The organism is Mesorhizobium sp. L-8-3 (assembly GCF_016756615.1).
GTDB lineage: Bacteria > Pseudomonadota > Alphaproteobacteria > Rhizobiales > Rhizobiaceae.
On record NZ_AP023262.1, the window covers coordinates 2,261,319 to 2,317,559 of the forward strand.

Consider the following 56,241-nt stretch of genomic DNA (forward strand, 5'->3'; position numbering starts at 1 on the left):
GGCCGACTACGGCATGGAGGATCTGGTCTACGAACTCAATCGCGATGGCGCGCGCCTAGTCCGTCGCGCGGCGATCCGGGCCCAGCAGGAAGACGGCAAGCGACGTTTCGTGGCGGGCGCGCTCGGGCCGACCAACCGCACGGCGTCGATCTCGCCCGACGTCAACAATCCCGGCTATCGCGCCGTCACCTTCGACGATCTCAGGCTCGCCTATGCAGAGCAATTGCGTGGTCTGATCGACGGCGGCGCCGACATCATCCTGATCGAGACCATCTTCGACACGCTCAATGCCAAGGCGGCGATCTTCGCCGCCGAGGAGATCTTCCTGGGGAAGGGCGTGCGCCTGCCGGTCATGATCTCCGGCACCATCACCGACCTTTCCGGCCGCACCCTGTCCGGCCAGACTCCGACTGCCTTCTGGCATTCGGTGCGCCATTCGAGGCCCTTCACCATCGGCCTCAACTGCGCCCTCGGCGCGGCCGCGATGCGTCCGCATCTGGCCGAACTCTCCGATGCCGCCGAGACCTTCGTCTGCGCCTATCCCAATGCCGGTCTCCCGAACGCCTTCGGCCAATATGACGAGAGCCCGGAGTTCATGGCCGCGCAGGTCGAGGAGTTCGCGCGCGAGGGGCTGGTCAACGTCGTCGGCGGCTGCTGCGGATCGACACCGGAGCATATTGCCGCCATTGCCGAGGCGGTGCGGAAACACCAGCCGCGCGAGCGGCCGACACCGGCGCCGCAGATGCGGCTCTCGGGCCTCGAACCCTTCACGCTCACCAAGAACATCCCGTTCGTCAATGTCGGCGAGCGCACCAACGTCACCGGCTCGGCCAAGTTCCGCAAGCTGATCACGGCGGGCGACTACGCGGCCGCGCTCGACGTCGCCCGGGACCAGGTCGCGAACGGCGCCCAGGTCATCGACGTCAACATGGACGAGGGCCTGATCGATTCGAAAAGGGCGATGGTCGAGTATCTCAACCTGATTGCCGCCGAGCCCGACATCGCCCGGGTGCCGGTCATGATCGACAGCTCCAAATGGGAAGTGATCGAGGCCGGCCTGAAATGCGTCCAGGGCAAGGCTATCGTCAACTCGATCTCGATGAAGGAGGGCGAGGAGGCCTTTCTCCATCACGCCAGGCTCTGCCGGGCTTATGGCGCGGCGATCGTGGTCATGGCCTTCGACGAGGCTGGGCAGGCCGACACCAGGGCGCGCAAGGTCGAGATTTGCAGGCGCGCCTACCGGCTGCTGACGGAACAGGCCGGCTTCGCGCCGGAGGACATCATCTTCGATCCGAACATCTTCGCGGTGGCGACCGGCATCGAGGAGCACGATAATTACGGCGTCGACTTCATCGAGGCGACGCGCGAGATCACGCGCACCCTGCCGCATGTGCATGTGTCGGGCGGCGTTTCGAACCTTTCCTTCTCGTTCCGCGGCAACGAGCCGGTGCGGGAAGCCATGCACGCCGTCTTCCTCTATCACGCCATCCAGGCCGGAATGGACATGGGCATCGTCAATGCCGGCCAGCTCGCGGTCTATGAATCGATCGATCCCGACCTGCGTGAGGCCTGCGAGGACGTCGTGCTCAACCGGGTGCCGAAGGGGGGCGGCACTGCGACGGAGCGGATGCTTGTCATCGCCGAGCGCTTCAGGGGCGCCGGCGCGAAGGAAGCGAAGGAGAAGGACCTCGCCTGGCGCGACTGGCCGGTCGAGAAGCGGCTGGAACATGCGCTGGTCAACGGCATCACCGAATTCATCGAGGCCGACACCGAGGAGGCGAGGCGTGGCGCCGAGCGACCGCTGCACGTCATCGAAGGGCCGCTGATGGCCGGCATGAACGTGGTGGGCGATCTGTTCGGCGCGGGCAAGATGTTCCTGCCGCAGGTGGTCAAGTCGGCCCGCGTCATGAAGCAGGCGGTGGCCGTGCTGCTGCCCCATATGGAGGCCGAGAAGCTCGCCAACGGCGGGGGCGCCCGCGAAAGCGCCGGAAAGATCCTGATGGCGACGGTCAAAGGGGACGTCCACGACATCGGCAAGAACATCGTCGGCGTCGTGCTGGCTTGCAACAATTACGAGATCATCGACCTCGGGGTCATGGTGCCCGCGACGAAGATCCTGCAGACGGCGCGCGACGAAAAGGTCGACATCGTCGGCCTGTCCGGCCTCATCACGCCGTCGCTCGACGAAATGGCGCATGTGGCGGCCGAGATGGAGCGCGAGGGTTTCGACATCCCGCTGTTGATCGGCGGCGCGACCACCAGCCGCGTCCATACGGCGGTGAAGATCCATCCTCGCTACGAACGCGGCCAGGCGGTCTACGTCACCGACGCCAGCCGTGCCGTGGGCGTGGTGTCGAGCCTGCTCTCGTCCGAGCAGAAACCCGGTTATGTCGAGGGACTGCAGGCGGAGTATCGCAAGGTCGCCGAGGCCCATGCCCGCTCGGAGGCGGAAAAGCAGCGCCTGCCGCTGGCAAGGGCTCGCGCCAATGCGCATCGGGTCGACTGGTCGTCCTATGTCCCGCCGAGGCCCTCCTTCCTCGGCACGAAGGTCTTCGCCGACTGGGATCTGGCCGAGCTCGCCCGCTATATCGACTGGACGCCCTTCTTCCAGACCTGGGAACTGAAGGGGCGCTATCCCAAGATCCTCGAGGACGAGAAGCAAGGCCCGGCCGCCCGACAGCTCTTCGACGACGCACAGGCGATGCTGGCCAAGATCATTTCGGAGAATTGGTTTGCTCCAAAGGGGGTGATCGGTTTCTGGCCGGCCAATGCGGTCGGCGACGACATCCGCCTCTTCACCGACGAGGCCCGCTCGCGCGATCTCGCCACCTTCTTCACGCTGCGTCAGCAGCTGACCAAACGGGATGGCAAGGCGAATGTCGCATTGTCCGATTTCGTCGCGCCGCAGGAGAGCGGCCTGCCGGACTATCTCGGCGGTTTCGTTGTGACCGCAGGTATAGAGGAGGTGGCGATCGCCGAGCGTTTCGAGCGCGCGAACGACGACTATTCCTCGATCCTCGTCAAGGCGCTCGCGGACCGCTTCGCCGAAGCTTTCGCCGAGCGCATGCATGAAAAGGTCCGCAAGGAGTTCTGGGGGTATGCCGGCGATGAGGCTTTTGCCCCTGACGACCTCATCGGGGAGCCCTATCGCGGCATCCGTCCGGCGCCCGGCTATCCGGCGCAGCCGGACCATACGGAAAAGGCGACCTTGTTCCGCCTCCTGGATGCGGAGAAGAACGCCGGCGTGAGCCTGACCGAGAGCTTCGCCATGTGGCCGGGCTCGTCCGTGTCCGGGCTCTACCTGGCCCATCCCGAGAGCTACTATTTCGGCGTGGCCAAGGTCGAACGCGACCAGGTCGAGGATTATGCGGCGCGCAAGCGCATGCCCGTTGGCGAGGTGGAGCGGTGGCTCGGCCCGATCCTGAACTATGTTCCTGCATCCTATGCGGAGGCGGCCGAGTAGCACCGGCCTCGGGACTACATCTTTGTCGCGATCACCTGTACCATCATCCCGATCGTGGCGCCGAGGCGCCACCCGCGGGGCGGCGCAAGGCGGCAGGGGGAAGTGGATAGGATGAGGGTTGTCGCGACCGTGGTTGCCCTGGCGCTGTTTCCCGCGACCGCCTATGCGGACATGATGGAAAGGCGGACTGCCAGGATCATCCGCAATGCCGGCCACTGGTGCGACAGGGTGAGCGATCTTCAGCTCGACAAGCGCAAATCGACGCCGGAGCGGCGCGTGGTGCTCGTGACCTGTTACGACGTCAGGCATTTCGTCCAGTATGAACTGGTCGTGGGCGGCGACAACAAGGTCAGGTCGATCAAGAAGATGTAGGCCGGGCAGACAGCCGCCAGGGGCTCAAGGGTTCCCGGTTGCCGGCTGTGGCGCCCTGCGCTGCTCTTCGACCGCCTCCTGCGCGGCGCCGGTGACGGCCCTCATCACGTCCTCAGGCAGCGGCTTGTCGCTCAGCACCTCGACCTTGACGCTGCGCTGGGCGAGGCTGATGCCGTGACGCTCGAAGGCGTCGCGCAGCTTCTGGTATGCGTCGCGGCGGATCACCCATTGCGCGCCCGGCCGCGCCATGAACTTCATGCCGATCACCATGTTGAACTCCTCCATGCGGCGGACGCCTTGGGATTTCAACGGTTCGAGGATCTGGCTGCCGTAATTGGGATCCGCCTGGAGCTCGGCGCCGATCTGCTTGACGATCTTCTTCACCAGCTTGAGATCGGTATCGAAGGGCACGCGGAACTCGAGCTTCAGGATCGCCCAGTCGCGGCTGTAGTTGGTGAGCGACTTCAACTCGCCGAAGGGGATGGTGTGGACGGCGCCGCGATGGTGACGCACGCGCATCGAGCGCAGCGACATCGATTCCACAGTGCCGCGCAGATCCCCGATCTCGATATATTCGCCGACGCGGAAGGCATCGTCGATGAGATAGAAGATGCCCGACACGATATCGCGGACCAGCGACTGGGCACCGAAGCCGATGGCGACGCCGACGACGCCCGCACCGGCGATCAGCGGGGCGATGTTGACGCCCAGGGAGGACAGCACCGTCAGCGCGACGAGCATCAGCACGGCGACCAGCAGCATGTTGCGCAACAGCGGCAACAGCGTCGCGATGCGCGCCTCCGGGCCGGGTGGTTCGCCCGGCGGCGGCGCCACGTAGCGGGCCAGGCGAAGGTCGATGGCGGTCTTGGCCCAGGTCCAGACCAGATCGGCGATCAGCAGGACTGCAACGATATCGATGGCGACCTTGACGGCGCGGCCGGCGAGGCTGGAGGACGTCGACATGGCGGCGATGCTGGTGCCCCAGGTGGTGGCGAGGATCACCAGGGCGATCGCCGCCAGGGCGAAACGGGCGAGCCGCCGGGCGACCGGACGGTAGATGGCGAGACGCTCAGCCTGTTCCGCCGCGGCCCGCGCCTCATCCGAAGGCGATGATATCTCGTCCGTTGCCGTTTCCGAGGGGCCGGGAACAGTGAGTGGTACCTGGTCGAATGCGTGGTCGACGATGATGCGCACGAGCCTCGAGGCGGGCAGGAAGGTGCCGACGACCAGCACGGTCCACATCAGTTCGACGGCATCGAACACCCAGAGCAGATATGCAGTGACGAGGACGACGGTCTGCGAAATCGGCAGGACCTTGAAGACAACAGGATCGAAGCGGCCGCGCGCCCCGTTCGACCCCGGCCGCAGCCGGGCGAAAGCCCGCCAGTGCGACCAGATCATTGCGATGATGGTGGCCACGGCAACGGCGCCAAGCGTCACCGATACGGCCAGTGCGGCATTGGCGGCGTCCAAGGAACCCGAATCCGACCGGGCGAGCGCCGAAAGCGCGTCCGAGACGACCAGCGCGCCGACGATCACCGATCCGACGACGATGTGCCAGCGATGCACGCTGAGCGCCAGTGAATCCTGCAGTGGCACCAGTCGGAGATCCGGATGGCGCGGCGCGAGCACGAAGCGCGACACCAGCGCCAAAGCGCGCACCGCGATCACGCCCAGCAGGAGGTCGACCACGATCCGCTCCAGGAAGGGCGGCCAGACAAAGGCGACGAATGTACCGACACTGCCGATTGCAAAGATCGCCAGTCCCATGGTCTGCAGGAGAAGCCTGCCGCCGGCCGCGGCCAGACGTCGCCCGAGCGAGGTGGGGTTGCTGTACACGATCCGCATCATGAGCGGGTGGAAGTACTGCCAGAACAGCCATTCCAGGCCCCCGCCGACAAACAGGAAGACGATGACATAGGTCAGGCTGCGCAGGGCCTCGCCGGCGCTCAGTTCGGCTTGCCAGGCATTGGCGATAACATCGGGGATCAGCGGGAAGTTGGACCAGGCGCTCATCAGTTCGGCAATGCGCGCGCGGGCGGCGGCTATGCGGGCGGTGATCTCGGCGCGCAGGGAATGGCTCGCGGGGCCGGCGGAATCGGGCATCCCCGCCTCGGCGCTGCGCCGCAGCCAATCCACCATCCCGGGGTCGCCGAGCAACCGCAGCAGTTCCTGCCTGTCGGCCTGCGACGGGGCGGCGGCAGCGGACGGTTGCGCCGGAGCGGGCGGTATCTGAGCGGCGCCCGCGCCGGTGAGAGCGAGCAGGCAGACGATCGCCAGGAGGAAGGGGCGGATCCGGCTCATGCCGCATCCGCCGTCACGGAAGCCGGCATCGCGTCATCAGGCTGGACCGCTTCCTCGTGCAGTTCCCGCGGACGCATGAAGGGCGAGAGCAGGCGCTCGACGCGGATCATGCCGGGTGGCGGCTCCATCTGGCAGGCGAGCCGCACATCGGGCCCTGCGCCGAGCCGCGCCAGGGTCGCGGCTTCGGCCGTGCTTGGCGGATCGAGCTTGCCGGACGCTTCCAGGATGCGGATGCGGCAGGTCCCGCAACGCCCCCGCCCGCGGCAGAGATGGGCGACGGGGACATGGTGGAGACGGGCGATCTCCAGGATGTTGAGGCCTGTGCCTGTGTCGATCAGCGGCCCGCCGACGAAGGAGACCTGAACATGCCGCCGCTCGCCGCGCAGTCGCCACCAGCGGGCTGCCAGAACGACCGCGAGCGCAGCAAGATAGAGGACGAACACCGTCCAGTTGATCCTGCCCAGGATCGCCAGGATCTCGTCGAAGGGGCGTGTCAGAACCATTGGCGGGATCGCGGCGGGCGGGGCGACCGAGGTCGGGTCCTCGAAGCGCGCGATGGCCTCGTTGCCCGCCTGCACGAAACCGAGCAGGCCGAGCACCGGAACGGCGACCGCGAGCGGATGGAGAAAGGTTCCGAGGCGCGGCCACCAGCGCTGGATGCGCATCCAGGTGAAAACTCCCACGCAGCCATGGATCCACAATATGGCGAGGAGCAGGACCTGACGCAGGCCCTCCGCCGGCTTGTCGATCCAGAAATAGGGGATCAGGGTCGAGAAGTTGTTCACGATGCCGAACCGGGCCGCGATGACGGTGCCGACCACATGTGGGGTGAGCAGCGGAACGATGGCGAGGGCGGCCATGAGCTGAACTGCGTCTGTGGGCGAAAGCCGCAGCGTGTTGCGGTGGTAGATCGCGCCGAGGCCAAGCACGAAATGCGCGGCAAGGCAAAGGCCCAGCACGATGCTGCCGACCGGGTTGGTCCACATGCCCATCAGGAATGGTCGCGCGCGGTCCATCGACGCGATCGAATGGAGGCCGAACGCAACATTCAGAAGATGCATGGTGACGAAGGCGAAGAGGACCAGACCCGAGACGATCCTAATACGCTTGGCCATCGCGTTTCCTTGCCTGCCGGGACGGACAACCGTCGCCGATCGCAGCCGGACAATAGCAAGAGACGACAGCGCGCGCACCGGCTTTGCGCAAAGCTGTGTTCAACATAGGTCTATCCCTTGGCGAGCGCCGCCTGGGCCGCAGAGGTTGCGATCGCCTGCCGCTCGCTGTCGGTGAGATCCTGATATCTGGGCATGCTGACGCGGACTTCACGGCGCGCGAATTCGATGCCGGCGGCGGCAAAGGCCGTCTGGACACGCGAATAGATGTCCTTGCGGATCGACCATTGCTTGCCCGGCTTCGACATGAATTTGCCGCGCACCAGGAGGCCGACGTCGTCGACGCTGCTTACCCCTTGCGACTTGAAGGTCTGGATGATGTCGTCGGCATATGGAGCGTCCATGATCTCGTTGCCGATCTGCTTGAAGATCTTGCGGATCTTGTTCACGTCGGTATCGAACGGCACGGTGAACTTCATCTTCACGACGACCCAGTCGCGCGAGTTGTTGGTCACCTGACCGATCTCGCCATAGGGAATGGTGTGCACCGCGCCTTGGGGATGTCGCAATTGCAGCGAACGCACGGAGATCTTCTCCACGGTGCCGGCCGTGGAGCCGACAACGATGTATTCGCCGACGCGGAACGCATCGTCGATCAGGAAGAAAACGCCCGACACGATATCCTTGACCAGCGTCTGGGCACCGAAGCCGACGGCGAGACCGACAATGCCGGCGCCCGCGACGAGCGGGGTGATGTCGATGCCGAGATTGCTCAGCGCCACCAGTATGGTGAGCACGATGATTGCCGCCTGGGTTCCCATGCGGAGCAACGGCAACACCGTCGTCATGCGAGAGCCCGCCGTCCCGGTGATCTCGCCGGCGTCTTCGTTCTGCAGGTCGATGCCCTCGGGAGCCGTCTCGCCCGCGATCCGACGATTGAAGAGCAGCGTCGATATCTCCCAGACAAGGTAACCCGCTGCAAGGATCATCAGGAAGGTGAACAGCCGCGCGGCGAGCCGCAGGCCGACCTGGTTGGAGGTGAAGCTGGAGATGCTGAGGTCCCACATCACGGCGATGACCAGGACGACGAGCCCGAACACCATCACCCGGCCGATGCGGATATAGCTTCGCTTGGTCGATAGATAGGCCTTCTCCGCAACCGCTCCCTGGCCCTGCATCGGGGGAATCAGGTGACGCACCAGCCCGCGGATCATCGTATCCATCGTGGGCGCGAGCAGCAGGATACCGAGCGTGAGATATTGCTTGCCGCTCTCCAGCATGGCGCTGTTGCCTCCCACGATCACGAGCTCGAAAACCAGCCAGCTCGCGGCGATCAAGGCCAGGTCAAACCACGGATAGGCCCGTGCGACACGGTCCTCCATGGGCGTGACGTCGGCTTCCCAGCCCCTGGACATCATGGCGACGCCTGAACGGGCATGGAAGATCGTCCAGCCCAGCCAGGCAAAGACCAGAAGGTTTGGCCAGAAACCAAGCGCCGTGCCTTCGATGGAGATACCGTTGGCGATGATGAAATTGATGAGGAAGATGGCCGCGCCGAGGAACACGATGATGCCGACGAGGTTGCGGTAGAGGAATTTGGCATTCCGGTCGTCGATGCTGACCAGTCTCAGCCCTGGCCTGGTCGGAGCGAACAGGAAGCGCAAGAAGGCGGCGGTGAAGCGGGGCGTGATCACGCAATAGAACAGAAATTGCGCAGCGATCGGCCGCAGATCCTCCGCAATCAGCGCGCGTCCAACCGCTCGCGTAACCACCAGAAAGGCAATCAGCCCGAACATGTCGAGCGCCAGCCGTGCCCCCAGGATCGACAGGGTCTCACCGAGCGTGCCCGTGCTCGTCGAGCGCGACGCGTGACGGCGCAGCCGTGATGCCAGGCGGTCGACCAGCAGTTCGGCGGCGATGCCGGCGCCGAACGCTCCAGCGACGCCCAGAAGGAACCGGCCCAGCCCGTTCCACCCGAGCTTGCCGACGAAGGTCGAGACAGCCAGGCTCGTTCTATCCCACATCACCGGCAGGCCGACCACTGCCGTCAGGAGCCGATCGCCCAGACCGGCGACGAGCCGTTGTCCTTCCGACGCAAGGTCACCGGTTTCGGCCGGCGGGGGCGGCGTCGGCTTGGCCTGAGCGACACCCAGCCTTTCGAGGACGAACTGGCGAAACTCGGTTTCGCTCATGCGGTTGGCGAGGGCGCGGACGTCTTCTGATGTCATCGTGTCCGCGACTTGCGTCTTCGCGGCGTCCTGCGCCGGCTGTGCCGCTGACGGACCCGCCCCGATGAAAGCGAGCACGGCAAGAACCAAAAAAGCGGTACAACGAAACGACATACCTTCCCCCTCCAGCGCCGACCGTTTGCCGAACAATACGCAATGAAAGGAAGTCGTAAAGCGTCAGATTGAAAGCCAACGCTCGGAATGGACCGGCTGCGACGGGCGGCAGACCCGCCCAGGCTGAACAAGGTCCAACTCCGATGGCTGCATTTGACCAGCCTTTAACCTTCTCGGTGTTTTCTTCGTCGCCGTCGCGCCGATGGGCGTCGCGCGACTTCGAAGGGGGCTTCCGGACATGCGCGCCAAATCCGTCAAACTGCCGCAACTGAAGTTGCGGGGCAAAATCGTGCTTGCCGCCGCGGCGGTCTTCACCATCGCCATCGCCAGCATGCTGTTCTACGTTGTCCGGTCGACCGAGAAATCCGACCTCGCCGCCGCCGACCAGTTGCTGAGGAGCATATCGCGCGCGGAAGCAGGCAATGTCGACATGCTGCTGAAACGGCATTGGGCTGTCGCGGAATCGATCTCGCAGACGGTGACCACGCTGGTTTCGGATCCGATGATCGGCCCCGACGCCTATCGCGAGTTGCTCGCGCGACAGATGACCATCGTGCCCGACGCTGTCGGCATCTGGGTGCTGCTGAACAAGGATGCGCCTTCGGCGGCGAACCCCGACCTTATGGCGTCCAGCTTTGCCCGAGGCGACGGCTATTTCGGACCGAACATCGTGCGCGACGTTCAGACCGGCGAGATCCGGTTCTCGGATCTCGACCTGTCGATGGAGAACGGCTTCAAGGACTGGTTTCTCGATCCGCTGGCCAAGGGCAAGCCCACGCTGATGGGCCCCTATCTCTACAACGACCTGCTCTACACCTCGACGATAGCGATCGTGCGTGACCGGGCAGGCAAGCCGGTCGGGCTGGCCGGCGTCGACTTCAACGGCGGCGTGTTCGCTTCCCTGATCGGCACGCACCGGCCGCTCGGCACCGGCTGGGTCGGCATCATCAACCAGGACAAAAACTGGGTTGTGCCGCCGGAGGCTGCATTGATCGGCAAGCCCGCGGAGGACGCGACGGCAAGGGCCGCGGTCGCGGGTGCCCGCACGGGCAGCTTCCATGAAACCATTCCGGTCAACGACGTCGACTGGCGCGTCACGTCGACCGAGCTCGACTTGCCGGAGTTCGGCGCGGCCTGGACCGTTCTGGTCGGGGTGCCGGAGGAAACGCTGCTGGCCGATGCCGTCGGACAGCGCAACATCCTGCTGCTCGGCGGCGCTCTCGTCCTTGCCCTGGGACTGGTCGCTTTCACCTGGCTCGGAGCCTCGATCGCCAAGCCGGTCAGCCGCATGACGACGGCGATGCGCCGCATCGCCGAGAACGACTATGCGGCCGAGGTGCCCTATGGAGACCGGCGCGACGAGATCGGCGACATGGCAAAGGCCCTCGGCATCTTCCGCTCGGCCGGTATCGAGAAGCAGCGTCTGGAGATGGAGGCAGACGAGGCGCGCCGGACGATCGACGGCGAACGTTCGGTGCGCGAGGCCGAGACGGCGGAAAGCCAGCGTGCGGCCAAACATGCCGTCGATGTACTGGGCGATGGCCTGCACCGTCTCGCCGACGGCGACCTTGTCCAGCGCATCCAGACCCAACTCGGCAAGGGGGCGGACGAGCTGCGCGTCGACTTCAACCTCTCCGTCGAGAAGCTGCAGGAGACCATGCTCGGCATCCACAGGGTCGCCGGCGCCATCCGCACCGGGCTCAGCGAGATCTCGGCCGCCGCGGACGACCTTTCGCATCGCAGCAGCCAGCAGGCCGCGAGCCTTGAAGAAACCGCGGCTTCGCTCAACCAGATCACCGAAACCGTGCGGCAGACGGCCGATGGAGCGAATCATGCCCGCCGGGTCGTCGCCAGCACGCGCTCCGATGCGGTGACGAGCGCCGAGGTGGTGCGCCAGGCGATCGAAGCCATGGGCCAGATCGAGAAGTCGTCGCATGAGATCGGCAGCATCATCGGCGTGATCGACGAGATCGCGTTCCAGACGAATCTGCTCGCCCTCAATGCGGGCGTCGAGGCGGCGCGCGCCGGCGAGGCGGGGCGTGGCTTCGCCGTGGTCGCATCGGAGGTGCGTTCGCTCGCCCAGCGCTCGGCGGAGGCGGCCAAGGAGATCAAGTCGCTGATCGCCAACTCATCGTCGCAGGTCGATGCCGGCGTCAGGCTGGTCGTTAGCACCGGTGATGCGCTGAAAAAAATCATGACGCAGGTGAACGAGATCAACGACGCGGTCGTCGACATCGCCGCCAAGACCGCCGAGCAGGCGACGAGCCTGCGCGAGGTCAATGTCGCGGTCAACCAGATGGACCAGGTCACGCAGCAGAACGCCGCGATGGTCGAGGAAACCACGGCCGCCAGCCACACGCTTTCGGGCGAAGCGGCGGCACTGGTCCGGCTGGTCGGGCAGTTCAAGGTCGGTTCCGAGGCGGCCGCCGCATCGCATGCACCGGCACCGCGGCAGCCCGCGCCGCGCCCTGCCGCGGTTCGCGGCAATCTGGCGCTGAAGCCCGTCGCCGAGGCCGACGGCTGGGAGGAGTTTTGAGGCAGGTGGACCTTGCCAGGCTGATCGTCTGAGGCGCCGGCTCCTCCATCCTGTGCTGCGGCCGATCGGCGTGGATGCCATCCCAATCCGGGCCCGATGGCGCGATGCCGGATGACGGCCGATGCCGCGCCTCCAATAGCGCCGGCCTGGCTACCAGACCTCGCGAATGAAGCGGAGCACTTCGACCAGCGCCAGGGCGGTTGCCGACAACGCCGTCGCGACCGCCACCCATCCCTTGAGGCTGTGGGTATGGTGCAGTTTGCTCCGGTTCTCCCCGTTGCGCCCTTCTCCTGGGCGGTCGTCGGCATTCTCAATCATCGCGTAGCTCCATGGCCCGGAGCATGCAGCCTAGAATGATTCGGGTTGAGCCAACGTCCAGATATTGAAGCTGCCTGGCCAATACAGAAAACGCGCCGTACTCCCAGAGCTGCTTGTGATCGAAATTCTGGAGTGTGCATGCCGACGGTGTTGGTCGCCGTGCTCTCCGCATCGGATCCGTCTTTGCGAGGGGCGGCGGCATTGCGGGCGACCCGAGCCCGGCCAGGGCGTGAAGTTCGCCGGGGAGGGACGAGCAAGGTCAATCGCATGACGCAATTGCCACTGCGGAGGTGATCGCAAGTCAACTCCATGACGACATCAGCATCCTTGATATCTGACGGGGATTTCGGGTCGCTACGCCGCCTCAAGCAAACCAGGGCGTGTTGCTGGTCGGGCAGGGGGCAAAGCTTCAGCGCAAAACGCTGAGTAGCCATCGATCGTTGGCAAATGGCGACCGGTTCGAGTTTGCCAAACGCTTTCTCGACACGACGAAGGCCCTTGGTCCGCGAGTTCCATCGGCCGGAGCAGCACGGACTCCCTCGTCGTGACCTGATGGACGGCAGGAAAGTGAGGCCAGAACAGCGCCCCCGGATGCGGGAGCCCGTTGGCCCTTGAGCAAAGGAGCTAGAGTGCAAACCGCTGGTGGAGCTGAGGGGGATCGAACCCCTGACCTCGTCATTGCGAACGACGCGCTCTCCCAGCTGAGCTACAGCCCCGTCCAGCGGATGCGCGGATTTAGGGCCAGCTGTCGGCACTGTCAAGGCGTCGCGTGGCGCTTCCTGGGGGCAAGCAGCCGTTGCAGGGCTTGCCCGTCCTGCCGCCAATGGCTACATGTCGCGAACCCGAACGGAGACCCTTCATGCTCGCGCTTATTCAGACCGTTGTTCTGGCGCTCGACATTTACTGGTGGCTGCTGATCGCCGCGGCGATCTTCTCCTGGCTCTATGCCTTCAATGTGGTCAATTCGCGCAACCAGTTTGTCAGCTCGATCGGCAATTTCCTGTTCCGCGTCACCGAGCCGGCGCTGCGGCCCATCCGCCGCTTCCTGCCCGATCTCGGCGGCATCGATATTTCGCCGATCATCCTCCTCCTGATTCTCTTTTTCGTCCGGCAGTTCATCCTCACCACGGTCGCACCGCTGGTGATCTGACCTCCACGCAATGCCCGCTCCCTGGCGTGCGCGCGCCGACGGCATCGATCTTTTCGTCCGTCTCACTCCCAAGGCATCGAAGGATGCCGTCGACGGGGTGGGGACGGCTGCGGACGGTCGTACGTATCTGAAGGCCCGTGTCCGTGCCGTACCCGAGAAGGGTGCCGCCAACGCGGCGCTCGAACGGCTGGTGGCAAAGACGCTCGGCGTGCCAGCCGGCAATGTCAGCGTCGTTGCCGGCGGCACGGCAAGGCTGAAGACCTTGCACGCGGTCGGCGATACGGAGCGCCTGGCGGAAGCGGTAATGAAGGCGACGGGCGGATAGCCGCCTTCATCGGATACCGAGCGGCGACGGGGATCATGTCCGCATGGCAAGGATGAACAGCGCCAGGGAACCGAGCGGGGCCAGGGTGCGCACATGGTTCCAGCCAACCCAGGCCGCGAGATAGTGCTGCCAGAACTCTGCCCCGGCCGCGCTGTCGGGCGCAACAGCGGCAAGCTGGTCGTTGAGCGGCACGTTGAAGGCGATCGTGACGACGATCACGCCGACGAGATACAGCAGCGCGCCAGCGAGCGCATAGGCAGAGCCCGCCGTGCTCCAGTTCATCACGGCGAGGACGCCGATGACAGCCGCGACCAGGGCCGTGCCGAAGAGCAGGCTCATGAACACCGGCGTGACTGCCGTCACATTGATGGCATTCATGGCCGCAATCCCGGACGGCGCCGGCAGGCGGGCGAGGCCGCTCATCACGAAGGTGGAGAAGGCGAAGAAGACACACGCAGCCAGACCGCTGCCCAGCGCGGCGAAGAAAACGAGCGGAACAAGGAGCGTGCCGGTCATTTCGATGGCCCCCAGATACCGGATGGGGCGGTGGCCCTGGCATAGTCGGCGAAGTCGCGCGGAGGACGGCCGAGCGCCTCGAAGACGCCGTGGGTCAGATATTCGTTGCGACCGTCGAGCACTTCCGTGAAGAGCAGCCGGACGAGCTCGATGAGGTCTCCCGGCAGGCCGCCCGCCTCGAGACCGGCAACAAAGGCGGTGGCGTCGACAGTGCGATAGTTGATGGTACGGCCGCTGGCCTTCGCGATCTCGGCAATCGCCTCGGCGAAGCTCAGTAGTCTCGGGCCGGTCAGTTCGTAGAGCCGGCCGATGTGACTGTCGTCGACGAGGGCGGCAGCGGCCACGTCGGCAACGTCCTCGGCATCGACGAAGGGTTCGCGGATGCGGTCGGCGGGCAGGGCGACATCGCCGGCGAGAATGGGCTCCAGCAAAAAGCTCTCGCTGAAATTCTGGGCGAACCAGCTGCAGCGCAGGATCGTTCCATCCGCGCCGGAGGCCTGCAGCGCCTGTTCGGCGCGCTGGGCTCCCGGTTCGCCGCGTCCGGAAAGCAGGACCAGCCGCTTGGTACCGGCGCGCAATGCCGTGTCGGCGAAGGCCGCGATCGCCTCCGCCGCATCAGGCAATGCGAGATCCGGATAGTAGGTGACATAGGCGGCCCGCGTGCCCGCCAGCGCTGCTGACCAGCTCGCGCGATCCTCCCAGTCGAAAGGCGGGGTGCCGTTTCGCGAGCCGATGCGTACCGGCATGCCGTGCGCCATGAGGCGTTCTGCGACGCGGCGACCCGTCTTTCCGGTACCACCGACGATAAGGGTTTCCGTTCCCGTCATCATGATCGTTCTCCCTTCGATGAATGTGAGGAATCCTCATATTTGCTAAAAGTGATAAATCCTCATATTCTGTTCGTCAAGAGGATGCTCGGAAGATGGGAAAAGGGCGGATGAACGAGACGGCTGCAGAGGCAAGGGAGGGAGCGGCGCTCACGCCCCGTCGCGATCCCGTTCAGAAGCGAAGCCGCGAGCGCATGCGGCGCATTCTCGACGCGGCGAGCGGGCTGATCGCCGTACACGGCAGCGATGCGCTGCGCATGGGCGACCTGGCCGAGAAGGCCGGCATTTCCATCGGCTCGCTCTATCAGTATTTCCCGGAGAAAGGGGCGATCATCCGGGCGCTCGCCGAGCGCTACCACGCCGAAAGCCGCGCCTGCATTGAAGAGGGGCTCGCCAGCGTGCGGGACCTGCCGGGGCTCGGACGCGCCTTCGGCGCGCTGGTCGATACCTATTACGGCATCTTCCTCGCCGAACCGGTGATGCGCGACATATGGTCAGGCATGCAAGCCGACAAGGCTCTGGCCGCCATGGAACTCGCAGACAGCCGGGCAAATGGGGAGTTGCTCTCGCGCCTTCTGCTGCGGCTACGGCCCGGCGAGGACCCAGAGGCCATCAAGGCCAGCGCATTCCTGGTTTGGCAGCTCGGCGAGGCGACCATGCGGCTCGCGGTTTCGGTCGAGCGAAGCGAAGGCGACGCTGTCGTGGCCGCTTACAAGCGCATGGCGATACGCGAGTTGGTAGGATAGTCGAGGGGAGCCGATTTCGGCTGATGTCAAGAGCATTTCCACTTGTGCTGGAATTGCTCCAGAAAACAAAAGCCCCGCCGGGGCGGGACTTGACGTTCGGGGCGTTGAGCCGAAACTTAGATGCCGAGGCCTTCGTACCGCTTCTTGAACTTCGACAGGCGGCCGCCGCGGTCGAGAAGCGTCTGCTGACCGCCGGTCCAGGCCGGATGGGTGGTCGGGTCGATGTCGAGGTTCAGCGTGTCGCCTTCCTTGCCGTAGGTCGAACGCGTCATGTATTCGGTACCGTCGGTCATGACGACCTTGATCATGTGGTAGTCGGGATGGATATCGGTCTTCATCGGTCTGTTCCTGCTCGAGCGGCGCCCTGCCTGCGGCGATGCGCCCACTTTGAAAAGGCGAAGCCGCAGCTATTCATGCCACGGCTTTCAAAACGGTCGGCGTGCCTATACATCAGCCGAAATTGAAGCACAAGGCCGCGTCGCCCGCATTTCTCGGGTGCGCCAACGCAACGACCGTAATACGGTCCGGGAAACGATAATGGCCGAAGCTTTCGACAATGACGCAAACCGCAGGAGCTCGCTCAAGCCGTTGAGCCGGCTTGCGCCTTATGTTCTGCGTTATCGCGGCAAGGTCGTGGCGTCGCTGTTCTTCCTGGTGCTTGCCGCCGCCATGACGCTCACCCTGCCGCTCGCCGTGCGCCGCATGATCGACCATGGCTTTTCGGGCTCGGACTCGACCTTCATCGCCAACTATTTCTCGATGCTGGTGGCGATCGCAGCCGTGCTCGCGCTCGCTTCGGCCTGCCGCTACTACTATGTCATCACGCTCGGCGAACGCGTCGTGGCCGATCTGCGCCGCGACGTTTTCGCCCATGTGACGACGCTGTCGCCCGCCTTCTTCGACACTGCGCAGTCCGGTGAGATCGTGTCGCGTCTGGCCGCCGACACCACCCAGGTCAAGGCGGCCGTGGGCTCGACCGCCTCGGTCGCCTTGCGCAACCTGATCATGGGCCTCGGCGCGGTCGGCATGATGGTCGTGACCAGCCCCAAGCTCTCCGGCCTGGTGATCGCCGCGATCCCGCTGGTCGTGTTGCCGCTCGTCGGTTTCGGCCGGTCGGTGCGCAGGAAGTCGCGCGCGGCTCAGGATACGCTCGCCCAGGCCACCGCCTATGCCAGCGAGCAGATCGGCGCGGTGCGCACGCTGCAGGCCTTCACCAACGAGGCGCTGGTGACGAAGCGCTTCTCGGCCGCGGTCGACAGCGCCTTCGAGGCGGCGCGCTCGTCGGTTTTCGCCCGCTCCTTCCTGACCTTCTTCGCCATTTTCACGGTATTCTCCTCCGTGGTGGCGGTGCTGTGGTTCGGGTCTCGCGACGTTCTGGCCGGCACGCTGTCTGCCGGCACGCTCGGTCAGTTCCTACTCTATTCGGTGTTGGCCGCAGGCGCGCTCGGCGCGCTCTCGGAAGTATGGGGCGAACTCGCCCACGCGGCGGGCGCCGCCGAGCGGCTTACCGAGCTTCTGGCCGAGGAGCCGGCGATTACTGCGCCTGCCGCGCCGCGCGCGCTTCCCGCCGAAGGGTCGGGCCGGGTCGAATTCCTCGACGTTCATTTCTCCTATCCGGTAAGGGCCGACCGCCCGGCGCTGCATGGCATGAGCTTTGCGGTGAAACCCGGCGAGACGGTCGCCATCGTCGGGCCATCTGGCGCGGGCAAGAGCACCGTCTTCTCGCTGATCCTGCGCTATTACGATGTCGATACCGGTACGGTGTTGGTCGACGGCGTCGACGTGCGCGAGGCCGATCCACGGGATGTTCGGTCGCGCATCGCCATCGTACCCCAGGATGTGACCATCTTCGCGGCAACCGTCGGCGACAATATCGGCTTCGGCCGGCCGGGCGCGCGCCGGGACGAGATCGAGGCCGCCGCCAAGGCCGCGCTGGCCGACGAATTCATCGGCAAGCTGCCCGACGGCTTCGATACGCCTGTCGGGGAACGGGGCGTGACCCTGTCGGGTGGTCAGCGGCAGCGCATCGCGATTGCCCGGGCGATCCTGCGCGACGCGCCGATCCTGCTGCTCGACGAGGCGACCTCGGCGCTCGATGCCGAGAGCGAGACGCTGGTCCAGTCGGCCCTGGAGGGGTTGATGCAGGGACGTACGACGCTGGTCATCGCGCATCGGCTGGCGACCGTGCTCAAGGCCGACCGCATCCTCGTGATGGAGGACGGCCGGATCGTCGAGGAAGGCACGCACAGCTCGCTCGTCGCCAGGGGCGGCGTCTACGCCCGTCTCGCCCGGCTGCAGTTCGAGACCGGTGCCAGCGCCTTCAGGGGCGCGGCGGAATAGGGGCGGATCAGCCAGGCTTCCAGTCCGCCAACGATGAAACGTTGCCAAATTTGCCGGCCTTTGTCACATGGCGACGGTCGGCCGTGACGAATGTGCCGCCCCGTTCAATGGCCATAGCGTGGTAGATACTGTCCTGAAGGGTCGGATAACCTCCGCCCTTGTTAACTGTCGTCGCGATCCGCTCCGCCACCATTAGTTCGTCGGCGCTGGGTTCGAGGATCTGCAGGCCGATGGCGCGGGCGTTTTCCAGGAGACCGAGGATGCTCTTGAAGGGAACATCGTGTCGAAGGCCTATGGACAAGGCTTCATAGACAATCAAAGTCGGGGCGACCAGAATGAGGTCATGCTCCGCCACATATGCGAAAAGGGCTTCTGCTTCCGGGCGATCGGCTTCGTCCAGGAAGAGTTTTGCAAAGACCGAGGCGTCGACAACGATCATTTGTTACGATCGCTGGCAGCCAACTGTTCTCCGCGCTGTACCCGGACCTGGTCGAGTGTGTCCACGACGCCGGGTCCCTTAGGTGGATAAGGCTTGAAGGCCCTGATTTGCGCCAACGCCTTCCGTTTCTCCGCTTCCCGCAGTGCCCGTTCGATCGCGTACTCTACAAAGCTCGATCGCTTGCTTTTCGGCACAGCGCGGTCGAGCCTTTTCTTCACAGTGCTGTCGATCGAAAAGGTCGCGCGCTCCTTAGGATTTGTTGCGTTCACGATCATACTCTATTTTTCATAAGATATGGTCATAAGGGAGCTTTCGCAAGCAGAGCGCAATTCGATTGCTGCGCTCTATGTCTCGGTAGACGACTCGACCTCCGCGAGGCCCATCATCAGCCGCAGGCATGGCGCCCGGCGATCCGTCCGGAAAAGATGCAGCCGCCGAGGAAAGTACCTTCGAGCGCGTTGTAGCCGTGATATCCGCCGCCGCCGAAGCCCGCGACCTCTCCCGCCGCATAGAGGCCGGGGATCGGCTCGCCATCCTTGTCCAGCACCTGGGCGTCGAGATTTGTGTGCAGCCCGCCGAGTGTCTTGCGGGTGAGGATATGGAGCTTCACCGCGATCAGCGGACCGTTCCGCGGATCGAGGATCTTGTGTGGCCGGGCGGTGCGGATCAGCTTGTCGCCGAGATAGTTGCGCGCGCCGTTGATGGCGGTCACCTGTGCGTCTTTGGAGAATGGATTGTCGATCTCGCGGTCGCGCGCCACGACCTGTTCCAGGAGCTTGTCGTGATCGAGAAGGGGCTCCTCCGTCAACGCGTTCATGCCGGCGACGAGGTCGCGGAGATTGTCGCGGACAACGAAGTCTTTGCCTTTTTGCTTGAAGGCCTCGACGGGAGGCGGTGCGCCGCCGCCGCGACGGCTCTTCAGCACGGCGCTCCAACTCTTCGAGGTGAAGTCCGGGTTCTGCTCCGAGCCGGAAAGGGCGAACTCCTTCTTGATGATCTTCTGGGTCAGCACGAACCAGGAGTAGTCGTAGCCGGTCGACAGGATGTGCTTCAGCGTCGAGAGCGTGTCGAAACCGGGCAGGCAGGGCGCGGGCAGGCGGTTGCCGCGGGCGTCGAACCAGAGCGAGGACGGACCAGGCAGGATGCGGATACCGTGGTTCGGCCAGATCGGCGCCCAATTCCTGACGCCCTCCGTATAGTGCCACATGCGATCGCCGTTGATGACCGCGCCGCCGGCCTCCTTTGTGATCGCGATCATGCGTCCGTCGACATGGTGCGGCACGCCGGCGATCATCGTCCTGGGCGCCGGGCCCAGCCGCCCGACCGGCCAGCTCTGGCGCACCAGATCGAAATTGCCGCCGATGCCGCCCGAGGCGACGATCGTGGCGCCGGCCGCGATCTCGAAATCGCCTGATACGCCGCGTCCGGATTGCTCGCCGCGCTCGACCGTGGACGGTTCCAGGATCTCGCCGGCGACGCCGGTGACGGTACCATTGGTCTTGATCAGCCGGCTCACCCGATGGCGGAACCGGAACTCGATCCTGCCCTTGTCGGCATGCTCCCGGACGCGGCGAACGAAAGGCTCGAGCACCCCCGGTCCGGTGCCCCAGGTGATGTGGAACCGCGGCACGGAATTGCCGTGGCCGTGGGCCTGGGCGCCACCGCGTTCGGCCCAGCCGACCACGGGAAACCAGCGCATGCCCATGCCGTGAAGCCACGGGCGCATCTCGCCGGCGGCGAAATCGACGAAGCTCTCCGCGAATCGACGCGGCCAGTGGTCTTCAGGACGGTCGAACTGGGCGGAGCCCAGCCAATCCTGCAAAGCGAGCTCGCGGCTGTCCCTGATGCGCAGCCGCCGCTGCTCGGGGCTGTCGACGAAGAACAGGCCGCCGAGCGACCAGAAGGCCTGGCCGCCAAGCGAATTCTCTCCCTCCTGTTCGAGGATGACGACGCGCTTGCCGCGGTCTGCCAGTTCGCCCGCGGCGACGAGCCCGGCGAGCCCCGCGCCCACGATGACGGCGTCCGCTTCCGCAGCCATTTATCCCTCCCCGGCGTGGTTGCGCCTCTCCGTGTCACACAATCGGCCCGAGGACGGACTGCGATCAAGCGGTTTCTTGCGGGCGGCAGAGACCATTTCGTCTCCGGCACCTTGTCGACCGGGTGGCCCACATGATCAAATCTGCGCAGCGCGGCCCGATGCGCAGGGCGAGGTTTGGGGCGACCGTCTCCAACCGAACATATCCGAGGGAGAGGTTGCTCATGGTTGCGACCATATTGATCGTGCTGGTGGCGCTGCTCCACTTGTACTTCATGTATCTGGAAATGATCGCCTGGGATCGGCCGCTCGGCCGCAAGGTCTTCAACCTCACCCCGGAGTTCGCAACTGCTTCGAAGGCGCTGGCAGCGAACCAGGGTCTCTACAACGGTTTTCTCGTCGCGGGTCTCGTGTGGGGCCTGACGCTCGGCGACGGCGGCTTCGCGGTGAAGCTGTTCTTCCTGGCATGCGTCGTGGTGGCCGGCGTCTTCGGCGCGGCCACCGTCAGCAGGCGTATCCTCTATGTCCAGGCGGCGCCGGCGGCTCTTGCCGTGGCGGCCTTGTGGCTGGGTCTGTGACCGACCGGGCGAAGCCGGCAGGGTCCGGCATGGCCCGAAAACGAAGAAGGGTTCAAGGTTGTTGGATCGCAGCCGGAGCCTTGCGGTCCGATGCGCCCGTCAACGCTCGGTCAGCTTGAGCTCGATGCGGCGGTTCCTGGCCCGGGACTCGCCGGTGTCCGATGCGTCGAGCGGCTGGTACTCCCCGAATCCGGCGGCGACGAGCCGGTTGGCCGGCACGCCGTTCTCGATGAGGAATTTCACCACGGCCGTCGAGCGGGCCGACGACAGCTCCCAATTGTCGCGGTAGCGGCCGGTACCGGAGAGCGGCCTGTCGTCGGTGTGGCCGTCTACCCGCAGCACCCAGTTGATCTCCGGCGGGATCTCCTTCTGCAGCTCGATGATGGCGTCGGCGAGCTTCTTCATCTCGACCCGGCCGGCATCGTTGATCACATCCGAGCCCGACGGGAAAAGCACTTCGGACTGGAACACGAAACGGTCGCCGACGATGCGGATATTCTCCCGGTCGGAGAGAATTTCGCGCAATCGGCCGAAGAAATCCGAGCGATATCGATTGAGTTCCTGCACCCGCTGCGCCAAGGCGACGTTCAAGCGCCTGCCGAGATCGGCGATCTTGGTGTTGGATTCGCGATCGCGCTGCTCCGACACCTGAAGCGCGTCCTCGAGAGCGGCGATCTGCTTCCTGAGTGCGGCGATCTGCTGGTTGAGCAGCTCGACCTGCGACATGGCGCGCTGGCTGAGCTGGCGTTCGGAATCGAGCTCGCCGCTCAGGGCGCCGATCCTTTCCTGCGCGGCCTGGTCGGAGCCGGCACCACGCGCGAGCAGCTGCTCGAGCCTGGTCTTCTCAGACTCGGCGGCACTGAGCGATGCCTGGAGGTTGGCGAGCTGGTCATGCACGTCCTGGGTGTTGGTGCGCTCCAGCGCCAACAACTGGGTGAGCTCGTTGATCTGCGAGTTGAGGCGGTTCAGCACCTCGTCTTTGCCCGAGATCTCCCGGCTCAGCAGGAATTGAGCAAGCACGAAGACCGACAGCAGGAACATGATGGATAGCAACAGCGTCGACAGCGCATCGACGAATCCGGGCCAGTAGTCTATGCGGCGGTCGGCGCGGCGGCCTCGGGCGAGGGCCATCAGTGCGGCTCCGTCTTCTTCAGGGATTCGGCCAGCTTGTCGAGCGTGCGCCGCATCGCCTTCTGCTCCTCGGACTGGGCTTCGACCCAGTCGCGCATCAGCTGCTGCTCGTTGCGCATGTTCTTCACGAGTCCGGAAATGCCGTCGGCCAGATTGGCCATCGCCGTGGCCACCCGCTGGTTGGACCCACCCGTCTCCTGGATGTTGCGCAGCCGTTCGGACAAGGCGCGCACCTCCTCGGCCGTGCCCGCGCTGCCGGCATCGCCGACCATGTCGGACGAGAGATCGGTGACCGAGGACAGCCAGTTTTCAAGTTCCGTGTAGAAGCGGGTCTGGGCGCGCCCGGCCTGCAGATCGAGAAAGCCGACGACGAGTGAGCCGGAGAGGCCAAAAAGCGAGGAGGAGAAGGCCGTGCCCATGCCTTCGAGCGGCGCGGACAGACCGGCCTTCAGCGCCTCGAGCACGTCGGCGGCATTGCCCGATCCGGGATCGAGCGCGCGGATCGTGTCGCCGATGGAGCCGATGGTCTGCAGCAGGCCCCAGAAGGTGCCGAGCAGCCCGAGAAAGACCAGCAGTCCGGTCAGATAGCGGGTGATGTCGCGGGTCTCGTCCAGCCGCGTTGCGATCGAATCGAGCATGGTGCGCATGGAGTTGGTCGACAGCGACATCGACGACGAGCGGCTGAGCAACACCTTCATCGGCGCAAGAAGGACGGGCTCGGTGGTCTCGGAGCCGGCGCGGAAGGAGTTCACCCATCGCACCTCCCGGAAAAGGCGGATCACCTGCAGGAAGGCGAGCAGGATGCCGACGACGAGCACGCCGATGATCAGGCCGTTGAGGCCCGGATTGGTGGCGAAGGCCGCGGAGATCTGCCGGTAGAGGATCGCGGTGATGAAGCCGGCGATCGCCAGGAAGACGAGCATCGACAGCAGGAACACCTGCGGGCTCGACAATTTGTGCGGATCGTAACCGGACTCTCCAATGCTGACGTCTGACCCGAAAGTCCTGAACAATGCCATTCGCGCGCCTCGAGCGATCCGCCTGATAATCGCGCGGGAGTCTAAACGGAATTGTGACTAAATTGAAAGCCGCCGGGTGATGGTGCCGAACGATGCCGCGCAACCCGCCCGGGTCAGATCCGATTGACGACCAGACAATCCATGACGGCAGCGAGATGAAGCCCGGCCGCCACCACGACGAAGCCGTGCCAGACCGCGCTCTGGAATCGCAGTCCCTGCCAGACGAAAAAGACGACGCCGCTCGAATAGACCACGCCGCCGGCGACGATCAGCCAGAGCGTCGTCGCAGGCAAGGTGTCCAGCAGGCCTTGGGCGACCGCCACGCCGCTCCAGCCGATGGCGAGATAGAAGACGATCGCAAGCCGGTCGAAACGGCCGGGCAGAAAGAGCTTCACGGCCATCCCTGTCGCAGCGGCGCCCCAGACGACGGCGAACATCCGTTGCGCGGTTGCGGGGTCATCGAGCTGGGTGAGGAATGGCGTGTAGGTTCCGGCGATCAGCAGATAGATCGCGGCATGGTCGAAGCGCCGCAGGATCCACTTCGCTCGCGAGACGGGCCACAGATTGTAGGCGCAGGAAATGGAAAGAACGGTGAGGAGCGAGGCGACGTAGAAGATCGCTGCGACATATTCCCACACGCCGGTGTGGAAGACGGCGAAGGCCAGCAATATCGACCCGGCCGAGATGGCGAGCACGATGCCGACCGCATGGACGATGCCATCGGCGATCAGTTCCGCGCGCGAAAGCAGAAACCGCCCCGCGAAGGGGGTCTCCAATACCGAACGCGCCGCATCGCCGCCTTGCATGCACCGTCCCTTTGCCTAGCGCCCCAAGCATAACAGCAGGCCGAAGGGGGCGATTTCAAGACCGGTGGCTTCGTCCCTTCGGCGAGGCGCGGCAGGGTCGCGCCCGCTGAAAGTGTTATCGCACCGGCAGCGGCTTGGTGATGGTCTTCAGCAGCGCGCGATGGATCGCCTCGTTGCCGGCGACGATCGATCCGCTCTCCAGCATGGTCTGGCCGCCATTGCGGTCGCTGACGAAACCGCCGGCTTCGCGCACCAACAGGATGCCGGCCGCCATGTCCCAGGGCGACAGGGCCTCCTCCCAGAAGCCGTCCATGCGGCCCGCCGCGACATAAGCGAGGTCGAGCGCAGCCGAGCCGAAGCGGCGGATACCCGATACCTCGCCCATGACGTGGCGCAGCTCGATCAGGAAGTTGCCGTGGTGGCCGCGGCCGAGATGGGGCACGCCGGTACCAATGACCGTGTCGGACAGCTTGGTGCGGGCCGCGACGCGCAGGCGGCGGTCGTTGAGGAAAGCGCCGCCGCCGCGTTCAGCCGTGTAGAGCTCGTCCATCGCCGGATTGTAGATGACGGCCGCTACGATCTGGCCCTGCCGCTCGAGCGCGATCGAGATCGAGAACACCGGAATGCCATGCAGAAAGTTGGTCGTGCCGTCGAGGGGATCGACGATCCAGCGATGCTGAGCGTCCTCGCCTTCGACCGTGCCGCGTTCTTCCATCAGGAAGGCGTAGCCCGGCCGGGCCTTCGCCAGTTCGGCATGGATGATCTCTTCGGCCTTGCGATCGGCCTGGCTGACATAGTCGCCGGGTCCTTTCATGGACACCTGGAGATTCTGGACCTCGCCGAAATCGCGGGCCAGCGAGCGGCCGGCCTTCATGGCCGCCTGTACCATGACATTGATGATCGCCGAACGCGCCATGAGTTGAGCTCCGATGCGGAAGGATCAATCCGCGCGGCGGACGTAGGTGATCTCGTTGGTGTCGACGATGATACGCTCGCCCGACGAGATGAAGGGCGGAACCAGGACCCGGATGCCGTTCTCAAGCACCGCCGGCTTGTAGGAAGAAGCCGCCGTCTGCCCCTTCACGACCGGATCGGCTTCCGTGATGGTGAGGGTCACCGTGTCCGGAAGCGAAATGCCGATCGGCTTTTCCTCGTAGAGTTCGACGGTGACCATCATGCCGTCCTGGAGGAAGGCCGCGCGCTCGCCGACGAAATCCTTGTTCAGCTCGAGCTGCTCGTAGCTCTCGGTATCCATGAATACGAGGGACTCGCCCTGCTCGTAGAGGAAGGAGAAGTCCTTCTGCTCCAGCCGCACCTTCTCGACCGTCTCAGCCGAACGGAAGCGTTCGTTCAGCTTGGTGCCGTTGATGAGGTTCTTCAGTTCGACCTGGTTGTAGGCGCCGCCTTTGCCGGGCTTCACCGCATTGGTCTTGACCGCCACCCAGAGGCCGCCGTCATGCTCGATGACGTTGCCGGGACGGATTTCGTTGCCGTTGATCTTGGCCATGGTTTCTTTCCGGAAGAGATTTTCTCGCCGCGACGGCGATTTCGCGCCTCCAAGACCACAAAACGCCCGGAGAGGCAAGGCCGCCCTGGTCAAAGCCGAGATGTTACCGAGAGCAAGGACGATCAAGTCGCCGGCCTGAGACAAGTCTAGCCTGTGCTTCCGGAGCATGGGAAAGGAGACGGTCATGGAACATGAAGGCTATTACGCGACGCACAGCCTGATGAGCGATCCAGGCCGCCATGCCTCGCTGGTTGCCGCCCTGCCGGACGATGTCGGCGCGATCGCCGAGGCGCTGCAAGGCCTTTGCATCTACGACGTGGTTGCCGAGCCATTCTACGGTTTCAGGGTGCCGTCGGAGCGGGCGGGGGAAATCCACCTGCGCGGCGTGGCGGATATGCTCGAGCGCATCGTCTCGCTCGACGCGAGACCGCTCTCGCAAGCGCGGCCGGTAGAAAAGCGCCTGGTGAGCCGCTGCCACCATTACGGGCTGCTGCTCGTGTCGATGCTGAGGAGCACGGGAATTCCCGCGCGCCTGCGCGGCGGCTTCGCCGCCTATTTCAATGCGCCCTTCTTCGAGGATCATTGGGTAGCCGAATATTGGAAGGCCGACGAAGACCGCTGGGTTCTCGCCGACGCCCAGCTCGACGCTGTGTGGTTGGCCAGGCTGCCCGGGATCGAGAAACCGCTCGACCTTTCCAGCGATCAGTTCGTGCTTGCCGCGGATGCGTGGCAGCAATGCCGCTCGGGCGCGGCCGATGCGACCAGGTTCGGCATCGGCTTCGCCAACCTGCGCGGGCTCTGGTTCATCACCGGCTCGCTGGTGCGCGATCTTGCGGCGCTCGAAAAGATGGAGATGCTGCCATGGGATGTCTGGGGCGTGCAGGCTGGAATCGATGCCGAACTCACCCCGAGCGAGCTCGCCTTCTACGATCGCCTCGCTGCCATGATGGCCGATCCGGATCGGAGGTTCACGGAGTTGCGCGAGTCCTACGATGCCGACGGGGGCCTGCGGGTGCCGCCGCTGGTCTTCAACGCCCTGACCGACCGGTCGGAGCCGATCCTACCGGACGGCGCGGGCACGCATCGTCAGGCTGTCGGAGGGCAGGGGCAGGCAGGAACCATGCAGGCGGACGCGATCATCTGAGCCGATTGGCGCGCACCACGGCGGTCTTGATCTCGGCGTCGGTCAAGCCGTTCATGAAGTCTTCCATCATGGGATCGACGAGGCCGGCCCGCTTGGCCAGGATGTACCAGGCTGCGGCGAAAGTCTCGTCGGGATCGGTCCCGATGCCGTTGAGATAGAGCTTCGCTACCCTGTTCTGGGCCGCGACATTGCCGCCCTCGGCCGCCCGCTTCAGCATGCGGAAGCCGCCTGCCTCATCCTTCTTTCCGCCGCGCCCCTGGACCATCCAGGTGCCAAGGTCGAGCTGGGCTGTGTCGTAATTCTGGCGGGCGGCGAGCTCCAGCCAGCGCCGCGCCGCGGCTTCATCCTTGGGCCGGCCGCCGATACCGCCGGCATCGATCTGGGACATGGCATATTGGGCGTCAGGCAGGCCGGCCTTGGCGGCGCGCTCATAGTAGATGACGGCTCGGGCCATGCCTTTCGGGCCGGGATCGCGGTCGACCAGCAACTGGGCGAAGTTGAACTGGGCCAGCGCGTTGCCCGCTTCGGCCGCGGCCTCCATCAGGGCGAAGGCGCCCTGCTTGTCCTTCTTCACGAAGCGGCCGTCGAGCTGCAGCAGCGCATATTGGAACTGGGCTTCGGGCACGCCTTGTTCTGCGGCGCGCTGATACCATTTGGCCGCTTCCGCCTCGTCGCGGGCAACGCCGAGGCCTCGCGACAGGATTTCGGCGACGAGCGCCTGCGACGGCGCATCACCCTGCCTGGCCTTCTCCAGCGCGAGGTTGTAGGCGGTCTTGTAGAGGCCGCGCTGAAAAGCGCCGTAGGCCGGGTCGAGCTTCTTGGTGAAACGCTGCGGGTCGATCCTGTCCGCCGACGGCGCCGTCCGGTCGCCGTCCGTCGCATGGGCGACGGCGATGGCGGCGGCGAAGGCCAGGCCGGCTATCAGGAGGCGACGGGCCACCACGTCACCTTGCGAAACGTGGTGCTGCACGGTCGAGGATCGCATTGGCCTCCGCTACGGCGGAACCGGCATCCTCCCCGAAGACGGCACTCGACAGGGCGACGAATTCGGCACCCGTTGCCGCCACGGCCTCGACCGAGGCGACATCGGATCCCCCGAGCACAATACAGGGGATCTCGATCATCTCGGCCCACCAGCGGCCGAGCGCAAGATTTCGCGGGTGCGGCTCGGGCGTCTTGTCGTAGCCGAAACGGCCGAAGAACATGTAGTCCGGGCGCGTTTCGCCCAGCTCCAGCGCGTCGTCCCGCGTCTTCGCGCCGCCGGCGCCCACCATCATCCTGCCCTGGAGACGTTCGATCGTCTCGGCCAGTTCATCCTTCCCGACCTCGAGATGGATCCCGTCCGCACGGACGCGACCGGCCACGCGGCTGTCGCCGGCGATCATCACCGCGACGCCCCTCTCTTGAGCCAGCGGTACGATTTTCTCGGCGAAAGCCTGGAAGCCTTCTTCGTCCATTCCGTATTGCGGCAGAATGAGCGACGCGACGTCACCGGCATCGAACGCGGCAGGCAGCGCCGCTATGAAACGCTCCGCGGCCGTCTCGGGCGGAGCGATCAGGACAAGGCGGCAACGGTCGGGCAGGCTGGCTTCAGTCATCAGAGGCTATCCGGGCTTTGCCTATGCAGGCCGATCATGGTTGCATTGCGGCATAAAGTACCGGCGCTGCTTTGAACAGAGCGCCCTCCCCACATGAAAGCTCTCGCCAAGTCGGCGCCCAGGGGTTAGACCAGCAAGCTCCCGCCGTCGTTCCCCGCATTCGAATGCCCGCACTCCTTTCCGATCCCTGGTTCATGGCCGTCGCGGTCGCGGCGGTGATCCTGGTCGGCCTGTCGAAGGGCGGGCTGGGCGGCGCCATGGGCTTCGTCGGGGTGCCGATGATGGCGCTGGTAATGTCGCCGGTCCAGGCCGCGGCGATCCTGCTGCCGATCATGGTGCTGATGGACATCGTCTCGCTGTGGACCTGGCGTGGAAACTATCATCTGCCGACACTCAAGGCGATGCTGCCCGGTGCTATGCTCGGGATCGGCCTGGGCTGGCTGACAGCCGCGGTGGTCACGGTTCCGATGATCCGTTTCATCGTCGGCGTCGTCGCCATCGCCTTCGTCGGGCGCTGGATCTACCAGCAGTTTCGCCACGGTTCCGCCCATGTCGCAAAACCCCGTGCGCTCGTCGCGACCTTCTGGGGCACGGTGTCCGGCTTCACCAGCTTCGTCGCCCATGTCGGCGGTCCCCCGTTCCAGATGTATGCGCTTCCGCTGCGCCTGGAGCAGCGCATTTTCACCGGCACGAGCGTCATCTTCTTCGCCGTGACCAATGCGGTGAAGCTCGTTCCTTATTTCGCGCTCGGTCAGTTCGATGCGACCAACCTCACCATCTCGGGCCTGCTCATGCCGGTGGCGCCGCTCGCCACGCTCGCCGGCGCCTGGATCGTGCGGCGCATGCGGCCCGACGTCTTTTATGCTTTCTCCTACGCCACCGTGGGGCTGATTGCCCTCAAGCTTGTCTATGACGGAATCTTCGACCTTGTAACGCCGTGACCGGCGGCCGAATCTGTGGTCAAAGCCTGCGGCGCATCGCGTGAAGAAGGATTCACGCGATGCGCCGCAGATTCTTGATTTGACGCATGTCTTTTTCCCGAAACCGCTGCACACTTTCGGGAGACATGCTTTGGGAGAAACGGGAGGACCGAATGAGCAATCCATACGAGCAGGACCTCGACAGGCAGGGCGCCAACCACCAGCCTCTGACCCCGCTTACCTATATGGAGCGGGCGGCGAAGGTCTATCCCGATCACGTGGCCATAATCCATGGCGGCCGTCGCGTCAGCTACCGAGAGTTCTGGGAGCGGTCGCTGCGGCTCGCTTCCGCGCTCGCGGCACACGGGATCGGCAAGGGCGATACGGTCAGCGTGATGCTGTCGAACACGCCGCCCATGCTGGAGGCGCATTTCGGCGTGCCGATGGTGAAAGCGGTGCTTCACTCGCTCAATACCCGGCTCGACGCGGCGATCGTCGCATTCCAGCTCGACCACGCCGATTCGAAGATCCTGATTGTCGACCGCGAGTTCTCGGGCGTCGTCGCCGAGGCGCTGAAACTCGCCAGGGTCAAGCCGCTGGTCATCGATTTCGACGATCCCGAATATGCCGCCGACGCTCCTTATCCGAAGGGCGAGCGCATCGGCACCGTGGATTATGAGGATTTCATGGCGTCGGGCGAGCCTGGCCATCGATGGTCCATGCCCGACGACGAATGGGATGCGATCTCGCTCAACTACACTTCCGGGACGACGGGCAATCCGAAGGGCGTGGTCTATCATCACCGGGGCGCCGCGCTGATGGCCTATGCCAACACGATCCACGCCGGCATGGGAAAACATGCAGTCTATCTCTGGACGCTGCCGATGTTCCATTGCAATGGCTGGTGCTTCCCATGGACGCTCGCGGTGCAGGCCGGCACGCATGTGTGCCTGCGCTGGGTGCGGGCCAAATCCATGTATGATGCGATCGCCGACCATGGGGTCACGCATCTCTGTGGCGCCCCGATCGTCATGGCCACGCTGATCAACGCGGCCGAAAGCGACAAGCGCATCTTCCCGCAGACGGTGACCTTCAACACCGCCGCCGCGCCGCCGCCCGAAGCCGTGCTCGCCGGCATGGCCGATGCCGGCTTCGCCGTCACCCATCTCTATGGATTGACCGAGACCTACGGCCCCGCCGTGGTCAATGAATGGCACTCCGGCTGGGATGCGCTGGACAAGGACCCGCGCACGGCGAAGAAGGCACGCCAGGGCGTGCGCTACGCTGCACTCGAGGGCCTGACCGTGATGGATCCGGAGACGATGACGGAAACCCCTGCCGACGGCGAGACGATCGGCGAAGTGATGTTCCGCGGCAATATCGTCATGAAAGGCTATCTGAAGAACAAGCCGGCCACCGACGAGGCGTTTGCCGGCGGTTGGTTCCATTCGGGCGACCTCGGCGTGATGCATCCCGACGGCTATATCCAGCTCAAGGACCGGTCGAAGGACATCATCATCTCTGGCGGCGAGAACATCTCCTCGATCGAGGTGGAGGACGCGCTCTACAAGCATCCCGCCGTCGCTTCCTGCGGTGTGGTCGCGCGCGCCGACGAGAAATGGGGCGAGGTGCCGGTTGCCTATGTCGAACTGAAGCCGGGAGGATCGGCGACCGAAGCCGAGATCATGGAACACTGCCGCGGGCTGCTGGCGCGGTTCAAGGTGCCGAAGGCGGTGATCTTCGCGGAGATCCCCAAGACGTCGACCGGGAAGATCCAGAAATTCGTGCTGCGGCAGATGGCCAAGGAGTCATAGTGGCCGCACGTCCATCTGGGCGCACGAACGACGCGTTGAGATCGACGCATCGCGCTCTCCCAAACTCACGGTTTCGGAAAGCGACGCCGCGGGGCACGCGGATGCTGTTTGCACGCGGCCGGCACGGCGAACCGGTTTGCCCGGCGAGGCGCAACCGCCTGGATGATCTTCCTTTCCTCCCTGCACCAACCGGAACCGACTGGCGGCGCGGCGAGATCGGCAGGCCTCGTGCATAAGACTGAGGCATTTGCCATGAGAGGCCTGTTTTCCAGCGAGCGCTAATATGACACTATCCGACCACGGACGGCGGTCGACGAGACGTCGAATCGTTCCCGTGGGGGTTCACAGGGCAATTGGGGGTTCTCATGAAAGGGGTAGCACGCAACTTCTTCGCTCTGGCCATCATCTACGCGATCTGCGGCATGGTGTTGGGCCTGAGCATGGCGATCAGCCAGGATCACGGCCAGATGCCGGTCCACGCACACACGATGGTGGCGGGTTTCCTGATGTCGTCGGTGTTCGCATTCTTCTATCATCTGTTTCCGGCCGCTGCCGCGTCGCGGCTTGCACCTGTGCATTTCTGGCTGACGACGCTGAGCGGCATCGCGCTGCTCGTCTCGCTCTATTTCTTCCTCGCAGGGAATCCGGCGATCGAACCGGTCACGGCGATTGCCTCGGTCTTGTTCTTTGTGGGGATGCTGCTCTTCGCCTGGATCGCGCTTCCGGTCTTGCGGCGCGCCTGAATTGCCATACCGTGAGCTGCAACGAATCACGGTAACACAACCAACGGTAGGCGTAGCGCGTGCGATTGTACCCTAACGGGACAGATGTGAGGCGCTGGCTCAAAAATGGCGCATGCCGTTAACCCTTCATTAAGCTTTACAGGTGTTTACTGTGTGCATCCAGTGATCTGGATTCTTACCGAGTGGTTGGAGCCACTCTGTTTGACGCCTCCCTGTTAAACTCCTGAGAGCCGCTTTTGCGGCTCTTTTTTTGTGTCCCGCGACCTGGGACAGCTGCATTAACCCTTTGTTAAACATGCGCTTGCCTTCGATTGAGGCTTGGCGCATTTTTGAGGCTCGTAATATAGCTGCGGGGACCTGGACAGGGCCGGAACGGCCGGACGGGCATAGTAGTGCAGGGGCGTCAGAAATGAATGAGCCGTCGATGAGCAGCGCGGTGACGATAAGCCTGGCCGAACGCCGGGTTTTCTCCAATTCCTTCAAGCCGTTGTACAATGAAGGCATGGGGCTGGTGGAGCAGGCCGCCGAGTATCTGGACGGCCAGGGGCGCAGTGACGCCAAGAAGCTGTCCCGACTTTCCGCGACGCTCTATGCGGCCGAATCGATGCGGCTGACCACAAGACTGATGCAGGTGGCTTCCTGGCTGCTCCTTCAGCGCGCCGCCAATTCGGGCGAGATGACCCGGGACCAGGTGGCAGCGGAAAAGGCGAAAGTGCGCCTGGATACCGCTTCGGCCAGCGAAAGCGCGGAAGGCTGGGTGGAACTGCCGGATGCGTTCCGCGATCTCGTCATTCGTTCGCTGCGCTTGCAAAGCCTCGTGCGGCGCATGGATGATGAAGTCTATGGCGGCAACGGCAACCTGCCGTCGCCGCACAGCCTGCGCCGGTCCAATCCGGTTTCCGATCAGATCACGCTTCTGAGCACGGCTTTCGGTCGCGGCTGATCAACCGCCGAAGGCTGCCGCGATGCCCTGGAACAACCGGTCGAAGACCGGCAAGGCGAGCAATGCCGACAGAACGATCAGGCCGAATGTGACGAGCCTGTAGGCGTTCTCGCTGGCGAGACCGAAGGCCCACCAGCCCGCGAGGATGCCGGCGAAATAGACCGGCGCCGCCATGACGCCCATTCCCACCACACCGGGCTCGAACAGACCGGCGAACCATAGATTCCCGATCGAGACGAACTCGCCAAGGAAGAAGAGGGTCAAAAGATTGGCTCGTACGATGACGGCGGGGAGCCCGCCGGCCATCCAGTAGGCGATGACGGCCGGCCCCGGTATCGAGGCCAGGCCGGAAAGCACGCCCGCCACGCCGCCGACGCCGATCGAGACCGCGGGATTGCGCAGGCCCCGCCAGCGCCAGCCGGCATAAAGGACGACGACGCAGGCGAAGATCGAGATCGAGATCAGCCAGCGCAGCACTCCGGCATCACCCGCGCTCAGGAGATAGACACCCGCCGGAAAGAGCAGGAGCATGCCAAGAGCGACGGGAAGGACCTCGCGCCAGCGCGCGATGCGAAGGGCGGGCAAGGTGACCGGGATCGCCGGAAGCGAATCGATGATGACGATGATCGCCAGCGCCGCCTTCGGCCCGTAGAGCGCGCCCGCGACAGGTGCAACGATCATGCCCGTGCCGAAGCCCGACAGGCCCCGCGCGACGCCGGCCACCAGGACCACGGCGAACAGAGTGAGGGCGGCTATGTCGATAGCGGGTATCGTCATGACCGCCGTCTGCGTGAACCTGATGGCGAAAGGCAGGGGCAGGGCTAGGTCAAGCGGTGGACCAAAGGTCGTCGGCAGATTTGCGGCATCGCAGCCTGTTTCCCTTTTGTTCACATTCTGCTGGCATCAGGGTCCGAGACGCCGATAGAGTGGAGACCATGAGAGAAACGATTCGCATCGTCGGCATCGATCCGGGCCTGAGACGTACCGGCTGGGGTATCGTGGAGTCGCTCGGAAACTCGCTTCGCTTCGTGGCGTCGGGCACCGTGAGGTCGGACGACAAGGCTGCACTCGCGTCCCGGCTATGCCAGCTTCACGATGGGCTCGCCGAAGTGCTGCACGCCCATATGCCCGACGAGGCGGCGGTGGAGGCGACCTTCGTGAACAAGGATGCGTCGGCGACGCTGAAGCTCGGCCAGGCCCGCGGCGTCGCCATGCTGGTGCCGGCCCGCGCCGGGCTGGCGGTCGCGGAATATGCGCCGAACGCTGTGAAGAAGGCGGTGATCGGCGTCGGCCATGGCGACAAGAAGCAGATCCACATGATGGTGAAGGTTCTCCTGCCGAAATCGGCTTTCGACACGGATGATGCGGCCGATGCCCTGGCCATCGCCATCTGCCATGCCCATCACAGGCAGAGTGTTCCGGCCAGGCTTGCGGCGCTCGCCGGGTGAGTGAGAAAGCGACGGGCGGCTTCGAAGGGGCACCGGCCGGGGATGGAGAGGCTCCTGTTCTTGACTTGTTCCGGGTGCCGGGATAAGCGGCCTTAACTGTGGGAAATCATCTCCAGCATATCAGGCGGCATTTTTTCGACGGATAGTATCGAGTTCCTTGTCGGCGCGTCGGAATGCCTCTCTGTCCGGCAATCCCCACGAGTTGTTTTCCGGCATCACAGCAGCGGATAGGGATCCATGATCGGTAAGCTGAAAGGGACGCTCGACGAGATCGGCGAAGACTATTGCGTGGTCGACGTGCATGGCGTCGGTTACGTCGCCTACTGCTCGGCGCGAACGCTGGCTGCCCTGCCGGGGCCGGGAGAGGCCGTGATCCTCTTCATCGAAACTTTCGTGCGCGAGGATATGATCCGTCTCTACGGTTTCCAGTCGACCCTGGAGCGCGAATGGTTCCGGTTGCTGCAGAGCAATGTCCAGGGCGTCGGGGCGAAGGTGGCGCTGGCGGTCCTGTCGACGCTTTCGCCGCCCGATCTCGCCAATGCGATCGCCCTGCGCGACATCGCCATGGTTTCGCGCGCGCCGGGGGTCGGCAAGAAGGTCGCAGAGCGCATCGTCACCGAGCTCAAGAACAAGGCGCCTGCTTTCGCCGGCTCCGCCGCGGGCACGATCGGACTGAAGCAGGAACTGGGAGAGGGCGTGGCGCCGGCGCCGGTCGCCGACGCGGTTTCAGCCCTGACCAATCTCGGCTATTCGCGCGACATCGCGGCAAATGCGATCGCCGCGGCGATGAAGTCGGCCGGAGAGGACGCCGACTCGGCCAGGCTGATACGGCTCGGACTGAAGGAACTGGCGCGGTGACAGGGAGGAAACGCGGCGTCCCGATGAAGCTCCCGTTTGCAACGGTATGGCATTCTTACTAGATTCCTGCGGTAGGAAACGGCGACGGAAGTAAGAAATGGGTGCGTTCACGACGATGACGTCCAAGGGGCAACTGACCATCCCCAAAGCGGTGAGGGACGCCTTGAAGCTGGTGCCGGGCACCAAGTTCTTCGTGACAGTCAGGGACGGCCAAGTCGTGGCATCGCCGAAGAACAGGCAGGTCAAAGACCTTGCGGGCATGCTCGGCAGGCCGCCTTCCGGTGAGGTGCTGTCGGTCGAGCAGATGAATGAGGCTGTCAGGGGAATTGCAGGCGAAGAGGACGAACGCATTACGCGGCAGTGGCGGGACGGTCGCAAATGATCGGAGTCGACACGAATGTGCTGGTTCGTTTTCTCGTCGTCGACGATCCGTTCCAGAACGAGTTGGCGCGTGCGTTTTTCGCAACACGCAGTTCGGAAGACCCGGCGTTCGTAAGTGCCGTCACGCTCGCCGAAACCATATGGGTCCTGAATAGGCGGCTGAACTACCCTTTGGTACAGGTGATGGCGGCCTTGCGCGAGATGCTCGCCAGCGAAGAGATCAGCATCGAACATGCCGAAGGACTCGGGCGGCTCCTGCATGATGAGGATACCCCCGAAGCCGACATCGGCGACTATCTCATCAGTTGGGCAGGCATTGCCGCCGGTTGCTCGTCGACGGTCACATTCGATCGCCGGGCAGCGAGTTTCGTCCCAGCTCTGGAGCTTCTCGCGTGAGCTCACCAAGCCGGCTCATCTCTTCCGACAAGCGTGGCGAGGACGCCGATGCGTCGATGCGTCCGCAATCGCTAGACGAATTCGTCGGGCAGGCGGCGGCGCGCGCCAACCTCAAGGTCTTCGTCGAGGCTGCCAAGGGGCGTGGCGAGGCGCTCGACCACGTGCTGTTCGTCGGTCCTCCGGGACTGGGCAAGACGACGCTCGCCCAGATCATGGCGCGCGAACTCGGGGTCAATTTCCGGTCGACCTCCGGGCCGGTCATCGCCAAGGCCGGCGACCTCGCCGCGCTTCTGACCAATCTCGAAGAACGCGACGTGCTGTTCATCGACGAGATCCACCGGCTGAACCCCGCGGTGGAAGAGATCCTCTATCCGGCGATGGAGGACTACCAGCTCGACCTGATCATCGGCGAGGGGCCGGCGGCACGCTCGGTCAAGATCGATCTCGCCCGTTTCACCCTGGTCGCGGCGACGACACGGCTCGGCCTTCTCACCAATCCGCTGCGCGACCGCTTCGGCATTCCGGTGCGGCTGAACTTCTATACGGTGGAGGAGCTCGATCTGATCGTGCGTCGGGGCGCGCGCATCCTCGGCCTGCCGCTCGGCGAGGACGGCGCCCTCGAGATCGCACGGCGTGCGCGCGGCACGCCGCGCATCGCGGGTCGATTGCTGCGGCGGGTGCGCGATTTCGCGAGCGTGGCAGGCGCTGCCCATGTGACGCGCACCATAGCCGACGAGGCGCTGTCCCGGCTCGAGGTCGACGCACTGGGTCTCGACCAGCTCGATCGGCGTTACCTCTCCATGATCGCCATGAATTTCGGCGGCGGGCCGGTCGGCATCGAGACGATCGCAGCGGGGCTCGCCGAGCCGCGTGACGCCATCGAGGACATCATCGAGCCTTATCTGATCCAGCAGGGTTTCATCAACCGGACGCCCCGCGGCAGGGTGCTGACCGCCAATGCCTGGAGGCATCTGGGCCTCGAAATGCCCCGCGAAGTCGCCCAACAGCAGATCAACCTGTTCCAGGAAGAGGACTGATTGAAACCGGGCCGACACGGCCCGGCTTCGCTGGTCGCCCGCCCGGAACTCCCGTCATTTCAGATCGCGCACAACCTGCATGACGTCGGGTTCCGCCTTCCGGCCTCCGAACTCGTCGACGATGCCGAAGGCGCCGCCATAGGACCAGACCGACCAGCCATATCCTCGCGCTTCCGCCCGCTCGACCATATCCCCGACATAGGCGGCGCGCGATGCGGCGGGCATGACGGCGTCGCTTCCGTATTCCTGGCGGATCATGCCGAACTCGCCGAGGATGATGTCCTGCGGTTCGACCCCATGCTCGCCGGCCCAGGCCGCGACAGTTTCGAAGGGCTGGCTGAGCGCGGCATCGAGCCTGGCCGCAGTGTCCAGCTTGGCGAACTCCTCGTCGAGATAGGCCAGCATTCCGCTTCGCCGCGTCAGGGGCGCGTCGGTGCGGATGCGCCGGCGGATGTTCTCGAGGATCCGGTCACGCTCGTCTTCCTTCAGCTCATGCGGCGGATAGGGGATGCCGGTAACGTAGCGGATGAAGTCGCCGGCCCAGGTCGCGCCCTGGTGGGTGAGGAGGAAGGGCGCGTAGGAATGGAACGACCAGATGATGTTGTCGTCGGGAAAGTCGGACGGGTCGAGTGCGGCGAGCCCCTCCGCGCTGCCCCAGCAGCCACCTTCCAGAATGAGCGTTAGCCTGGTGGCCGAGGCGCGGGCGGCGGCGAAGAGCTTTTTGAGACGATCCGGCCACAGCCCTGCTGCGGGTCCCTCGCAGTCGATCACCGGTTCGTTCATAAGCTCCAGCGCGAGCCGGCTCGGATCCTCCCTGGCCAATGCCCGCGCCATCTGCCTGACGAGCTCGACATAGCGGGCGAACAAGTCCGGGTCGTCCATCACCTGCTTCATGCCGACCGAGCGGTCGTCGCCGGCGGGTATCAGATGAAGGTCGACGATAACCTTCAGACCGGCCTTCTGGACAAGCCGCGCCGCGGTGACGACCTCCTCGAAAAGCCTGTCCCGCAGCCGGCCGGTCGTGCCGGAGAGGAAGGGCGCAGGATCGACCGGTATGCGGACGAAATCGAAGCCGTCCTTCCTCAGCGCTTTCAGCTCGGGTTCGCCGACCGTGCGTCGCCATTCCGGGAAGGGCAGGAGAACGTCGCTCTCGCCCCAGCGGCTTTCGCCCGGCCAGGTCGTCCAGATGTCGAGGTTGATCCCGCGTTTCACGGAAAAGCTCGCCGCGCCAGCGGGCAGCGTGATCCAGGCGAGCGCCAGGATCGCTGCAAAGCAGTTCTTGATCATAAACGCCATCGATGCCATCCGGTTCGGCAGGAGCGCCGCGCGCGGTCGGCGCGCAACGGAAGCTGCAGCATTCTGGAACTGAGCGTCCTGCCGTCCGAGGGTCGCGGGCGACTTTGCGGATGGCGGGATCGGTAACCGGATTGGTGTCAGTTCGGGGACGAAAAGGAAAGCACGATGGCGGAGCATGGTGAATCCGAAGTACTGACGGCCGGCCTCTCGGGGACGCTGACGCCCTTCGGACATCGAATCATGGCGCGCGTCTATTACGCCGACACGGACTTCTCTGGCGTCGTCTATCATGCCCGCTATCTCGAATTCCTGGAACGCGGCCGTTCCGACTTCCTGCGGCTCGCCGGCGTCCACCACACCGAGCTTGCCGAGGGTAAGCACGGCGAAAGCCTGGTCTGGGTGGTGAAGCGCATGGAGATCGACTTCAGGAGTCCCGCTCGCATCGACGATATCCTCACGATCGACACGCGCACGGAAAAAGTATCGGGCGCCCGCATCTTCATGGCGCAGCAAATCCGGCGTGGCGACGATCTCCTGATCGAGGCGCGGGTCGAGGCAGCGATCATCGGCGAGCACGGTCGGCCCCGCCGTTTTCCGAAGGAGTGGGTCGGAGCGTTCATGCCCTCAGAGGCCGACTGAGCGCGCCGCCGCGTTAGTCCGTGCCGGTTTGGGCCGTTTCCGATCAGAGCGCTTTCCGGCCGATCGGGTGCGGCAACTCGGCGGTTCCCGAAGCGGGAATCCCTCACATCATCGTGCAGTGCAACGCACTGGTCCTAACCCATCCTTAACCTTAACGGTTCATGAAAGGATCGGTGAAGGTCGGGCGGATTTCCACGCGCCTTCCTTTCACCAAATTTCGCCCCGAAAAGGCCGGCAATGGCGCATTTGGGGTGCTTCCGGAGGCTTCGCGCTCACGGACCAGGGGATGATGCGCAAGGGCGCGCGGTGAGCGAAAGCCCGGAACCTTAAGGGACTCGTTGAATGGAAAATCTCTCTCTCGCCGAGCCGGGCGCGGCAGTGTCCATCTGGGCCTTGTTCTGGCAGGCCGGGTGGGTCGTGAAGCTGGTCATGCTCGGCCTGCTGGCCGCCTCGATCTGGACCTGGGCGATCATCGTGGACAAGATCATCTCCTTCAAGCGCATGCGCAGCGCGCTCAATCGCTTCGAGCAGGTGTTCTGGTCGGGGCAGTCGCTGGAAGAGCTCTACCGCACGCTGTCGGAGCGCAAGACCACCGGCATGGGTGCGATCTTCGTGGCCGCCATGCGCGAGTGGAAGAAGAGTTTCGAGAAGGGCGCCAAGTCGCCGCTCGCCCTGCAGACCCGCATCGACAAGGCCATGGATCTTGCGCTCACCCGCGAGATGGAAGGCCTGGAGGGCCGACTGGGCTTCCTGGCCACAATCGGGTCAGCCGCGCCCTTCATCGGCCTTTTCGGTACGGTCGTCGGCATCATGACCTCGTTCCAGGCGATCGCCGGCTCCAAGTCGACCAACCTGGCCGTGGTGGCGCCGGGCATCGCGGAGGCGCTGCTTGCAACGGCGATCGGCCTGCTGGCAGCCATTCCCGCGGTCATTGCCTACAACAAGCTGTCATCGGATGCCGGCAAGCTGGCGCTCAGGATGGAGGGCTTCGCGGACGAGTTCTCCGCCATACTCTCGCGCCAAATCGATGAAAAAGTCGCGGCCAAGGTCTGAGGGTAAGCAGGATGGGAATGTCGATCGGACAGACCGGCGGCCGGGGCGGCCGCGGCCATAGGCGGCGCGGCCGGCACCACAGCCTCGTGTCCGAAATCAACGTCACGCCCCTGGTGGACGTGATGCTGGTGCTGCTGATCATCTTCATGGTGGCGGCGCCCATGCTGACGGTCGGCGTCCCCATCGACCTGCCTGAGACCCAGGCCAAGGCGATGAATTCCGACACCCAGCCGATCACCGTCTCGGTCAACCAGGGCGGCCAGATCTATCTGCAGGAGACCGAGATCGCGCTTGAGGAAGTGGTCCCCAAGCTCGAGGCGATCGCCAAGACCGGCTATGAGGAACGCATCTATGTGCGCGGCGACAAGACCGCCGACTACGGCACGGTGATGCAGGTGATGGCGCGCATCTCCGCCGCCGGGTACCGCAATCTCGGCCTCGTGACCCTGCAGGAACGGGAAACCCAGTAGCGGCATGAAGGCTGGCCTAACCACCTCGGTCATACTGCACGCGGCGGTGCTCGGCTTCGGCCTGGTGTCGCTGTCGTCGCCGCGCGCCTTCGAGGTCGCCGACGTCGAGGCGCTGCCGGTCGACATCGTGCCGATCGAATCGATCACACAGATCCAGCAAGGCGACAAGAAGGCGCCGGCCAAGGAGAAGCCGTCGCCGGTTCCGACCTCCAAGCCCGACATCGTGGAGAACGCGCAGAAGGTCGGCGAAAACACCATCGATACGGACAAGCCGCCGACGCCCGAGGCAAAGCCGAAACCGGTCGAGGCCGCCGCCGCCGCGGCGCCTTCTCCCGAGCCGGCTCTGCGCCCGATGGAGGACAAGAAGCCGGAGCCGGTGAAGCAGCCGGAGCCGAAACCCGAGCCGGTGCCGGCGACGGAGGTGACGCCGCAGCCCCAGCCCAAGCAGGAAGTCAACCCTGATCCCGCCCCCGAGACGGCGGTGACGGAGACCGCCCAGGCCGAGGCGATGAAGCTGCCCGACAATGCGCCGTCGCCAGAGGCGCGCCCGCAGCCACCCCAGGCCCAGACCGCCAAGGCGCCTGAGCGGAAGGATGCGGAAAAGCCGGCCAAGCAGCAGGCCAACAAGCCGAAATCGGAAGAGAAGGAATTCAACGCGGACGAGGTCGCGGCTCTCCTGAACAAGGAGAAGGCAGCGGGCGGCGGCGCCAAACGCTCGACGCAACAAGCCTCGCTCGGCGGCGAAAAGAACACCGGCGGAACCAAGCTTTCACAGAGCGAGATGGACGCGCTGCGCGGCCAGGTGCAGCGCTGCTGGAGCGTTCCGGCCGGCGCGATGGACGGCGACTCGCTGAAGGTTTCGGTCAAGTTCAAGCTCGACCGTTCCGGAGCGCTCGAAGGCAGTCCGGAAATCATCGGCGGGGGTGGAGCCGACGGGGTGCAGCGCGCCGCAGCCGAGGCGGCGCGGCGCGCGGTCGTGCGTTGTTCGCCCTACACGCTCCCCGCCGACAAGTACGATGCATGGGCGGATGTGATCGTCAATTTCGATCCGAGCGAAATGTTCTGATCCTCCGCCCCAAGGAGCAACGAGGCTTTTGCGAATGAAACAACTGATGAAGACCCTTCTTGTCCTGGGCGCGCTGGCCTGCGGCGTGACGTCTTTCGCGATGTCGCCGGCCCATGCGCTGGTGGAGATCGACATCAACAAGGGCAATGTGGAGCCGCTGCCGATCGCCATCAGCGATTTTGTGTCCCAGGACGGGGCCGGCGCCGAGATCGCCGCGGTGGTGGCGGCCGACCTCAAGCGCTCGGGCCTGTTCGCGCCGATCGACAAAGGCGCCTTCATCGAGAAGATAACCGATCCCGACGCCGCACCGCGTTTCGACGACTGGAAGGTGATCAATGCTCAAGCGCTGGTCGTCGGACGCGTGACGCAGGAGGCGGACGGGCGGCTGCGCGCGGAGGTGCGGTTGTGGGATACGTTCGCCGGCCAGCAACTGATCGGCCAGCAGTTCTTCGCCAACAAGGCCAACTGGCGTCGTGTCGCCCATATCATCGCCGATGCGATCTATGAGCGCCTGACCGGCGAGAAGGGATATTTCGACACCCGCGTCGTGTTCGTCGACGAATCCGGCCCGAAGAACCAGCGCAGGAAGCGGCTCGCCATCATGGACCAGGACGGCGCCGGCATCCGCTACCTTTCGGACGGCCGGACGATCGCGCTCACGCCGCGCTTCTCGCCGAGCCGGCAGGAAATCACATATATGTCCTATGAAAGCGGACAGCCGCAGGTCTACCTGCTGCAGATCGAGACCGGTCAGCGCGAATTGGTCGGCAACTTCCCCGGCATGACCTTCGCTCCACGTTTCTCGCCCGACGGCCAGAAGGTGATCATGAGCCTGCTCCGGGACGACGGCAATTCCAACATCTTCGCCATGGATCTGCGCAGCCGAACGACCACCAGGCTCACCAATTCCAATTCGATCGACACGTCTCCTTCCTATTCGCCCGACGGCAGCCAGGTCGTCTTCACCTCGGATCGTGGAGGCCGGGCGCAGATCTATGTGATGGGTGCGGACGGGTCCGGCCAGAAGCGCATCTCCTATGGCGACGGCACCTATTCGACACCGGTGTGGTCGCCGCGCGGCGACCTGATCGCCTTCACAAAGCAGTCGGGCGGCGAGTTCCAGATCGGCGTCATGAAGACCGACGGGTCGGGCGAACGCATCCTGTCGAGCGGTTTCCAGCAGGAAGGACCGACCTGGGCGCCGAACGGCCGCGTGCTGATGTTCTTCCGCGAGGCGGCTGGCTCCGGTGGGCCGCGGCTCTATTCGATCGACCTGACCGGTCGTAACGAGCAGGCGATCCCTACCTCCAATTTCGCCTCCGACCCGGCGTGGTCGCCATTGCTGGAATAGCGTCCGGCCAGCAGGCTAAAGCTCGCGTGAAAAGGGCCGGAAACGGCCCTTTTTCATGTATCGGCCGCGTTTTGGCCGTATTTCGGCCTAGGGTCCGCGCGCAATGTCGGGGCGGACGGAACAGCGACCGCCGGACCGGGGACGGAAGCCGGCAATAGATATTTAACCCTGTTCGTTGGGTGTCCGTTAACCGCAACGTGGTTACTGGACGATCAACGAAACTACTCGAATTTGCGAAGGAGAGGCGGGATGCGCCGCATCGCAGCATATACCATGAATCCGATCGTCCTGGCGCTGGTGGCGACCCTGGCCGTAGCCGGCTGCGCCTCGAAGAAGACGCCGAACAGCGTCGCCGATCTCGGCCTCGGCGCGGCGACCCCGGGTTCGGCGCAGGACTTCACCGTCAATGTTGGCGACCGCATCTTCTTCGACACGGACTCCTCGGTGATCCGCGCGGACGCACAGCAGACGCTGTCCAAGCAGGCTCAGTGGCTCAACCAGTACGGCAACTACGCCATCACAGTGGAAGGCCATGCCGACGAGCGCGGCACGCGCGAATACAACCTCGCGCTCGGCGCCCGCCGCGCCGCCGCGGCCCGCGACTTCCTGGTCGCGCGCGGCGTGAAGGCCAATCGGATCCGCACCATCTCCTATGGCAAGGAACGTCCGGTGGCGGTTTGCGACGACATCTCGTGCTGGTCGCAGAACCGTCGCGCCGTAACCGTGCTGAACGGCGCGGGAAGCTGAGTCGCGGAGACCTCCCGATACCCGAAAGGCGGCCGTGGTGCCGCCTTTTCCATGGCGGTCGCGGCGGCCTTGCCGAGGCGCGGGCGCCGAAACAAAATTTGGCCGAAGTCTCGCATCCTGATAGAAGCAGCGCGGGCGTCCGATGCGACCGCCCGGGACCGTTATACCAGAGCGAGACAAACATGCATTTGCGATCCATCCTCAGCGGCACGCTGGCCCTGCTGCTCCTGTCGGGGGGCGTAGCGCTTTCCCAGGAAGGCCGCGTGGGCGGCGCCGACCGGACCGTGCCGATGCCCAGGACCGACCTGCCCGGCGTGTTCGGTGCCGGTTCGAACGAAGGCTTCCGTGTCGCCCAGGCCGGCGATCCGCGCGTCAGTGCCCTCGAAGAGCAAATCCGCCAGTTGAGCGGAACGATCGAGGAACTCAACTTCCAGATCCTGCAGATGCAGGAACAGATGCGCAAGATGCAGGAAGACAACGAGTTCCGCTTCCAGGAGCTTGAAAAAAAGAGATCCGACGCCAGTGGCGGCTCCGGGCAATCGGTCGCGGGCTCAACCGAACCGACGACCGGCGCCGCCCAGGAGACGACGCCGAAGTCCGACCGGCCGGCCAATTCGGCCGCCGGTTCGCAACCCGGCGCGGGTGCGGGCACGTCGCCGAAAACCTTCGGGACCATCGTGTTCGACGCCGACGGCAATGTGACTGGCGGCAGCGTCGGGGACCAGATCACGGCACAGCCTCCCGGTACCAGCGGCGACCAGGTTGCCGCGTTGCCGGCGACGGACGATCCGGAGGAGGTCTATCGCAACTCGTACGAGTTCATTCTTTCCGGCGACTACAAGACCGCGGAGGCGGGCTTTCGCGATCATATCGCGCGCTTCCCGGGCGATCCCAAGACGGCGGACGCGCATTTCTGGCTCGGCGAGGCCTTGCTCGGCCAGCAGAAGTATCGCGATGCGGCGGAAATCTTCCTCGCCGCCAGCAAGGAGTATCCGTCGTCGAAGAAGGCGCCGGAAATGCTGCTGAAGCTCGGCATGTCGCTGGCAGGCCTGAAGCAGCGCGACGTCGCCTGCGCCACCTTCAGCGAGGTCGGCAAGCGTTATCCCGGTGCTTCTGCGCAGCTCAAGGAGCGCGTGAAGCAGGAGCAGGCCCTCGCCGCCTGCTAGACCGGCGAGATGAATCCCGATGCGATGGTTTCGGTTCGAGGAATGGGCTCCGCGGGCGGACGCCCCATCAACGCCCGTTTTCCTGCCGACACCGCATCCGGCTTCATCTCGCGCCCATCCATGACGGCGGGCAGCGATAAATCGTTCGACGCCTGCTTCCGGCGGTTGGACCTGACGGGCCGGCGCGGCGTGGTCGCAGCCGTCTCGGGCGGCAGCGACTCGACCGCGCTGCTTTTCCTGCTCAAGGCCGCGCTGGAAAGCCATTCGTCCGGGACAAGGCTCCTTGCGGTCACCATCGACCACGGGCTGCGGCCGGACGCGGCCGAGGAGGCGGCGACAGTCGCCCGGCTCTGCTGGGATCACGGGATCGCGCACCAGACGCTGCGCTGGGAAGGCCCAAAGCCCAAGACCGGCGTCCAGGCAGCAGCGCGCGAGGCACGCTACCGGCTGCTCGCGCGAGCCGCGATCGACCTAGGTACCGATATCGTCTTCACCGGCCACACTTCGGACGACCAGGCCGAGACGATCGACATGCGTCGGCGGCGCGGTGCGGGGCACGGCATGGCCGGCATGGCGCCCGCGACGCTCTATGACGGCAAGGTCTGGATCCTGCGACCGTTGCTCGAGACGTCGCGCGCAGCCTTGCGGGACTATCTCGACACCATGAAGATCGGGTGGATCGACGATCCGAGCAACCGCAACACAGCGTACGAAAGGATCAGGGTCCGGCAGGAGGGGACGAGCGGGCCAGGCGACGCGCATTCGGCCGCCGCGGCGCGGCGCGCGGTTGCGGGCCGCGCAGGCGAGTTGATTGCTTCCCATGCCTTGCTCGCAGCTCCGGGGCTCATCCGGCTTGCTCCCGCCTTTTTCACGGTCGACGATCGCGAGGCAGCGGTCCATGGCTTCAGGGTGCTGCTCGCCGTCGCCGGAGGCGTCGGGCATTTGCCCGATCTTGTCCGCGTCGGCGCCCTGTTCGAGCGCGTCGCCTCGGGTTCTCACTGTGCCACACTGTCGCGGGTGGTGGTTGAGGCGCGGCGTGCCGGCGTCTTTCTGAGGCGCGAGATGCGCGGTCTGCCGGCACCCGTGCCACTGATCCAGGGCATGATCTGGGACGGGCGTTTCCGTATGGAGGCAGGCGATGCCGCCGTGGGGTGCATCATCGAACCGCTCGGCCCGGAGGATGTCGGGACTGGCGAGCTCACGTCGGGCGATGGGCCGAAAAGCCTTGTCCGCAAGGCGCTCGCGGCCGGGCCCGCGGTCCGATTGGCCGGCTGTGAAGGGAAGATCAGCATCGCCGCCGGGCCGCTGGCTGCCGGATCCGCTCCAGAGACTCCTGGCGGAGCGGGGCGGGTTTTGGCGGCTGCGACTCCGCTGCTCGCGCCCTGGGCGCGTTTCCTGCCCTCGTTCGATCTTGCCCTGGCGCGGGCCGTCGCGTCACTGGTAGGGGCGCCGGATATTCCGGCTTCGCCTTGCGAAGGCCACAAAAAGCGGGAAATGTGAGGGTCTCGGGACCTGACGAGACCGGGGGGCCGTGCCGCCGTGAATTCTCAGGAACGAACTCTTGTCCGCGGGAAAGCCTCTTAACCGAGACAAAGACTCTTAACCGAGACGCCGGGTCGCGCTTGGCAATGGCAAGCGCCCTCCCTATGTTAGCCTTGATTAGACTTGCGGACTTTCGTGTCCGAGCTTCGGACACCCAACGGGACACTCGATGAATCCGAATTATCGTAATCTTGCGCTCTGGGCGATCATTGCCGTTCTCCTGATCGCGCTTTTCAATCTGTTCCAGACACCGCAGCAGCGGGGGACTTCGCGCGAGATCGCCTATTCCGAGTTTCTTCAGGACGTGTCGAGCGGCCGCGTGAAATCGGTGACGATTGCGGGCGAACGCATCACCGGCACCTATGTCGACAACAGCTCCGGCTTCCAGACCTATTCGCCGGGCGACACGTCGCTGGTCAGCCGTCTCGAAGAGAAGAACGTCGTCATCAATGCGCGGCCTGAGACCGACGGATCGAATTCGATCTTCGGCTACCTGATCTCGTGGCTGCCGATGATCCTGATCCTGGGCGTGTGGATCTTCTTCATGCGCCAGATGCAGTCGGGCTCGGGACGCGCCATGGGCTTCGGCAAGTCGAAGGCCAAGCTGCTGACCGAGGCGCATGGCCGCGTGACCTTCCAGGATGTCGCTGGTGTCGACGAGGCCAAGGAGGATCTCGAGGAGATCGTCGAATTCCTGCGTGACCCGCAGAAATTCCAGCGGCTGGGCGGCAAGATCCCACGCGGCGTCCTGCTCGTCGGCCCTCCCGGAACCGGCAAGACGCTGCTTGCCCGGGCGATCGCCGGCGAAGCGAATGTGCCGTTCTTCACCATTTCCGGCTCGGACTTCGTCGAAATGTTCGTGGGCGTCGGTGCCAGCCGTGTCCGTGACATGTTCGACCAGGCCAAGAAGAACGCGCCCTGCATCATCTTCATTGACGAAATCGACGCAGTCGGCCGGCACCGTGGCGCTGGCTTGGGCGGCGGCAACGACGAGCGCGAGCAGACGCTCAACCAGTTGCTGGTCGAGATGGACGGCTTCGAAGCCAATGAGGGCATCATCCTGATCGCGGCCACCAACCGGCCCGACGTGCTCGACCCGGCATTGCTGCGCCCAGGCCGTTTCGATCGCCAGGTCGTGGTGCCAAATCCTGATATCAACGGCCGCGAGAAGATTCTCAAGGTCCATGTCCGAAATGTGCCGCTGGCGCCGAATGTCGACCTGAAGGTGGTGGCGCGGGGAACGCCGGGCTTCTCGGGCGCGGACCTGATGAACCTCGTCAACGAGGCGGCCCTCATGGCGGCGCGGCGCAACAAGCGCCTTGTCACGATGCAGGAGTTCGAGGACGCCAAGGACAAGGTGATGATGGGCGCCGAGCGTCGCTCGACGGCCATGACCCAGGCGGAAAAGGAACTGACGGCCTATCACGAAGCCGGCCACGCCATCCTGGCGCTCAATGTTCCGGCCGCCGACCCGCTGCACAAGGCAACCATCATCCCGCGCGGCCGCGCTCTGGGCATGGTGATGCAACTGCCCGAAGGCGACCGCTATTCGATGAGCTACAAATACATGGTCTCGCGCCTGGCGATCATGATGGGCGGGCGCGTCGCCGAGGAGATGAAGTTCGGCAAGGAGAACATCACCTCGGGTGCAGCTTCGGACATCGAACAGGCGACGAAACTGGCGCGCGCAATGGTCACCCGCTGGGGCTTCTCCGACAAGCTCGGCCAGGTCGCCTATGGCGAGAACCAGGAAGAAGTCTTCCTCGGCCATTCGGTCGCGCGCACCCAGAACGTCTCGGAGGAGACCGCGCAACTGATCGACGCGGAGGTGCGGCGCCTGATAGACGACGCCTACGCTACGGCGCGCCAGATCCTTACCAAGAAGAAGAAGGAATGGATCGCGCTCGCCGAGGGCCTGCTCGAATACGAGACCCTTTCAGGCGACGAGATCAAGCAACTGCTCGCCGGCGCGAAGCCGTCACGCGATCTTGGCGACGATACGCCGACATCCCGCGGCTCGGCAGTGCCGAAGGCCGGTGCCGGTCCGCGCCGCAAGAAAGGCCCGGAGCCCGAAGGCGGAATGGAACCACAGCCCCAGGGCTGAGTTGGGCCAGCCAATCCGGTCGAACCTGAAAAGATGCCGCAGCATGAAGATGCTGCGGCATCTTTTCGTTTCGGGGGCGCGCTACCGGTCGTCGGCCGGCCGCAGGGCGCGGTCGAGCGCAAGCAGCATGTGCGCTTCGACGTCCTGCCTTAGCCTTGCCCGCGCGGTCTTGTCCGACGTCACCAGATAGAGATCGACCAGTGTGCCGAGCAGCAGGTTGATCACCTGCAGGCTCAGCGGGTCGCTGGGCCTTTGCGGCGCAAAACGTGCAATGAAGGGCACCACGATATCGTCGACGATATGGTTCTGGTCGGCACTGTTGTCGGCTTCGATCGGCCTGATGGCCCGCATTGCCTTCAGCAGCCCCGAATGAGAGGGGATTGCTTCGGCGGCGTCGAGATAGACGCCGAGCAGGATCTTGGCCGCCTGCTCGACAGACGTATCTGCCGGCAGCGCAACCAGGGCGTCCGCGCAGGAGGCGACGATGCGGGCAACCGTCGCGTCATAGGCCGACAGCAGAAGACCGTCGCGATCGGCAAAGTAGCGATAGAGGGTGCCGACGGATACGCCCGTTTCTGCAGCGACGCGCGTGGTGGTGACCGCGTCCGCTCCTTCCTCGGCCACCAGCCGCTCGGTGGCGGCGAGCAATGCCGCGCGCGTTTTCTGCGCGCGATCCTGGACGGGCAAGATCTTGGTGGCTGGCGGGATGGGATCCATGGAAAGTGAAACTATTTCATTTTTGTTGACAAGGCCAGAACGGAAGCGCATCGTTTCGTCATTCGCCGACGAAGGCCCGCTTTTCACTGGTCAGGGGGGCGGGGGCCGGCACGGAGGGGAGGACTTGATGTGAGAGCTATCGTTTCGACGACCATGCTGGCCCTGCTGCTCGGCGTATCGGCGGGCAACGTTGCAAATGCGGCGGAGATCGCGGTGGAGGCCGGAGAGGACGCTGCCGAAAGGCTGACCGAGGCGCTGATCATGGCCAAGCCAGGCGACACCGTTCGCATCGGCGCCGGGCGTTTCGAACTGACCGAGGGGCTGTCGCTGGATATCGACGACGTGCTGGTGAAGGGCGCGGGCTCCGACCAGACGGTGCTTTCGTTCAAGAGCCAGACCGGCTCCGGGGAAGGGCTGCTCGTGACATCGGACCGCGTCGTCCTCGAGGATTTCGCGGTCGAGGATGCAAAGGGCGACGGGGTGAAGTCGAAGGGCTCCGACCAGATCACTTTCCGCAAGCTGCGCGTCGAGTGGACGAACGGGCCCGATGCGAAGAACGGCTCCTACGGCGTTTATCCCGTTTCGTCCAAGAATGTGCTGATCGACGGCGTGACCGTGAAAGGGGCGTCCGACGCCGGCATCTATGTTGGCCAGAGCGAGAACATCGTGGTGCGCAATTCGCGTGCCGAGTTCAATGTGGCCGGCATCGAGATCGAAAATTCGATGAAGGCCGACGTGTACAAGAACGTCGTCACCCGCAATACGGGCGGCATACTGGTCTTCGACCTTCCCAACCTGCCGGTGCAGGGTGGGCATGACATTCGTGTCTTCGACAACGAGGTAGTCAACAACGACACGCCCAATTTCGCACCGAAGGGCAACATCGTCGCGATCGTGCCGAAGGGCATGGGCATCATGGTGATGGCCAACCGCAACGTGCATGTCTTCAACAACAAGCTCGACGGCAACGGTACCGCCCATGTGCTCATCGCCGCCTACCCGAACGACTATGAGGACGACAAATACATGTTCGTGCCGCGCGGCGTGTTCGTGCACGACAATTCCTATGGGGAAGGCGGCGCGTCACCGGACGGCGAGGTCGGCAAGACGATCTCGGATGTTTCCGGGACGCCGGTGCCCGATATCGTCTGGGATGGGGTGACGACCATTCCCGAGTATTTCTCGTGGACCGCAGCCGAGAACCGAATCTATGTCGAGGAGGCCGAAGGCACCAGTTTCGTCAATCTCAAGATGATCTCCCAACTGATGCTGCCCTGGGGCTGGTGGCCCGACATGGATATTGCCTCCTACAAGGGAAGCCTGTCCGAGCCCGCTCCGGTCAAGCTGCCGCAGGAGAGCGGGGCCTAGACGGGGCAGGCGATGGTTGCGCTTCGCTGGAACCAGGAAATGAAGCGTGCTTGGTCCGGCTTCGGCTGGCCACCAAAGCGTTCGGGCGCGGCGATCCCGTGGCCGCTGTCGGTGCCGGCAAGGATCGGGCGGCTGGCGCGACCGGAGATATGGAAAATCCTGCTCGGTGCCTGGCTCGTGGGCCTTCTCGCGAGCGGTCATGCCCATGGCGTTGTTTCGGCTGAGGCGATCCTGGCCGAAAGCCCGCCGAAGCTGCTTTCCGAGTTCGGCTTCTTCGACGATCTCAAGGCGCAGAACCCGGCGGCTGGTGTCGTTCCGTTCCAGCTTGCCACGCCGCTGTTCTCCGACGGCGCGTTGAAATTCCGGTTCGTCCATTTGCCCGACGGCAAGGCGGCGCAATATGACGACGATGAAGCTTTCGACTTCCCGACGGGGACGGCTCTGATCAAGACCTTCGCCTTTCCCGCCGACAATCGCCGGCCGGACCAGGACATCAAGCTGATCGAGACGAGGGTGCTCCTGCGCCGCACGGACGGCTGGCACGCTTTCGCCTATCTCTGGAACGCCGAACAGACGGACGCCGTGCTGAAGATCGCAGGTGCCAAGGTCGAGATATCGACCACCGCAGCGGACGGATCCGCGCTCGCCTTCACCTATTCCGTACCGAACAAGAACCAGTGCAAGGCATGCCACGCCTTCAATGGAGAAATCGTCCCGCTCGGGCCGAAGGCGCGCAATTTGAACCGCGACGTCGACTATGCAACCGGCCGGCTAAACCAGCTGGCCCACTGGACGGCGGCGGGTATGCTGGCCGACGCCCCGGCTCCCAAGGACGCGCCCGCGGTCCCGGACTGGCGCGACGCCGCGGCCGCGCTCGACCTGCGGGCACGAGGCTGGCTCGACGTCAACTGCGCCCATTGCCATCGCCGGGAGGGGCCGGCCAGCAATTCCGGGCTGTGGTTGACCTTCGGCGAGAAGGATCCGGTGAAATTCGGCGTGAGGAAAAGGCCGGTCGCGGCGGGCAAGGGGTCCGGCGATCGCCAGTTTGATATCCTTCCGGGCGATCCGGGCGGCTCTATCCTCCTTTATCGCGTCGAGAGCACCGAACCCGGCGTGATGATGCCGGAACTGGGACGCCATATCGCGGATCCCGAGGCGGTCGCGCTGCTCAAGGACTGGATCGGCCAGATGCGATAAAGCGCGCCGCTCTATCTGTTTGCTTGAGCATCGGAATTTTTCCCGAAACGCCTGGGCACTCTCGGGAGGCACGCTTTAGCCGGCCTGCGAGCCGCTCTTGTGCCGGAAGTCGAGATCGATCCGGCCTTCTTCCGCCTTATGGAAGAATTGCGAGCACACCAGCCATCCCTTCAGCGGGCGCAGCAGCGCCAAGCATGCAAGCAGGGTGAGCGGCATGGTGGTGAAAAGATGGAGCCAGATCGGTGTGTCGAAGGTCACCTGGAACCAGACGGCGAAGGCCAAGGTCGGTACCGCGGCGATCGTCATGGCGAAGAAGGCCGGACCATCCGCCGGATCAGCGAAGGAATAGTCGAGGCCGCATACCTCGCAGGATGGAGCCAGCTTGAGGTAACCGGTAAAAAGATGGCCTTCCTGACACCGCGGACAGCGTCCGAAGATGCCCGTCTTCATGGGATTGTCGGTTGGGCGATATCCGCCCGCCATATCGCTGACGCTGGTGGCCATGGCTTTCCTTCCTTTGGAAGATTGTATGGAGGCAGTGTAAACTTCTACATACAATCACTTCGCTAATGCCGGCGTATGGATGACGTAGCGCCAAATGTCATGCTTTTCAAGTATGCGGCGCGAAGCATCGCAGACGCAATGGTCAAATTGTATGTATATTGAATGTATCTCGGCGTGCGGGTGAGGTGCAAGTCCCGACGAGCCATTCATGACCTGTCGAGGTGGATGCGAAGATGGCGGTGTGAGTTGCCCGGGCAGCCTCAAGGGATGTCTGTACCCTCACAATTGATGAGCCTCGGCCTGTTGATATCAAGCCGTCGGGACTGGAACGGTTTCCTAAGAGTTCGTAACGAATACTTACACAAAGTGATGGCTTCCGGCCGCCCCGTTGTGGCAAACCAGCGCGGGAGGTTGGCAACGCCTTTGGGGAAAAGCAGCATGTCGAGACGCTATTTCGGTACGGATGGAATTCGGGGCCGAGCCAACAAATTCCCGATGACCGGCGAGGTCGCCATGAAGGTCGGCATGGCCGCCGGCATGTCGTTTCAGCGCGGCAATCATCGTCACCGTGTCGTGCTCGGCAAGGACACCCGTCTTTCCGGTTACATGATCGAGAACGCCATGGTGTCGGGCTTCTGCGCCGCCGGCATGGATGTGTTCCTGCTCGGGCCGATACCGACACCGGCGGTCGCCATGCTCGCCCGTTCGCTGCGCGCCGATATCGGCGTGATGATCTCGGCCTCTCACAATCCCTATCATGACAACGGCATCAAGCTGTTCGGTCCCGACGGCTACAAGCTCTCTGACGAGATCGAAACCCGTATCGAGGCGTTGATCGACGGGGAGATCGATATCAAGCTTGCGGATTCGGACGGTCTCGGCCGCGCCAAGCGCATCGACGGCGTGCATGACCGCTACATCGAATTCGCCAAGCGCACCCTGCCGCGTTCGATGTCGCTCGCCGGCCTGCGCATCGTGGTCGATTGCGCCAACGGCGCGGGCTACAAGGTGGCGCCGCTCGCGCTGTGGGAACTCGGCGCGGAAGTGATCACCATCAATAACGAGCCCGATGGCTTCAATATCAACCGGGAGTGCGGCTCGACCCATCCCGAGGGCCTGCAGAAGAAGGTGCATGAGGTGCGCGCCGACATCGGCATTGCGCTCGATGGCGACGCGGACCGCATGGTCATCATCGACGAACTGGGCCAGATCGTCGACGGAGACCAGATCATGGCGATGATCGCGGAGTCCTGGAACCAGAACGGCCGCCTCGCCGGCGGCGGCGTCGTCGCGACGATCATGTCCAACCTCGGTCTCGAACGGTTCCTCAGCGATATCGGCCTGCAGCTTCACCGCACCCAGGTCGGCGACCGGTACGTCGTCGAGCATATGCGAGCGCACGGGCTGAATGTTGGCGGCGAACAGTCCGGTCACATCGTGTTGTCCGATTTCTCCACAACCGGCGACGGCCTCGTCTCGGCGTTGCAGGTGCTGGCCTGCGTGAAGCGCGCCGGCAAGCCGGTCTCCGAAGTCGCCAAGAAGTTCGATCCCGTGCCGCAGCTTCTGAAGAACGTCCGTTTCTCGGGCGGCAAGCCCTTGGAAAGCGCGCCGGTCAAGGCAGCGATCGAGGATGCCCGCGGCCGGCTCGGCAATTCCGGCAGGCTCGTCATTCGCCCATCCGGCACCGAGCCGCTGATCCGTGTCATGGCCGAGGCCGACGACCCGCAACTGGTCGAAGCTGTCGTCGACGACATCGTCAGCGTGATCGCCGAGGCAAAGTCGGCGGCGTAGGCGGCAAGGCCGACCGCCCGGAACCTTCCGATCTGGGGCATCCAGGCAGCGGTTGGCTCGTGAACGGTTGCGGGTGTATCCAGGCGAAGAAACAGGGTTGGGATCTGCCTGGAAAAAATGCCTGCTTTCGGGGCAAGACCCCGACTATCTGCCCGAGGCTTCCTATTCGGCCCATCGCATGCTCTTGGGGCTGCCTCATGTGACAAGAGGCGGCACCTCCGCTGACGATGCAAATGCCGTCGCTGGGGGTTCGATAGGCGGTGCCGGCCCCGCGCATGAGGGCAAGCCTTCTGGTCTGGCTTGAGATGACGATGCCTGGCGGCGCCCTTCGCCGCCAGCGCGGAGACAAGTGCCGCCATCCCGTCGTGCGGCTGCTGTTCTCTCCGGGCGCTACGCCGCCGTTCCTGGCCCGAACTGCCGGCTGGCAGGTTTGCGTCAGGCTCGCGACACGACCACGCCGCAGCCATGCTGCTCAAGATCCCCTGCAGCGAGCCAGAGCTGCGAAGGGCAGCGGTGCTTGCCGTGAAGATTCCCGCACTGGTTGTAGTCGATGACGATTCCGTGAAACTTCCGGTTAAGGGGTTCAAAAAAATCAGGAGTGTGGTAGTCTCGATTTGTTACATGAGGATACATGACGTGAAAGGAGTGAGGCCATGCCCGAAACTGAACCTCTCTCGCCAAGCTGGTCGCAACGGTGGTCGAACTATCGACCTTCCAAAACCATGTGGTTCTGGTCACTAGCAGGAATATCCGCGCTGACGATGGTCGTCGGCTTCGCCTTCGGCGGATGGACCACGGGTGGAACAGCCGCGCTGATGGCTGAAAAGGCGGCAAGGGATGCTCGATCCGAACTGGTAGCTACCGTATGTGTGGGGAAATTCGTTTCCGCCGACAATGCCGCGGAGCAACTGGCTGCCCTCAAGAAAACGTCCTCGTGGGAGCGAAACAGGTTCATTGAGAACGGCGGATGGCTCAAGCTGACAGGTATGGATAAGGTCGTTCCCGGCGCCGCCGAGCTTTGCGCGAAGGAATTGGTCGCGATTGAGAACCTTCCAGAACAGAGCGCCGAAGCGGTCACGACCGACGGCTGAATTATCGGGCTGCTGAATTATTGGGCGTGGGCTCCTCCGAGGGGAGGAAGGCAGGTCGCCGAGTGGATCAGAACCTTGCTGGTTCCGCTCGGCGACCGCCGCGCTTTTCCAGGTGTTGCCGGATGTTGCCGCTAGAGGCGCGGGCTGTGCGAGAAGACCCGGTCTGCGGCTGGCCAGCACAACAATAAAAAGGCGATCTCAGCCCTTGTCGCCATTCTACGATGGCGGCACACTGCTCTTGTTTGCAAGGGGAGCGACGAAGGGATGTGGATTCGGCCAACCTGCGACGAGATCAGAGCGTGAGTGTCAACGCAGACCATTTGGTCGCGCAGGGAGACCACGGCGAGAGGACGCTCGTGACACATGGCCGAGGCGACGTTCTGGTCGAGCAAGGCCAATCGGACATTGTCGAATCGTTGCAACTACAGCAGTTCGCTCTCGGAGCATCGGGGCACGTCGTACCACAGATTTCAATTGAAGAGGCCGTTCGGGCCAGGGGACGCAAAGCGTGGCAAAGAATCCTGACAATTTGCTACAGGACAAAAGTGAAGGCTTGCCGGAACGGATTGGCCATCTGCTCGGGATGATCGTCTTCATTGGAGTCTGCTGCATGGTTGCTTGGCCGATCGTGCAGTCGCTGTTCTTCTAGCGCCGTTTGCCGTCTGCCGTGAACAGAGTTGCTGCCCGCGCCGCAATCCATATCTCTGCTGTGTTCGCTCTCTATCTGTCCGCTGCGATGCTGCTGCCGGCGGGGGTGGATCTCTATCACGGCAATGAAGACTGGCAGGTCTTCGCCGCATCAGCTGCCATCACCGCCGCCGCCGCCCTGGGTGTAGCGGCCGCCACGCACGGCAATACTCCCCCCGCCTCGACGCGATTCGGATTCCTGCTGGTCAATCTTCTGTGGATGACAATGGCGGTAGCCGGGGCTCTGCCGCTGCTCATTTCGTCGCTTGAGTTGAGCCTTGCGGAAGCATTCTTCGAGTCGGTC

Annotated in this window: 54 protein-coding genes and 1 tRNA gene (2 of these 55 running past the window's edge); 33 read left to right on the forward strand and 22 right to left on the reverse strand. The window is 64.4% G+C overall.

The window, feature by feature from the left end:
- A protein-coding gene (gene metH / locus JN302_RS10730) for a methionine synthase (RefSeq protein WP_202332845.1) crosses the window boundary here: on the forward strand, positions 1–3,463 show its 3' portion. The gene continues 323 nt to the left of window position 1, outside the view; only the last 3,463 of its 3,786 coding nucleotides appear in the window; its start codon lies off the left edge, out of view; it ends in the stop codon at positions 3,461–3,463.
- 111 nt (positions 3,464–3,574) lie between these two features.
- Entirely contained in the window at positions 3,575–3,835 is a 261-nt protein-coding gene (locus JN302_RS10735) for a hypothetical protein (RefSeq protein WP_202332846.1), read from the forward strand.
- A 24-nt stretch (positions 3,836–3,859) separates the two neighbouring features.
- Here the strand turns inward: JN302_RS10735 and JN302_RS10740 are convergent, their stop codons facing one another.
- The 3 genes from JN302_RS10740 to JN302_RS10750 form a co-directional block, all read right to left on the reverse strand.
- A complete protein-coding gene (locus JN302_RS10740) occupies positions 3,860–6,139 on the reverse strand; it encodes a mechanosensitive ion channel family protein (protein WP_202332847.1) in 2,280 nt (759 codons plus the stop codon).
- The gene (locus JN302_RS10745; RefSeq protein ID WP_202332848.1) at positions 6,136–7,254 is read right to left on the reverse strand and encodes a 2Fe-2S iron-sulfur cluster-binding protein; all 1,119 of its coding nucleotides are present in this window, start codon (positions 7,252–7,254) and stop codon (positions 6,136–6,138) included. The genes JN302_RS10740 and JN302_RS10745 overlap by 4 nt, the downstream gene beginning before the upstream one ends.
- A 110-nt stretch (positions 7,255–7,364) precedes the next feature.
- Positions 7,365–9,479 (reverse strand): mechanosensitive ion channel family protein, encoded by a 2,115-nt coding sequence (locus JN302_RS10750; protein WP_202332849.1) that lies wholly within the window; start codon positions 9,477–9,479, stop codon positions 7,365–7,367.
- Positions 9,480–9,831: 352 nt separating this feature from the next.
- On the opposite strand from JN302_RS10750, the gene JN302_RS39615 reads away from it, so the two are divergent.
- A complete protein-coding gene (locus JN302_RS39615) occupies positions 9,832–12,129 on the forward strand; it encodes a methyl-accepting chemotaxis protein (protein ID WP_274609262.1) in 2,298 nt (765 codons plus the stop codon).
- Positions 12,130–12,279: 150 nt separating this feature from the next.
- On the opposite strand, the gene JN302_RS10760 is transcribed toward JN302_RS39615, so the two are convergent.
- Positions 12,280–12,447 carry a hypothetical protein gene (locus JN302_RS10760; RefSeq protein WP_202312006.1) on the reverse strand — a complete coding sequence of 56 codons (168 nt, stop codon included), beginning with the start codon at positions 12,445–12,447 and terminating at the stop codon, positions 12,280–12,282.
- Between the two features lie 640 nt (positions 12,448–13,087).
- Positions 13,088–13,163, reverse strand: a tRNA-Ala gene (locus JN302_RS10765).
- Positions 13,164–13,306: 143 nt separating this feature from the next.
- On the opposite strand from JN302_RS10765, the gene JN302_RS10770 reads away from it, so the two are divergent.
- Both JN302_RS10770 and JN302_RS10775 read left to right on the forward strand, forming a co-directional pair.
- Entirely contained in the window at positions 13,307–13,597 is a 291-nt protein-coding gene (locus JN302_RS10770) for a YggT family protein (RefSeq protein WP_202312007.1), read from the forward strand.
- A gap of 10 nt (positions 13,598–13,607) precedes the next feature.
- A complete protein-coding gene (locus tag JN302_RS10775) occupies positions 13,608–13,922 on the forward strand; it encodes a DUF167 family protein (RefSeq protein ID WP_202332850.1) in 315 nt (104 codons plus the stop codon).
- Positions 13,923–13,955: 33 nt separating this feature from the next.
- Here JN302_RS10775 and JN302_RS10780 read toward each other — a convergent pair whose 3' ends face one another.
- Entirely contained in the window at positions 13,956–14,438 is a 483-nt protein-coding gene (locus JN302_RS10780; protein ID WP_202332851.1) for an anthrone oxygenase family protein, read from the reverse strand.
- On the reverse strand, positions 14,435–15,265 hold the full coding sequence (locus tag JN302_RS10785; RefSeq protein ID WP_202334253.1) for an NAD(P)H-binding protein: 831 nt from the start codon (positions 15,263–15,265) through the stop codon (positions 14,435–14,437). Before JN302_RS10785 ends, JN302_RS10780 begins: the two co-directional genes overlap by 4 nt.
- A 110-nt stretch (positions 15,266–15,375) precedes the next feature.
- On the opposite strand from JN302_RS10785, the gene JN302_RS10790 reads away from it, so the two are divergent.
- A complete protein-coding gene (locus JN302_RS10790; RefSeq protein WP_202332852.1) occupies positions 15,376–16,011 on the forward strand; it encodes a TetR/AcrR family transcriptional regulator in 636 nt (211 codons plus the stop codon).
- Between the two features lie 116 nt (positions 16,012–16,127).
- Here JN302_RS10790 and rpmE read toward each other — a convergent pair whose 3' ends face one another.
- The gene (gene rpmE, locus JN302_RS10795) at positions 16,128–16,349 is read right to left on the reverse strand and encodes a 50S ribosomal protein L31 (protein ID WP_202312014.1); all 222 of its coding nucleotides are present in this window, start codon (positions 16,347–16,349) and stop codon (positions 16,128–16,130) included.
- Positions 16,350–16,548: 199 nt separating this feature from the next.
- Between rpmE and JN302_RS10800 the strand changes: the two genes are divergently transcribed.
- Entirely contained in the window at positions 16,549–18,351 is a 1,803-nt protein-coding gene (locus tag JN302_RS10800) for an ABC transporter transmembrane domain-containing protein (protein ID WP_202332853.1), read from the forward strand.
- Between the two features lie 7 nt (positions 18,352–18,358).
- On the opposite strand, the gene JN302_RS10805 is transcribed toward JN302_RS10800, so the two are convergent.
- From JN302_RS10805 to JN302_RS10815, 3 genes are all read right to left on the reverse strand, one after another.
- Positions 18,359–18,790, reverse strand: a complete 432-nt coding sequence (locus tag JN302_RS10805) for a type II toxin-antitoxin system VapC family toxin (protein ID WP_202332854.1) — start codon at positions 18,788–18,790, stop codon at positions 18,359–18,361.
- Positions 18,787–19,065, reverse strand: a complete 279-nt coding sequence (locus JN302_RS10810; RefSeq protein ID WP_202332855.1) for a hypothetical protein — start codon at positions 19,063–19,065, stop codon at positions 18,787–18,789. The genes JN302_RS10805 and JN302_RS10810 overlap by 4 nt, the downstream gene beginning before the upstream one ends.
- A gap of 110 nt (positions 19,066–19,175) precedes the next feature.
- The gene (locus JN302_RS10815) at positions 19,176–20,828 is read right to left on the reverse strand and encodes an FAD-binding dehydrogenase (protein WP_202332856.1); all 1,653 of its coding nucleotides are present in this window, start codon (positions 20,826–20,828) and stop codon (positions 19,176–19,178) included.
- 221 nt (positions 20,829–21,049) lie between these two features.
- Here JN302_RS10815 and JN302_RS10820 point away from each other — a divergent pair, with 221 nt between their 5' ends.
- On the forward strand, positions 21,050–21,403 hold the full coding sequence (locus JN302_RS10820) for a DUF1304 domain-containing protein (RefSeq protein WP_202312024.1): 354 nt from the start codon (positions 21,050–21,052) through the stop codon (positions 21,401–21,403).
- Positions 21,404–21,502: 99 nt separating this feature from the next.
- Here the strand turns inward: JN302_RS10820 and JN302_RS10825 are convergent, their stop codons facing one another.
- From JN302_RS10825 to efp, 5 genes are all read right to left on the reverse strand, one after another.
- The gene (locus tag JN302_RS10825; protein WP_202332857.1) at positions 21,503–22,534 is read right to left on the reverse strand and encodes a peptidoglycan -binding protein; all 1,032 of its coding nucleotides are present in this window, start codon (positions 22,532–22,534) and stop codon (positions 21,503–21,505) included.
- Positions 22,534–23,553, reverse strand: a complete 1,020-nt coding sequence (locus JN302_RS10830) for a MotA/TolQ/ExbB proton channel family protein (protein ID WP_202312026.1) — start codon at positions 23,551–23,553, stop codon at positions 22,534–22,536. The genes JN302_RS10825 and JN302_RS10830 overlap by 1 nt, the downstream gene beginning before the upstream one ends.
- 113 nt (positions 23,554–23,666) lie before the next feature.
- Positions 23,667–24,359: a PAQR family membrane homeostasis protein TrhA gene (gene trhA / locus JN302_RS10835; protein WP_202332858.1), complete on the reverse strand. Its 693-nt coding sequence runs from the start codon at positions 24,357–24,359 to the stop codon at positions 23,667–23,669.
- Between the two features lie 115 nt (positions 24,360–24,474).
- Positions 24,475–25,275 carry an inositol monophosphatase family protein gene (locus JN302_RS10840; protein ID WP_202332859.1) on the reverse strand — a complete coding sequence of 267 codons (801 nt, stop codon included), beginning with the start codon at positions 25,273–25,275 and terminating at the stop codon, positions 24,475–24,477.
- A gap of 24 nt (positions 25,276–25,299) precedes the next feature.
- Positions 25,300–25,866, reverse strand: a complete 567-nt coding sequence (gene efp, locus JN302_RS10845; RefSeq protein ID WP_202312029.1) for an elongation factor P — start codon at positions 25,864–25,866, stop codon at positions 25,300–25,302.
- Positions 25,867–26,050: 184 nt separating this feature from the next.
- On the opposite strand from efp, the gene JN302_RS10850 reads away from it, so the two are divergent.
- Complete coding sequence (locus JN302_RS10850; RefSeq protein ID WP_244846283.1) at positions 26,051–27,010, forward strand: transglutaminase-like domain-containing protein; 960 nt, start codon at positions 26,051–26,053, stop codon at positions 27,008–27,010.
- Here JN302_RS10850 and JN302_RS10855 read toward each other — a convergent pair.
- Positions 27,003–27,995: a tetratricopeptide repeat protein gene (locus tag JN302_RS10855; RefSeq protein ID WP_202312031.1), complete on the reverse strand. Its 993-nt coding sequence runs from the start codon at positions 27,993–27,995 to the stop codon at positions 27,003–27,005. The genes JN302_RS10850 and JN302_RS10855 overlap by 8 nt on opposite strands.
- Entirely contained in the window at positions 27,955–28,608 is a 654-nt protein-coding gene (locus JN302_RS10860; protein WP_202312033.1) for a thiamine phosphate synthase, read from the reverse strand. Before JN302_RS10860 ends, JN302_RS10855 begins: the two co-directional genes overlap by 41 nt.
- Positions 28,609–28,772: 164 nt before the next feature.
- Here JN302_RS10860 and JN302_RS10865 point away from each other — a divergent pair, with 164 nt between their 5' ends.
- From JN302_RS10865 to rcdA, 4 genes are all read left to right on the forward strand, one after another.
- A complete protein-coding gene (locus JN302_RS10865) occupies positions 28,773–29,549 on the forward strand; it encodes a sulfite exporter TauE/SafE family protein (protein ID WP_202312035.1) in 777 nt (258 codons plus the stop codon).
- A 152-nt stretch (positions 29,550–29,701) separates the two neighbouring features.
- Positions 29,702–31,342: an acyl-CoA synthetase gene (locus JN302_RS10870; RefSeq protein WP_202312037.1), complete on the forward strand. Its 1,641-nt coding sequence runs from the start codon at positions 29,702–29,704 to the stop codon at positions 31,340–31,342.
- Between the two features lie 365 nt (positions 31,343–31,707).
- On the forward strand, positions 31,708–32,085 hold the full coding sequence (locus tag JN302_RS10875) for a hypothetical protein (protein ID WP_202312039.1): 378 nt from the start codon (positions 31,708–31,710) through the stop codon (positions 32,083–32,085).
- 409 nt (positions 32,086–32,494) lie between these two features.
- On the forward strand, positions 32,495–33,028 hold the full coding sequence (gene rcdA, locus JN302_RS10880; protein WP_202314681.1) for a protease adaptor protein RcdA: 534 nt from the start codon (positions 32,495–32,497) through the stop codon (positions 33,026–33,028).
- Here the strand turns inward: rcdA and JN302_RS10885 are convergent, their stop codons facing one another.
- Positions 33,029–33,805: a sulfite exporter TauE/SafE family protein gene (locus tag JN302_RS10885; protein WP_202332861.1), complete on the reverse strand. Its 777-nt coding sequence runs from the start codon at positions 33,803–33,805 to the stop codon at positions 33,029–33,031.
- A gap of 158 nt (positions 33,806–33,963) precedes the next feature.
- On the opposite strand from JN302_RS10885, the gene ruvC reads away from it, so the two are divergent.
- From ruvC to ruvB, 5 genes are all read left to right on the forward strand, one after another.
- Positions 33,964–34,476, forward strand: coding sequence for a crossover junction endodeoxyribonuclease RuvC (ruvC, locus tag JN302_RS10890; protein ID WP_202312043.1), 513 nt, complete (start codon positions 33,964–33,966; stop codon positions 34,474–34,476).
- 237 nt (positions 34,477–34,713) lie between these two features.
- Positions 34,714–35,334 (forward strand): Holliday junction branch migration protein RuvA, encoded by a 621-nt coding sequence (gene ruvA / locus JN302_RS10895; RefSeq protein ID WP_202312045.1) that lies wholly within the window; start codon positions 34,714–34,716, stop codon positions 35,332–35,334.
- Positions 35,335–35,431: 97 nt separating this feature from the next.
- On the forward strand, positions 35,432–35,716 hold the full coding sequence (locus JN302_RS10900; RefSeq protein WP_202332862.1) for an AbrB/MazE/SpoVT family DNA-binding domain-containing protein: 285 nt from the start codon (positions 35,432–35,434) through the stop codon (positions 35,714–35,716).
- Positions 35,713–36,111 (forward strand): PIN domain-containing protein, encoded by a 399-nt coding sequence (locus tag JN302_RS10905; RefSeq protein ID WP_202332863.1) that lies wholly within the window; start codon positions 35,713–35,715, stop codon positions 36,109–36,111. Before JN302_RS10900 ends, JN302_RS10905 begins: the two co-directional genes overlap by 4 nt.
- Positions 36,108–37,148, forward strand: a complete 1,041-nt coding sequence (gene ruvB / locus JN302_RS10910; protein ID WP_202312051.1) for a Holliday junction branch migration DNA helicase RuvB — start codon at positions 36,108–36,110, stop codon at positions 37,146–37,148. The genes JN302_RS10905 and ruvB overlap by 4 nt, the downstream gene beginning before the upstream one ends.
- A 54-nt stretch (positions 37,149–37,202) precedes the next feature.
- Here ruvB and JN302_RS10915 read toward each other — a convergent pair whose 3' ends face one another.
- The gene (locus JN302_RS10915; protein ID WP_202332864.1) at positions 37,203–38,453 is read right to left on the reverse strand and encodes a glycoside hydrolase family 5 protein; all 1,251 of its coding nucleotides are present in this window, start codon (positions 38,451–38,453) and stop codon (positions 37,203–37,205) included.
- Between the two features lie 156 nt (positions 38,454–38,609).
- On the opposite strand from JN302_RS10915, the gene ybgC reads away from it, so the two are divergent.
- From ybgC to ftsH, 9 genes are all read left to right on the forward strand, one after another.
- Positions 38,610–39,083, forward strand: a complete 474-nt coding sequence (gene ybgC / locus JN302_RS10920) for a tol-pal system-associated acyl-CoA thioesterase (protein ID WP_202312055.1) — start codon at positions 38,610–38,612, stop codon at positions 39,081–39,083.
- 342 nt (positions 39,084–39,425) lie between these two features.
- Positions 39,426–40,136 (forward strand): protein TolQ, encoded by a 711-nt coding sequence (tolQ, locus tag JN302_RS10925; RefSeq protein WP_202312057.1) that lies wholly within the window; start codon positions 39,426–39,428, stop codon positions 40,134–40,136.
- A gap of 11 nt (positions 40,137–40,147) precedes the next feature.
- The gene (gene tolR / locus JN302_RS10930) at positions 40,148–40,606 is read left to right on the forward strand and encodes a protein TolR (protein WP_202332865.1); all 459 of its coding nucleotides are present in this window, start codon (positions 40,148–40,150) and stop codon (positions 40,604–40,606) included.
- Positions 40,607–40,610: 4 nt separating this feature from the next.
- A complete protein-coding gene (locus JN302_RS10935) occupies positions 40,611–41,672 on the forward strand; it encodes a hypothetical protein (protein ID WP_202332866.1) in 1,062 nt (353 codons plus the stop codon).
- Between the two features lie 46 nt (positions 41,673–41,718).
- Positions 41,719–43,023 carry a Tol-Pal system beta propeller repeat protein TolB gene (gene tolB / locus JN302_RS10940; protein WP_244846284.1) on the forward strand — a complete coding sequence of 435 codons (1,305 nt, stop codon included), beginning with the start codon at positions 41,719–41,721 and terminating at the stop codon, positions 43,021–43,023.
- A gap of 249 nt (positions 43,024–43,272) precedes the next feature.
- Positions 43,273–43,770, forward strand: coding sequence for a peptidoglycan-associated lipoprotein Pal (pal, locus tag JN302_RS10945; RefSeq protein ID WP_202332868.1), 498 nt, complete (start codon positions 43,273–43,275; stop codon positions 43,768–43,770).
- Between the two features lie 182 nt (positions 43,771–43,952).
- Positions 43,953–44,936 carry a tol-pal system protein YbgF gene (ybgF, locus tag JN302_RS10950; RefSeq protein WP_202332869.1) on the forward strand — a complete coding sequence of 328 codons (984 nt, stop codon included), beginning with the start codon at positions 43,953–43,955 and terminating at the stop codon, positions 44,934–44,936.
- Positions 44,937–44,978: 42 nt separating this feature from the next.
- A complete protein-coding gene (gene tilS, locus JN302_RS10955; protein WP_244846285.1) occupies positions 44,979–46,436 on the forward strand; it encodes a tRNA lysidine(34) synthetase TilS in 1,458 nt (485 codons plus the stop codon).
- A 211-nt stretch (positions 46,437–46,647) separates the two neighbouring features.
- Positions 46,648–48,582 (forward strand): ATP-dependent zinc metalloprotease FtsH, encoded by a 1,935-nt coding sequence (gene ftsH, locus JN302_RS10960; RefSeq protein WP_202332870.1) that lies wholly within the window; start codon positions 46,648–46,650, stop codon positions 48,580–48,582.
- An 81-nt stretch (positions 48,583–48,663) separates the two neighbouring features.
- Here the strand turns inward: ftsH and JN302_RS10965 are convergent, their stop codons facing one another.
- On the reverse strand, positions 48,664–49,299 hold the full coding sequence (locus tag JN302_RS10965; protein ID WP_202332871.1) for a TetR/AcrR family transcriptional regulator: 636 nt from the start codon (positions 49,297–49,299) through the stop codon (positions 48,664–48,666).
- A gap of 129 nt (positions 49,300–49,428) precedes the next feature.
- Between JN302_RS10965 and JN302_RS10970 the strand changes: the two genes are divergently transcribed.
- Together JN302_RS10970 and JN302_RS10975 are read left to right on the forward strand one after the other, a co-directional pair.
- The gene (locus JN302_RS10970; protein WP_202332872.1) at positions 49,429–50,667 is read left to right on the forward strand and encodes a parallel beta-helix domain-containing protein; all 1,239 of its coding nucleotides are present in this window, start codon (positions 49,429–49,431) and stop codon (positions 50,665–50,667) included.
- A gap of 39 nt (positions 50,668–50,706) precedes the next feature.
- Positions 50,707–51,864: an SO2930 family diheme c-type cytochrome gene (locus JN302_RS10975; RefSeq protein ID WP_202332873.1), complete on the forward strand. Its 1,158-nt coding sequence runs from the start codon at positions 50,707–50,709 to the stop codon at positions 51,862–51,864.
- A 75-nt stretch (positions 51,865–51,939) separates the two neighbouring features.
- On the opposite strand, the gene JN302_RS10980 is transcribed toward JN302_RS10975, so the two are convergent.
- Complete coding sequence (locus JN302_RS10980) at positions 51,940–52,368, reverse strand: DUF983 domain-containing protein (RefSeq protein ID WP_244846286.1); 429 nt, start codon at positions 52,366–52,368, stop codon at positions 51,940–51,942.
- Between the two features lie 438 nt (positions 52,369–52,806).
- On the opposite strand from JN302_RS10980, the gene glmM reads away from it, so the two are divergent.
- From glmM to JN302_RS11000, 4 genes are all read left to right on the forward strand, one after another.
- Complete coding sequence (glmM, locus tag JN302_RS10985) at positions 52,807–54,159, forward strand: phosphoglucosamine mutase (RefSeq protein ID WP_202334256.1); 1,353 nt, start codon at positions 52,807–52,809, stop codon at positions 54,157–54,159.
- A 653-nt stretch (positions 54,160–54,812) separates the two neighbouring features.
- Positions 54,813–55,250, forward strand: coding sequence for a hypothetical protein (locus JN302_RS10990; RefSeq protein ID WP_202332874.1), 438 nt, complete (start codon positions 54,813–54,815; stop codon positions 55,248–55,250).
- A gap of 508 nt (positions 55,251–55,758) precedes the next feature.
- Positions 55,759–55,899: a hypothetical protein gene (locus JN302_RS10995; protein ID WP_202332875.1), complete on the forward strand. Its 141-nt coding sequence runs from the start codon at positions 55,759–55,761 to the stop codon at positions 55,897–55,899.
- 18 nt (positions 55,900–55,917) lie between these two features.
- Positions 55,918–56,241, forward strand: the beginning of a protein-coding gene (locus tag JN302_RS11000; RefSeq protein WP_202332876.1) for a TrkH family potassium uptake protein. Its footprint extends 1,134 nt past the window's final position; only the first 324 of its 1,458 coding nucleotides appear in the window; the start codon lies at positions 55,918–55,920; its stop codon lies off the right edge, out of view.

Bases quoted from the DNA above. Each gene is read 5' to 3' on its own strand.
- JN302_RS10810 (WP_202332855.1), bottom strand. From the start codon at position 19,065: ATGATCGTGAACGCAACAAATCCTAAGGAGCGCGCGACCTTTTCGATC.
- JN302_RS10770 (WP_202312007.1), top strand. From the start codon at position 13,307: ATGCTCGCGCTTATTCAGACCGTTGTTCTGGCGCTCGACATTTACTGG.
- ruvA (WP_202312045.1), top strand. From the start codon at position 34,714: ATGATCGGTAAGCTGAAAGGGACGCTCGACGAGATCGGCGAAGACTAT.
- trhA (WP_202332858.1), bottom strand. From the start codon at position 24,359: ATGCAAGGCGGCGATGCGGCGCGTTCGGTATTGGAGACCCCCTTCGCG.
- JN302_RS10865 (WP_202312035.1), top strand. From the start codon at position 28,773: ATGCCCGCACTCCTTTCCGATCCCTGGTTCATGGCCGTCGCGGTCGCG.
- JN302_RS10860 (WP_202312033.1), bottom strand. From the start codon at position 28,608: ATGACTGAAGCCAGCCTGCCCGACCGTTGCCGCCTTGTCCTGATCGCT.
- JN302_RS10875 (WP_202312039.1), top strand. From the start codon at position 31,708: ATGAAAGGGGTAGCACGCAACTTCTTCGCTCTGGCCATCATCTACGCG.
- JN302_RS10850 (WP_244846283.1), top strand. From the start codon at position 26,051: ATGGAACATGAAGGCTATTACGCGACGCACAGCCTGATGAGCGATCCA.
- tolQ (WP_202312057.1), top strand. From the start codon at position 39,426: ATGGAAAATCTCTCTCTCGCCGAGCCGGGCGCGGCAGTGTCCATCTGG.
- JN302_RS10750 (WP_202332849.1), bottom strand. From the start codon at position 9,479: ATGACATCAGAAGACGTCCGCGCCCTCGCCAACCGCATGAGCGAAACC.
- JN302_RS10785 (WP_202334253.1), bottom strand. From the start codon at position 15,265: ATGACGGGAACGGAAACCCTTATCGTCGGTGGTACCGGAAAGACGGGT.
- JN302_RS10980 (WP_244846286.1), bottom strand. From the start codon at position 52,368: ATGGCCACCAGCGTCAGCGATATGGCGGGCGGATATCGCCCAACCGAC.
- JN302_RS10935 (WP_202332866.1), top strand. From the start codon at position 40,611: ATGAAGGCTGGCCTAACCACCTCGGTCATACTGCACGCGGCGGTGCTC.
- JN302_RS10840 (WP_202332859.1), bottom strand. From the start codon at position 25,275: ATGGCGCGTTCGGCGATCATCAATGTCATGGTACAGGCGGCCATGAAG.
- JN302_RS10790 (WP_202332852.1), top strand. From the start codon at position 15,376: ATGAACGAGACGGCTGCAGAGGCAAGGGAGGGAGCGGCGCTCACGCCC.
- ftsH (WP_202332870.1), top strand. From the start codon at position 46,648: ATGAATCCGAATTATCGTAATCTTGCGCTCTGGGCGATCATTGCCGTT.
- JN302_RS10830 (WP_202312026.1), bottom strand. From the start codon at position 23,553: ATGGCATTGTTCAGGACTTTCGGGTCAGACGTCAGCATTGGAGAGTCC.
- JN302_RS10965 (WP_202332871.1), bottom strand. From the start codon at position 49,299: ATGGATCCCATCCCGCCAGCCACCAAGATCTTGCCCGTCCAGGATCGC.
- JN302_RS10780 (WP_202332851.1), bottom strand. From the start codon at position 14,438: ATGACCGGCACGCTCCTTGTTCCGCTCGTTTTCTTCGCCGCGCTGGGC.
- JN302_RS10820 (WP_202312024.1), top strand. From the start codon at position 21,050: ATGGTTGCGACCATATTGATCGTGCTGGTGGCGCTGCTCCACTTGTAC.
- JN302_RS10990 (WP_202332874.1), top strand. From the start codon at position 54,813: ATGCCCGAAACTGAACCTCTCTCGCCAAGCTGGTCGCAACGGTGGTCG.
- JN302_RS10805 (WP_202332854.1), bottom strand. From the start codon at position 18,790: ATGATCGTTGTCGACGCCTCGGTCTTTGCAAAACTCTTCCTGGACGAA.
- JN302_RS10815 (WP_202332856.1), bottom strand. From the start codon at position 20,828: ATGGCTGCGGAAGCGGACGCCGTCATCGTGGGCGCGGGGCTCGCCGGG.
- JN302_RS10775 (WP_202332850.1), top strand. From the start codon at position 13,608: ATGCCCGCTCCCTGGCGTGCGCGCGCCGACGGCATCGATCTTTTCGTC.
- rcdA (WP_202314681.1), top strand. From the start codon at position 32,495: ATGAATGAGCCGTCGATGAGCAGCGCGGTGACGATAAGCCTGGCCGAA.
- tolR (WP_202332865.1), top strand. From the start codon at position 40,148: ATGGGAATGTCGATCGGACAGACCGGCGGCCGGGGCGGCCGCGGCCAT.
- ybgC (WP_202312055.1), top strand. From the start codon at position 38,610: ATGGCGGAGCATGGTGAATCCGAAGTACTGACGGCCGGCCTCTCGGGG.
- JN302_RS10905 (WP_202332863.1), top strand. From the start codon at position 35,713: ATGATCGGAGTCGACACGAATGTGCTGGTTCGTTTTCTCGTCGTCGAC.
- JN302_RS10740 (WP_202332847.1), bottom strand. From the start codon at position 6,139: ATGAGCCGGATCCGCCCCTTCCTCCTGGCGATCGTCTGCCTGCTCGCT.
- JN302_RS10870 (WP_202312037.1), top strand. From the start codon at position 29,702: ATGAGCAATCCATACGAGCAGGACCTCGACAGGCAGGGCGCCAACCAC.
- tilS (WP_244846285.1), top strand. From the start codon at position 44,979: ATGGGCTCCGCGGGCGGACGCCCCATCAACGCCCGTTTTCCTGCCGAC.
- JN302_RS10800 (WP_202332853.1), top strand. From the start codon at position 16,549: ATGGCCGAAGCTTTCGACAATGACGCAAACCGCAGGAGCTCGCTCAAG.
- efp (WP_202312029.1), bottom strand. From the start codon at position 25,866: ATGGCCAAGATCAACGGCAACGAAATCCGTCCCGGCAACGTCATCGAG.
- JN302_RS10825 (WP_202332857.1), bottom strand. From the start codon at position 22,534: ATGGCCCTCGCCCGAGGCCGCCGCGCCGACCGCCGCATAGACTACTGG.
- JN302_RS10885 (WP_202332861.1), bottom strand. From the start codon at position 33,805: ATGACGATACCCGCTATCGACATAGCCGCCCTCACTCTGTTCGCCGTG.
- ybgF (WP_202332869.1), top strand. From the start codon at position 43,953: ATGCATTTGCGATCCATCCTCAGCGGCACGCTGGCCCTGCTGCTCCTG.
- JN302_RS10915 (WP_202332864.1), bottom strand. From the start codon at position 38,453: ATGGCATCGATGGCGTTTATGATCAAGAACTGCTTTGCAGCGATCCTG.
- JN302_RS10855 (WP_202312031.1), bottom strand. From the start codon at position 27,995: ATGCGATCCTCGACCGTGCAGCACCACGTTTCGCAAGGTGACGTGGTG.
- JN302_RS10735 (WP_202332846.1), top strand. From the start codon at position 3,575: ATGAGGGTTGTCGCGACCGTGGTTGCCCTGGCGCTGTTTCCCGCGACC.
- glmM (WP_202334256.1), top strand. From the start codon at position 52,807: ATGTCGAGACGCTATTTCGGTACGGATGGAATTCGGGGCCGAGCCAAC.
- JN302_RS10900 (WP_202332862.1), top strand. From the start codon at position 35,432: ATGGGTGCGTTCACGACGATGACGTCCAAGGGGCAACTGACCATCCCC.
- pal (WP_202332868.1), top strand. From the start codon at position 43,273: ATGCGCCGCATCGCAGCATATACCATGAATCCGATCGTCCTGGCGCTG.
- JN302_RS10760 (WP_202312006.1), bottom strand. From the start codon at position 12,447: ATGATTGAGAATGCCGACGACCGCCCAGGAGAAGGGCGCAACGGGGAG.
- JN302_RS39615 (WP_274609262.1), top strand. From the start codon at position 9,832: ATGCGCGCCAAATCCGTCAAACTGCCGCAACTGAAGTTGCGGGGCAAA.
- ruvC (WP_202312043.1), top strand. From the start codon at position 33,964: ATGAGAGAAACGATTCGCATCGTCGGCATCGATCCGGGCCTGAGACGT.
- JN302_RS10975 (WP_202332873.1), top strand. From the start codon at position 50,707: ATGAAGCGTGCTTGGTCCGGCTTCGGCTGGCCACCAAAGCGTTCGGGC.
- rpmE (WP_202312014.1), bottom strand. From the start codon at position 16,349: ATGAAGACCGATATCCATCCCGACTACCACATGATCAAGGTCGTCATG.
- JN302_RS10745 (WP_202332848.1), bottom strand. From the start codon at position 7,254: ATGGCCAAGCGTATTAGGATCGTCTCGGGTCTGGTCCTCTTCGCCTTC.
- tolB (WP_244846284.1), top strand. From the start codon at position 41,719: ATGAAGACCCTTCTTGTCCTGGGCGCGCTGGCCTGCGGCGTGACGTCT.